This is a genomic window from Sphingomonas sp. LHG3443-2 (assembly GCF_049896405.1).
In the GTDB taxonomy this organism is placed as follows: Bacteria; Pseudomonadota; Alphaproteobacteria; order Sphingomonadales; family Sphingomonadaceae; genus Sphingomicrobium.
In genome coordinates this window covers 338,672-392,794 of the sequence record NZ_JAFCUG010000001.1, presented here as the reverse complement: position 1 = coordinate 392,794, position 54,123 = coordinate 338,672, and the positions used below count along the sequence as shown (strand labels likewise).

General features: G+C 67.2%; 57 protein-coding genes, 1 tRNA gene and 1 pseudogene (2 of these 59 only partly in view). 26 read left to right on the top strand and 33 right to left on the bottom strand.

From position 1 onward, the window contains the following. Window positions 1-419 carry the 3' portion of a DUF6491 family protein gene (locus ACP69Z_RS01845; RefSeq protein WP_426265847.1) on the top strand. The gene continues 10 nt to the left of window position 1, outside the view, so only the last 419 of its 429 coding nucleotides appear in the window; its start codon lies beyond the left edge, outside the window; its stop codon occupies window positions 417-419. A 9-nt stretch (window positions 420-428) separates the two neighbouring features. Here ACP69Z_RS01845 and ACP69Z_RS01840 read toward each other — a convergent pair whose 3' ends face one another. The 3 genes from ACP69Z_RS01840 to ACP69Z_RS01830 all read right to left on the bottom strand — a co-directional run bounded on the left by ACP69Z_RS01840 (window position 429) and on the right by ACP69Z_RS01830 (window position 4,956). Then, window positions 429-2,141, bottom strand: coding sequence for an AMP-dependent synthetase/ligase (locus tag ACP69Z_RS01840; RefSeq protein ID WP_426268027.1), 1,713 nt, complete (start codon window positions 2,139-2,141; stop codon window positions 429-431). 134 nt (window positions 2,142-2,275) lie between these two features. Next, entirely contained in the window at window positions 2,276-3,568 is a 1,293-nt protein-coding gene (locus ACP69Z_RS01835; protein ID WP_426265846.1) for a hypothetical protein, read from the bottom strand. Continuing rightward, window positions 3,565-4,956 (bottom strand): glycosyl transferase family protein, encoded by a 1,392-nt coding sequence (locus ACP69Z_RS01830; protein WP_426265845.1) that lies wholly within the window; start codon window positions 4,954-4,956, stop codon window positions 3,565-3,567. The genes ACP69Z_RS01835 and ACP69Z_RS01830 overlap by 4 nt, the downstream gene beginning before the upstream one ends. Window positions 4,957-5,150: 194 nt before the next feature. Here ACP69Z_RS01830 and ACP69Z_RS01825 point away from each other — a divergent pair, with 194 nt between their 5' ends. From ACP69Z_RS01825 to ACP69Z_RS01800, 6 genes are all read left to right on the top strand, one after another. Beyond that, window positions 5,151-5,651: an A24 family peptidase gene (locus ACP69Z_RS01825; RefSeq protein WP_426265844.1), complete on the top strand. Its 501-nt coding sequence runs from the start codon at window positions 5,151-5,153 to the stop codon at window positions 5,649-5,651. Further along, entirely contained in the window at window positions 5,648-6,127 is a 480-nt protein-coding gene (locus ACP69Z_RS01820; protein WP_426265843.1) for a hypothetical protein, read from the top strand. Before ACP69Z_RS01825 ends, ACP69Z_RS01820 begins: the two co-directional genes overlap by 4 nt. A 75-nt stretch (window positions 6,128-6,202) precedes the next feature. Further along, window positions 6,203-7,390, top strand: a complete 1,188-nt coding sequence (gene rlmN / locus ACP69Z_RS01815) for a 23S rRNA (adenine(2503)-C(2))-methyltransferase RlmN (protein WP_426265842.1) — start codon at window positions 6,203-6,205, stop codon at window positions 7,388-7,390. A gap of 296 nt (window positions 7,391-7,686) precedes the next feature. Next, window positions 7,687-8,163 carry a hypothetical protein gene (locus tag ACP69Z_RS01810; RefSeq protein ID WP_426265841.1) on the top strand — a complete coding sequence of 159 codons (477 nt, stop codon included), beginning with the start codon at window positions 7,687-7,689 and terminating at the stop codon, window positions 8,161-8,163. A gap of 34 nt (window positions 8,164-8,197) precedes the next feature. Continuing rightward, entirely contained in the window at window positions 8,198-9,064 is an 867-nt protein-coding gene (locus ACP69Z_RS01805) for an oxygenase MpaB family protein (RefSeq protein WP_426265840.1), read from the top strand. Next, window positions 9,061-10,278, top strand: coding sequence for a class I SAM-dependent methyltransferase (locus ACP69Z_RS01800; RefSeq protein WP_426265839.1), 1,218 nt, complete (start codon window positions 9,061-9,063; stop codon window positions 10,276-10,278). The genes ACP69Z_RS01805 and ACP69Z_RS01800 overlap by 4 nt, the downstream gene beginning before the upstream one ends. Window positions 10,279-10,299: 21 nt before the next feature. Here ACP69Z_RS01800 and ACP69Z_RS01795 read toward each other — a convergent pair whose 3' ends face one another. Next, window positions 10,300-10,884, bottom strand: a complete 585-nt coding sequence (locus ACP69Z_RS01795; RefSeq protein WP_426265838.1) for a calcium-binding protein — start codon at window positions 10,882-10,884, stop codon at window positions 10,300-10,302. 105 nt (window positions 10,885-10,989) lie between these two features. Between ACP69Z_RS01795 and ACP69Z_RS01790 the strand changes: the two genes are divergently transcribed. Both ACP69Z_RS01790 and ACP69Z_RS01785 read left to right on the top strand, forming a co-directional pair. Then, window positions 10,990-12,564, top strand: coding sequence for a hypothetical protein (locus tag ACP69Z_RS01790; RefSeq protein ID WP_426265837.1), 1,575 nt, complete (start codon window positions 10,990-10,992; stop codon window positions 12,562-12,564). Further along, complete coding sequence (locus ACP69Z_RS01785; RefSeq protein ID WP_426265836.1) at window positions 12,561-13,592, top strand: glycosyltransferase family 2 protein; 1,032 nt, start codon at window positions 12,561-12,563, stop codon at window positions 13,590-13,592. Before ACP69Z_RS01790 ends, ACP69Z_RS01785 begins: the two co-directional genes overlap by 4 nt. Here ACP69Z_RS01785 and ACP69Z_RS01780 read toward each other — a convergent pair. Both ACP69Z_RS01780 and ACP69Z_RS01775 read right to left on the bottom strand, forming a co-directional pair. After that, window positions 13,514-14,245, bottom strand: a complete 732-nt coding sequence (locus ACP69Z_RS01780) for a class I SAM-dependent methyltransferase (protein ID WP_426265835.1) — start codon at window positions 14,243-14,245, stop codon at window positions 13,514-13,516. The two genes, ACP69Z_RS01785 and ACP69Z_RS01780, sit on opposite strands and share 79 nt — an antisense overlap. Continuing rightward, window positions 14,245-14,658 carry a GtrA family protein gene (locus ACP69Z_RS01775; RefSeq protein ID WP_426265834.1) on the bottom strand — a complete coding sequence of 138 codons (414 nt, stop codon included), beginning with the start codon at window positions 14,656-14,658 and terminating at the stop codon, window positions 14,245-14,247. Before ACP69Z_RS01775 ends, ACP69Z_RS01780 begins: the two co-directional genes overlap by 1 nt. On the opposite strand from ACP69Z_RS01775, the gene ACP69Z_RS01770 reads away from it, so the two are divergent. Continuing rightward, entirely contained in the window at window positions 14,657-16,510 is a 1,854-nt protein-coding gene (locus ACP69Z_RS01770; protein WP_426265833.1) for an AcrB/AcrD/AcrF family protein, read from the top strand. The genes ACP69Z_RS01775 and ACP69Z_RS01770 overlap by 2 nt on opposite strands. Before the next feature lie 3 nt (window positions 16,511-16,513). Here ACP69Z_RS01770 and ACP69Z_RS01765 read toward each other — a convergent pair whose 3' ends face one another. The 10 genes from ACP69Z_RS01765 to gluQRS form a co-directional block, all read right to left on the bottom strand. Next, window positions 16,514-17,146, bottom strand: coding sequence for a MarC family protein (locus ACP69Z_RS01765; protein ID WP_426265832.1), 633 nt, complete (start codon window positions 17,144-17,146; stop codon window positions 16,514-16,516). Continuing rightward, on the bottom strand, window positions 17,143-17,775 hold the full coding sequence (locus tag ACP69Z_RS01760; protein WP_426265831.1) for a hypothetical protein: 633 nt from the start codon (window positions 17,773-17,775) through the stop codon (window positions 17,143-17,145). Before ACP69Z_RS01760 ends, ACP69Z_RS01765 begins: the two co-directional genes overlap by 4 nt. Beyond that, window positions 17,772-18,665 (bottom strand): bifunctional methylenetetrahydrofolate dehydrogenase/methenyltetrahydrofolate cyclohydrolase FolD, encoded by an 894-nt coding sequence (gene folD / locus ACP69Z_RS01755; RefSeq protein ID WP_426265830.1) that lies wholly within the window; start codon window positions 18,663-18,665, stop codon window positions 17,772-17,774. Before folD ends, ACP69Z_RS01760 begins: the two co-directional genes overlap by 4 nt. Before the next feature lie 5 nt (window positions 18,666-18,670). Further along, the gene (locus tag ACP69Z_RS01750) at window positions 18,671-18,982 is read right to left on the bottom strand and encodes a YggT family protein (RefSeq protein ID WP_426265829.1); all 312 of its coding nucleotides are present in this window, start codon (window positions 18,980-18,982) and stop codon (window positions 18,671-18,673) included. A gap of 41 nt (window positions 18,983-19,023) precedes the next feature. Next, the gene (gene egtD, locus ACP69Z_RS01745; RefSeq protein ID WP_426265828.1) at window positions 19,024-20,016 is read right to left on the bottom strand and encodes an L-histidine N(alpha)-methyltransferase; all 993 of its coding nucleotides are present in this window, start codon (window positions 20,014-20,016) and stop codon (window positions 19,024-19,026) included. Further along, a complete protein-coding gene (gene egtB, locus ACP69Z_RS01740) occupies window positions 19,970-21,205 on the bottom strand; it encodes an ergothioneine biosynthesis protein EgtB (RefSeq protein WP_426265827.1) in 1,236 nt (411 codons plus the stop codon). The genes egtD and egtB overlap by 47 nt, the downstream gene beginning before the upstream one ends. Continuing rightward, window positions 21,202-21,825 (bottom strand): flavodoxin family protein, encoded by a 624-nt coding sequence (locus ACP69Z_RS01735; protein ID WP_426265826.1) that lies wholly within the window; start codon window positions 21,823-21,825, stop codon window positions 21,202-21,204. The genes egtB and ACP69Z_RS01735 overlap by 4 nt, the downstream gene beginning before the upstream one ends. A 72-nt stretch (window positions 21,826-21,897) precedes the next feature. Next, entirely contained in the window at window positions 21,898-22,455 is a 558-nt protein-coding gene (locus ACP69Z_RS01730; RefSeq protein WP_426265825.1) for a cob(I)yrinic acid a,c-diamide adenosyltransferase, read from the bottom strand. Between the two features lie 2 nt (window positions 22,456-22,457). Continuing rightward, complete coding sequence (locus ACP69Z_RS01725; protein ID WP_426265824.1) at window positions 22,458-22,661, bottom strand: HIG1 domain-containing protein; 204 nt, start codon at window positions 22,659-22,661, stop codon at window positions 22,458-22,460. An 11-nt stretch (window positions 22,662-22,672) separates the two neighbouring features. Continuing rightward, entirely contained in the window at window positions 22,673-23,509 is an 837-nt protein-coding gene (gene gluQRS, locus ACP69Z_RS01720) for a tRNA glutamyl-Q(34) synthetase GluQRS (RefSeq protein WP_426265823.1), read from the bottom strand. 173 nt (window positions 23,510-23,682) lie between these two features. Between gluQRS and ACP69Z_RS01715 the strand changes: the two genes are divergently transcribed. After that, the gene (locus ACP69Z_RS01715) at window positions 23,683-24,249 is read left to right on the top strand and encodes an HNH endonuclease (protein ID WP_426268026.1); all 567 of its coding nucleotides are present in this window, start codon (window positions 23,683-23,685) and stop codon (window positions 24,247-24,249) included. A gap of 77 nt (window positions 24,250-24,326) precedes the next feature. Then, window positions 24,327-24,851, top strand: coding sequence for a response regulator (locus ACP69Z_RS01710; protein ID WP_426265822.1), 525 nt, complete (start codon window positions 24,327-24,329; stop codon window positions 24,849-24,851). Here ACP69Z_RS01710 and ACP69Z_RS01705 read toward each other — a convergent pair. Beyond that, entirely contained in the window at window positions 24,848-25,729 is an 882-nt protein-coding gene (locus tag ACP69Z_RS01705) for a UTP--glucose-1-phosphate uridylyltransferase (protein WP_426265821.1), read from the bottom strand. The genes ACP69Z_RS01710 and ACP69Z_RS01705 overlap by 4 nt on opposite strands. Beyond that, window positions 25,726-26,094 (bottom strand): hypothetical protein, encoded by a 369-nt coding sequence (locus tag ACP69Z_RS01700; RefSeq protein ID WP_426265820.1) that lies wholly within the window; start codon window positions 26,092-26,094, stop codon window positions 25,726-25,728. Before ACP69Z_RS01700 ends, ACP69Z_RS01705 begins: the two co-directional genes overlap by 4 nt. Between ACP69Z_RS01700 and ACP69Z_RS01695 the strand changes: the two genes are divergently transcribed. Then, window positions 26,093-26,641 (top strand): TlpA family protein disulfide reductase, encoded by a 549-nt coding sequence (locus ACP69Z_RS01695; protein WP_426265819.1) that lies wholly within the window; start codon window positions 26,093-26,095, stop codon window positions 26,639-26,641. The genes ACP69Z_RS01700 and ACP69Z_RS01695 overlap by 2 nt on opposite strands. On the opposite strand, the gene ACP69Z_RS01690 is transcribed toward ACP69Z_RS01695, so the two are convergent. The 3 genes from ACP69Z_RS01690 to ACP69Z_RS01680 are packed head-to-tail and all read right to left on the bottom strand — an operon-like array spanning window position 26,638 to window position 28,645. Then, complete coding sequence (locus ACP69Z_RS01690; protein WP_426265818.1) at window positions 26,638-27,120, bottom strand: SixA phosphatase family protein; 483 nt, start codon at window positions 27,118-27,120, stop codon at window positions 26,638-26,640. The two genes, ACP69Z_RS01695 and ACP69Z_RS01690, sit on opposite strands and share 4 nt — an antisense overlap. A gap of 2 nt (window positions 27,121-27,122) precedes the next feature. Beyond that, window positions 27,123-27,926 carry a 2,3,4,5-tetrahydropyridine-2,6-dicarboxylate N-succinyltransferase gene (gene dapD, locus ACP69Z_RS01685; RefSeq protein ID WP_426268025.1) on the bottom strand — a complete coding sequence of 268 codons (804 nt, stop codon included), beginning with the start codon at window positions 27,924-27,926 and terminating at the stop codon, window positions 27,123-27,125. Window positions 27,927-27,949: 23 nt separating this feature from the next. After that, entirely contained in the window at window positions 27,950-28,645 is a 696-nt protein-coding gene (locus tag ACP69Z_RS01680) for a pyrimidine 5'-nucleotidase (RefSeq protein WP_426265817.1), read from the bottom strand. Between the two features lie 108 nt (window positions 28,646-28,753). Here ACP69Z_RS01680 and ACP69Z_RS01675 point away from each other — a divergent pair, with 108 nt between their 5' ends. Next, on the top strand, window positions 28,754-31,060 hold the full coding sequence (locus tag ACP69Z_RS01675) for a S8 family peptidase (protein ID WP_426265816.1): 2,307 nt from the start codon (window positions 28,754-28,756) through the stop codon (window positions 31,058-31,060). 45 nt (window positions 31,061-31,105) lie between these two features. Then, window positions 31,106-31,336: a hypothetical protein gene (locus tag ACP69Z_RS01670; protein WP_426265815.1), complete on the top strand. Its 231-nt coding sequence runs from the start codon at window positions 31,106-31,108 to the stop codon at window positions 31,334-31,336. Here the strand turns inward: ACP69Z_RS01670 and ACP69Z_RS01665 are convergent, their stop codons facing one another. Then, window positions 31,337-31,681, bottom strand: a complete 345-nt coding sequence (locus ACP69Z_RS01665) for a hypothetical protein (protein WP_426265814.1) — start codon at window positions 31,679-31,681, stop codon at window positions 31,337-31,339. Between the two features lie 112 nt (window positions 31,682-31,793). Here ACP69Z_RS01665 and ACP69Z_RS01660 point away from each other — a divergent pair, with 112 nt between their 5' ends. From ACP69Z_RS01660 to ACP69Z_RS01650, 3 genes are read left to right on the top strand one after another with little or no spacing between them, the layout of a single operon-like run. After that, the gene (locus tag ACP69Z_RS01660; RefSeq protein ID WP_426265813.1) at window positions 31,794-33,194 is read left to right on the top strand and encodes an SLC13 family permease; all 1,401 of its coding nucleotides are present in this window, start codon (window positions 31,794-31,796) and stop codon (window positions 33,192-33,194) included. A 20-nt stretch (window positions 33,195-33,214) separates the two neighbouring features. Beyond that, a complete protein-coding gene (locus ACP69Z_RS01655; RefSeq protein WP_426265812.1) occupies window positions 33,215-34,522 on the top strand; it encodes a cystathionine gamma-synthase family protein in 1,308 nt (435 codons plus the stop codon). A 48-nt stretch (window positions 34,523-34,570) separates the two neighbouring features. Further along, a complete protein-coding gene (locus ACP69Z_RS01650) occupies window positions 34,571-35,188 on the top strand; it encodes a hypothetical protein (RefSeq protein ID WP_426265811.1) in 618 nt (205 codons plus the stop codon). A 13-nt stretch (window positions 35,189-35,201) separates the two neighbouring features. Here the strand turns inward: ACP69Z_RS01650 and ACP69Z_RS01645 are convergent, their stop codons facing one another. The 6 genes from ACP69Z_RS01645 to ACP69Z_RS01620 all read right to left on the bottom strand — a co-directional run bounded on the left by ACP69Z_RS01645 (window position 35,202) and on the right by ACP69Z_RS01620 (window position 40,211). Next, window positions 35,202-35,876, bottom strand: a complete 675-nt coding sequence (locus tag ACP69Z_RS01645; protein ID WP_426265810.1) for a hypothetical protein — start codon at window positions 35,874-35,876, stop codon at window positions 35,202-35,204. Window positions 35,877-35,934: 58 nt separating this feature from the next. Further along, window positions 35,935-37,032, bottom strand: a complete 1,098-nt coding sequence (locus tag ACP69Z_RS01640; protein ID WP_426265809.1) for a serine hydrolase domain-containing protein — start codon at window positions 37,030-37,032, stop codon at window positions 35,935-35,937. 65 nt (window positions 37,033-37,097) lie between these two features. Then, window positions 37,098-37,604, bottom strand: a complete 507-nt coding sequence (locus tag ACP69Z_RS01635; RefSeq protein ID WP_426265808.1) for a hypothetical protein — start codon at window positions 37,602-37,604, stop codon at window positions 37,098-37,100. A gap of 56 nt (window positions 37,605-37,660) precedes the next feature. Further along, entirely contained in the window at window positions 37,661-38,329 is a 669-nt protein-coding gene (locus ACP69Z_RS01630; protein ID WP_426265807.1) for an HAD family hydrolase, read from the bottom strand. Further along, on the bottom strand, window positions 38,329-39,105 hold the full coding sequence (locus ACP69Z_RS01625) for an NTP transferase domain-containing protein (RefSeq protein ID WP_426265806.1): 777 nt from the start codon (window positions 39,103-39,105) through the stop codon (window positions 38,329-38,331). Before ACP69Z_RS01625 ends, ACP69Z_RS01630 begins: the two co-directional genes overlap by 1 nt. Further along, window positions 39,102-40,211, bottom strand: coding sequence for a CDP-alcohol phosphatidyltransferase family protein (locus tag ACP69Z_RS01620; RefSeq protein WP_426265805.1), 1,110 nt, complete (start codon window positions 40,209-40,211; stop codon window positions 39,102-39,104). The genes ACP69Z_RS01625 and ACP69Z_RS01620 overlap by 4 nt, the downstream gene beginning before the upstream one ends. A 175-nt stretch (window positions 40,212-40,386) precedes the next feature. On the opposite strand from ACP69Z_RS01620, the gene ACP69Z_RS01615 reads away from it, so the two are divergent. From ACP69Z_RS01615 to ACP69Z_RS01600, 4 genes are read left to right on the top strand one after another with little or no spacing between them, the layout of a single operon-like run. Then, window positions 40,387-41,472, top strand: coding sequence for an ABC transporter permease (locus ACP69Z_RS01615; RefSeq protein WP_426265804.1), 1,086 nt, complete (start codon window positions 40,387-40,389; stop codon window positions 41,470-41,472). Beyond that, window positions 41,472-42,263, top strand: a complete 792-nt coding sequence (locus ACP69Z_RS01610) for an ABC transporter ATP-binding protein (protein ID WP_426265803.1) — start codon at window positions 41,472-41,474, stop codon at window positions 42,261-42,263. The genes ACP69Z_RS01615 and ACP69Z_RS01610 overlap by 1 nt, the downstream gene beginning before the upstream one ends. 9 nt (window positions 42,264-42,272) lie before the next feature. Next, entirely contained in the window at window positions 42,273-43,226 is a 954-nt protein-coding gene (locus tag ACP69Z_RS01605; protein WP_426265802.1) for an MlaD family protein, read from the top strand. Further along, window positions 43,226-43,789, top strand: coding sequence for an ABC-type transport auxiliary lipoprotein family protein (locus ACP69Z_RS01600; protein ID WP_426265801.1), 564 nt, complete (start codon window positions 43,226-43,228; stop codon window positions 43,787-43,789). Before ACP69Z_RS01605 ends, ACP69Z_RS01600 begins: the two co-directional genes overlap by 1 nt. Window positions 43,790-43,792: 3 nt before the next feature. Here the strand turns inward: ACP69Z_RS01600 and pepN are convergent, their stop codons facing one another. From pepN to ACP69Z_RS01580, 4 genes are all read right to left on the bottom strand, one after another. Further along, window positions 43,793-46,396: an aminopeptidase N gene (gene pepN, locus ACP69Z_RS01595; protein WP_426265800.1), complete on the bottom strand. Its 2,604-nt coding sequence runs from the start codon at window positions 46,394-46,396 to the stop codon at window positions 43,793-43,795. 10 nt (window positions 46,397-46,406) lie between these two features. Further along, window positions 46,407-47,330 (bottom strand): DMT family transporter, encoded by a 924-nt coding sequence (locus ACP69Z_RS01590; RefSeq protein WP_426265799.1) that lies wholly within the window; start codon window positions 47,328-47,330, stop codon window positions 46,407-46,409. Beyond that, entirely contained in the window at window positions 47,327-48,328 is a 1,002-nt protein-coding gene (locus ACP69Z_RS01585) for a threonine aldolase family protein (protein ID WP_426265798.1), read from the bottom strand. The genes ACP69Z_RS01590 and ACP69Z_RS01585 overlap by 4 nt, the downstream gene beginning before the upstream one ends. 55 nt (window positions 48,329-48,383) lie before the next feature. Further along, a tRNA-Thr gene (locus tag ACP69Z_RS01580) sits at window positions 48,384-48,458 on the bottom strand. Between the two features lie 293 nt (window positions 48,459-48,751). On the opposite strand from ACP69Z_RS01580, the pseudogene ACP69Z_RS01575 reads away from it, so the two are divergent. Together ACP69Z_RS01575 and ACP69Z_RS01570 are read left to right on the top strand one after the other, a co-directional pair. Next, window positions 48,752-48,922: pseudogene (locus tag ACP69Z_RS01575) on the top strand (helix-turn-helix domain-containing protein); the annotation flags it as partial. Between the two features lie 150 nt (window positions 48,923-49,072). Then, window positions 49,073-49,831 carry a head GIN domain-containing protein gene (locus ACP69Z_RS01570; RefSeq protein ID WP_426268024.1) on the top strand — a complete coding sequence of 253 codons (759 nt, stop codon included), beginning with the start codon at window positions 49,073-49,075 and terminating at the stop codon, window positions 49,829-49,831. A 108-nt stretch (window positions 49,832-49,939) separates the two neighbouring features. On the opposite strand, the gene ACP69Z_RS01565 is transcribed toward ACP69Z_RS01570, so the two are convergent. Next, window positions 49,940-51,727 (bottom strand): aminopeptidase P family protein, encoded by a 1,788-nt coding sequence (locus tag ACP69Z_RS01565; protein ID WP_426265797.1) that lies wholly within the window; start codon window positions 51,725-51,727, stop codon window positions 49,940-49,942. Between the two features lie 109 nt (window positions 51,728-51,836). Between ACP69Z_RS01565 and ACP69Z_RS01560 the strand changes: the two genes are divergently transcribed. Together ACP69Z_RS01560 and ACP69Z_RS01555 are read left to right on the top strand one after the other, a co-directional pair. After that, window positions 51,837-53,897 carry a S9 family peptidase gene (locus ACP69Z_RS01560; RefSeq protein WP_426265796.1) on the top strand — a complete coding sequence of 687 codons (2,061 nt, stop codon included), beginning with the start codon at window positions 51,837-51,839 and terminating at the stop codon, window positions 53,895-53,897. After that, a protein-coding gene (locus ACP69Z_RS01555) for a hypothetical protein (protein ID WP_426265795.1) crosses the window boundary here: on the top strand, window positions 53,894-54,123 show its start. It continues 1,171 nt past the right edge of the window; the window shows 230 of its 1,401 coding nt (coding positions 1-230); it begins with the start codon at window positions 53,894-53,896; the stop codon falls past the right edge of the window. Before ACP69Z_RS01560 ends, ACP69Z_RS01555 begins: the two co-directional genes overlap by 4 nt.

Genomic DNA, 54,123 nt, shown 5'->3' with positions numbered 1-54,123 from the left:
TGACCCTTGCTTCCCTCACCATCCTGGCTTCGGCCGGTGTGCTCGCGTCCTGCGCCACTACCGGACAGCCCCAGCAGCGCTCGCCCAAGGCGCTGGCCGAACTGGCGAGCTATCTCGACGGGCGCACACCGGGCAAGCCGGTGTCCTGCCTGCCGACCTATCGCCGCAACGACCTGGTGGTGATTGACGAGAACACCATCCTGTTCCGAGACGGCGCCAACCGCGTGTGGCGCAACGATCTCAAGGGCCCGTGCAACAGCCTGGGCCGCCCCAGCACCGCGCTTCTGACGCGGCAATTCAGCAGCAGCCTGTGCAGCGGCGAGATCGCCCAGGTGATCGACACCACCGGCGGCTTTACCGTTGGTAGCTGCGCGCTCGGCGACTTCGTGCCGTACACCGGGCCCGGAAGGCGCCGCTAAGCGCCGGCTTCACTTGCCGTAAAGGCCGTCCAGCCGTTCGCCGTACACGCCCTTCAGGACGTGGCGGCGGATCTTCATGCTCGGCGTCATCTGCTCGTTGTCGACGCTGAACGGCTCGTCGGCCAGCGTGAAGCGGCGGACCTTTTCGATGACGCTGAGTTCCGCATTGACCCGGTCGACCGCCTTCTGAAGCTTGGCCCGGATCGCGGCATCGTCGCCCTTCACGTCGGGTTCGGGCACCAGCAGCGCGACGAGGTGCGGGCGGCGGTCGCCATAGACCATCGCCTGCGCGATCTCGGGTTGCAACGTCAGCATCCCCTCGACCCGCTGGGGCGAGACGTTGTCGCCCTTGTCGTTGACGATAAGGTCCTTCTTGCGATCGGTGATGACGATCCGTCCGGCATCGTCGAAATGGCCGACGTCGCCGGTGTGGAGCCATCCGTCCTTCAGAACCCGCGCGGTCTCCTCCTCGTTGTTCCAGTAGCCGTGCATCACGAGCTCGCCGCGCACCAGCAATTCGCCATCCTCGGCGAAGCGGACTTCGGTGTTGAGGAGCGGCGGGCCGACCGTCTCCATCCGGATACCGTTCTTGGGCCGGTTGCAGCTGATCACCGGCCCGGCCTCGGTCTGGCCATAGCCTTGCAGCATGGTGAGGCCGAGCGAGTGGAAGAACAGGCCGACGTCGGGATTGAGCGGTGCGCCGCCCGACACCATCGCCTTGATCCGGCCCCCGAATTTCTGGCCGACCTTGCGCTTCAACAGCAATTTGACGGCCAAGTCGGCGGGCCAGTCCTTGATGGGGATCGAGCCCTTGTCATAGCGCTCCTTGCCGATCTGCAAGGCGCGGCCGAGCAGTTTCTCGCCGAGCCCGCCCTGCTTCTCGATGGTCTTCAGCATCCGCTGGCGCAGCATCTCGAACAGCCGAGGCACGACCACCATCAGCGTCGGGCGCACTTCCTCGATGTTGGCGGCGAGCTTTTCGAGGCTCTCGGCGAAGTAGATTTGCGCCCCGAGCGCGATCGGGAACATCTGCCCGCCGCTATGCTCGTAGGCGTGGCTCGCGGGGAGGAAGGACAGGAATACTTCGTCGTCCCAGCCGAAGTCATTGGCGATGACGTCGATGCAGGCGGCGGTGTTGTGGAGGATGGCGCCGTGATGCTGACGCACTCCGCGCGGGGCGCCGCCGGTGCCGCTGGTGTAGATGAGGCAGGCGAGGTCCTCGCGCTTCATGCCCGCGATGCGCGCGCGCACCGCGTCGAGGCTGCCGCCTTCAGCTACCATCTCAGACCAGACGTGGAAACGCGCCTCGCTGACCGACTGGCCGGTGCGAATGTCCTCGATCCCGATCACGTCGTGGCAATCGGACGAGAACAGCACCGCGGGGATCAGCGCCTTGGCCAGTTTCTGGCTCGACACGATCACCGCGCGGGCGCCCGAGTTGGTCAGGATATGGGTGTGATCGCGGGTGGTGTTGGTGGTGTAGGTCGGCACCGTGACGCAGCCCGCGGCCATGATGGCGAGGTCGGCGATCAGCCATTCGGGCCGGTTCTCGCTGACCAGCATGACGCGGTCGCCGGGTTTGAGGCCGAGGCGCAGCAGGCTTTCCGAAAGCGCTGCTACCTGCCGCGCGGCTTCGGTGTAGCTGATCGATTGCCAGGCCCCGTCGCGCTTGGCCCACAGGAACGGACTGTTGCCTCGCTGCTGAACCCGGTCGAGGAACATGGCGACCAGATTGGGGAAATGTTCCAGGCTGTTGCCCTTGCGCACGTGCCTTTTGCCTCCTGCCGCCCGCGAAGGGCCTCGGCCGCGGCTCTAGAACAGTCGCGGGCGCGGCGCAAAAGGGCGAAGGGCGAGGCCTAGAACCCGGCGGCTAGGGTCAATGCCGGGCCGCTTCTCGGCTCGGCATTGCCGGTCACGCGAAAGCGATAATCGAGGTGAGCGCGCAGTCCCGGCCGCAACTGGTAGCTGAGGCGCGGGCCGGCATCGAAGCGGCTCAGGCCCGGCTGGATCCCGCCCCACATGCCCCCGCCGATCGCGAAGCGCGGCATGAAGGGGTAGGTGGCGGTTAGCGCCCCATCGGCAAACAGGTCGCGGCGATTGGCCCCGACCACGCCCGCCTGGCCATAACCATCGAGCGTGATGCCGTAAGGCAATGGCTGGGCGTAAAGCCCACCTTCGGCCAGCAGCGCGAAGGCGTCGCGCCCGCCGCCGATCGCTGCACCAAGGCGCTGGCGCCGCTCGGCGAGCAGGCGGAGGGGCACGCCCTTGACCGGCTTCCAGCTGATCCCGAACGCGCCTTCGCCGCCCATCGCCTGCTGGTTCTTGGCGCTGGTCCCCCGCTGCATCAGCGCCGTGGACGCGCGCAGGTGCAGGCCAAGCGACGACAGGGGTGTCCAGCTGATCCGCATTCCGGCCTGGCTGCCGCCGAGCGAACCGGCGGGCGCAAGCCCGGGGTTGAGCGCGCCGCTTGTATCGTCGAGCCGGTAGACACCCTCACGCGGGCGGAGCAGGGCCCACGCGTCTACCGACCAGCGCTCCGCCGCCTTTGACGGGTTGAGTTCCCGGCTCTTCCTGCCGCGCTTGCCCCAGCCCGGCGTCACCTGTGTTTCGGTGCTGGCGAGCGAGATCGGGCCGGCGGCGCCGATGGTCGGCCATTGATCGAGCGGCGCGACCGGGCTGGCATAGCCTTCGGCTGCTGCGAGCGGAGCAAAGCTTGTTGCCGGAGCGGGGAGCGGGGCGGCCGCAGCGCGTGCCGGAACTGGATACGGCACCGGATAATAGACGGGGCGCATCGGCCGCTGTGCAGGCGCGGCGGCTGCCATCAACATCGGGTATGGATAAGGGTAGCCCGCTCCCGCCGGCATGTAGGGGTAGGGCGCCGGGCCATAAGCCGCCGGGTAGGCGGCGGGATAGCCGGGCGGCGCACCATAAGGCGCCCCGGCGGCCTGAGCGTAGGGGCCGGACGGCTCCGGACCCATGTCGGCGGGGACGCCGGGCGGTAGGGTCGGCTCGGCCGCGGCGAGCGCGGCATCGGAGCCTTGCGACAATTCGGGCGCTTCGGCCGGCTCAAGCGCCAGCGCGCTGCTGGCGGTGCGCAGCCCGACATAGGCGACGATGGCGAGGCCAAGAAAACGGATCGGCGCGCTCATGCCCGGTTCGTCCCGGCGGTGAGGAGCGGGTCCTCGGGGAAGACGTGGTCGGTCTTGTCCCACTGCTTGGGGCCGCCATTGGCATGAAGGAACAAGGCGCGACCGGTCGCGAGGATGGCGATGAGGTTGGCGGTGACGATCCGCGGCACCGCCGCAAGCCCCTCTCCAAGGCCGTAGACGTGGGTGGTGAACCCGACACGCATGATAACTCTCCACAGGAGCAGGGCGAAATTGATCTGGAGCAGGCTGGCGAGCAGCGGCGAGGGCTGCGGCGGCAGGGGCGCGCCAAGCTGGGCGGCGAACCATAGTTGCGCCCACAGCAGGCCTGAGGCGTAGCCCGCCAGCAGCAGCAGCGCGGCAAATGGCCCGCGCCGATCGCGCAGGCGGAACCAGCGCTCTCCAAGTCCGCCGCGCCAGCCGAGCCGGTCCCATCCGGCAAAGGCAATCCCGCCCAGCCAGCGCGCCTTCTGCCGGACTGCGGCACCAAGGTTGCTCGGGAAATGCCCGCGGCTGGCAACCACGCCGCGCTGGCCGGGGCTTTCGGGCAGGCGCACGAAGATCGTCCGCTCGCCCAGCGCGCCGAGGCGCAGGCCCATCTCGTAATCCTCGGTCATCGAGCCGCCGGCGAACGGCTTGCCGCCATGCGCATCGGCCAGCCTGTTCATTGCCTGGCGAGAGATGGCGCAGCCGACCCCGGCGAGCGGGATCGAAGCCCCGACTGCTTCGCGCACCACCAGTTCCTTGCCATGCGATTCGGCGAACTCATCGCAATAATGGCCGGCGACCCAGTGGCTGCGATGATCGGGAAGCGGCACCACCGGCAGCTGCACCATGCCCGCTTTGGCGGTCAGCCGGTCGAACAGCTTGAGTTCCAGCGGGTGAACGAGGTCCTCGGCGTCGTGAAGCACGACTGCGCGGGCTTGCCGCCCGCTTGCCGCCTCGTGCCGCAGCAGGAAGGCGTAGAGGTGGTTGAGGCAATCGGCCTTGGTCGTCGGCCCATCGCACGGCACCTCGACCGCGATCACCCGCGGGTCGGGCACATTCTCGATCGCCAGCCGGGTCGCGGAATCGTTGCGGTAATAGCCGACGAGCAGGGTGTAGTCGGGATGGTCGAAGCTCTTGAGGGTCGAGCGCAGCATGGCGCCGATCACCGCGCTTTCGTCCCAGGCCGGGATCATCACCACCATCCAGCCGGTGGCGGCACCCTCCGTCAGCGAGCGTGCGTCGCCGCGTGCGTGGCGGCGATAGACCGTTGCTGCGCGCCACAACCGGCGTGCGAAATAGATAACGTCGACGGCCAGGTCGTCGAGCGAGAAAAGGAAAAAGCCGAGCGCCGCGAACAATGCCAGTTCGGCGGCCGTTTCGGCCATGACGAGCTGCAACGTCATCGCGCGCAGCCCTGCCGCGCACGCATCGCCTTGCCGCCGTGAATGGAATCCGCCCGGTCCACACGCCCCCTGAAGCGCTGGTGTTTTCCGAGCACGGGTCTTGTCTCATGACCCGGCGCAGGACGCAAGCGGCTTGCGCAAGCCCGCGTGGCGGGCCATCGCTGGCGCCAGAAAAGCTTTGGGGGGACAAAGACGTGAACCTGCCGACCCTGGTGCCGGAGTGGCTGTTCTGGGCGCTCATCGCATGCCTTGTGCTGGCCGCGTTCCAGGACGCGATGATGCTGAAGATCAGCAATTATATCTGCGGCGCGGTGCTGCTGCTGGGGGTCGCCGGAGCGGTGATCGCGGGCCCGCAGGTGAGCCTGTGGGAAAACGGTCTGGTGTTCGTGGCGGCGCTGGCCATCGGCACGTTTCTGTTCGGACGCGGGATCCTTGGTGGCGGCGACGTCAAGCTGTTTGCGGCGACCGTGCTGTGGTTCGACCTCGGCGCCTCGGGCCGCTTTCTCCTATGGACCGCGATTGCGGGCGGCGTGCTGGCGGTGCTGATCATCGTGATGCGCACCTTCCCCTGGCCCGATGCGATCCGCTCGCGGATGCGGGTGCTGCAGCCCAAGGCCGGCATTCCCTACGGCATCGCGATTGCCGCCGGTGCGATCATCACCAGCCTGCAATTGATGGGAGCGCGCGCGGCGTGAACCGGGCGGCGGCCGTGCTGGCCGTTGTGTTCGGTCTGCTGGGCGCTGAGGCAGCCCCGGCGCAGCGACTGCTTCATGCCGGGGCGTTCTGGGCCGCCGTCGAGCGGCCGGGCGGCATCTGCGAAGCGGTGTCGCGGAGCGAGGTGGTCGCTCCGCCCGGCCGACCGCAGGCCCGCGCGACCTTTGCCTTCACCCGCGACGGCAAACGGCGGGGCGAACTCCATTTCCTGTTCGCACGGCCGGTGCGGCCCGGTGCAGCCGCGGTGCTGACCGTGGGCGCCGAAAGCTTCCTCCTCGTCACTCGGGGCACCAGCGCGTGGAGCCGCGGCCCAGCCCAGGAAGCCGCGATCATCGCCGCCATTCGCCGCAGCGCGGAGATGCGGGTCCGCGCGCAAGGACAGGGCGGGCGGATCAGCGACCGCTATCTCCTCGGCGGCGCGCCCACCGCCATCGACGCAGCGGCGCTCGCCTGCTGAGTCCTTGGCGCGCGGGGCCCGGCCAGCGCGCGCTACTGGAAAATCCCGCAAAACTTGCTACATGGCCGCTCTCTCATGAGCGCTGATACAAATCTGATGGCCATTCCCGGGCCGGTCGACCCCGTGCCCGTTCCGCGGCCCGCGGCGGTCTCTGCTGATCCACGTGTCGAGCTGATCGGCCTCAAGCGCGAAGACATCCGCGCCGCGCTGGAAAGCGCCGGCATGGACGCGCGCCAGGCCAAGCTTCGGTCGAAGCAGCTGTGGCACTGGATGTACAATCGTGGTGTCACCGACTTCAGCCTGATGACCGACATCGCTAAGGCGCAGCAGCCGTGGCTGGCCCAGCGCTTCCGCATTTCGCGCCCCGGCGTAATGGAAGCGCAGGTGTCGTCCGACGGCACCCGCAAGTGGCTGCTCCAGACGCACGACGGTCACGATTTCGAAATGGTGTTCATCCCCGACGCCGACCGCGGGACCTTGTGCGTGTCGAGCCAGGTCGGCTGCACGCTCAATTGCCGCTTTTGCCACACCGGCACCATGCGCCTCGTCCGCAATCTCGATATCCACGAGATCGTCGGCCAGGTGATGCTCGCCCGCGATTCGCTCGGCGAATGGCCGAGCCAGCCGGAAGGGCGGATGCTCACCAACATCGTGATGATGGGGATGGGCGAACCGCTCTACAATTTCGACAATGTCCGCGACGCGCTGAAGATCGTCATGGACGGCGACGGCCTCGGCCTCTCCAAGCGGCGCATTACGCTCTCCACCTCGGGCGTGGTGCCGATGATGGAAAAGTGCGGTGAGGAGATTGGGGTCAACCTTGCCGTCTCGCTCCACGCGGTGACCAAGGAGATCCGCGACGAGATCGTGCCCTTGAACCGCAAGTACGGCATCGAAGGGCTGCTGCAGGCCTGCGCCGATTACCCCGGCGCCAACAACGCCCGCCGCATCACTTTCGAGTACGTCATGCTCAAGGACAAGAACGACAGCGACGAGCATGCGCGCGAGTTGGTCCGGCTGATCCGCCATTACCGCCTGGCGGCCAAGGTGAACCTCATCCCGTTCAATCCGTGGCCGGGCGCCGAGTACGAATGCTCCACGCCCGAGCGCATCCGCTCCTTCTCGAACATCGTGTTCGAAGGCGGGATCAGCGCGCCCGTGCGCACCCCGCGCGGGCGCGACATCGACGCCGCGTGCGGTCAGCTCAAGACGGCAGCGGAAAAGAAGCGGCGGGCCGACCTCGACCGCGAGGCGGCGGCCTGATTGTCAGGCGGCGGCGGGCTTCGGGCCGCTCGTTTGTCCCAGGATCTGCATGCTCCGAAGCTTGTCGGAGGCGTGCGCGCCGCAATACAGGGCACCATTGATAATCGCCCCGGCCGCATGGTCGCATCCAGCGATCGAACAGGGCGGAAGGATCTTACGGGTCAACCGGGCCTCACAGGCTATTCATCGTTAATATGCCTTGTAGTTGAAAACAGATTCAGTTCCCGGATGTTCGTGCACGATCTGTGCACTAGTTCCGCGCCATGCTATGAGGGCATTCACGAGGCGCAGGTTTGATGATCCGAATTCAGGCTCAGCCCCAGGCGGGGGGCGAAAGTCGTCTGGCCGGCATTCAGATGGCGATGCTGACGCTCCGCTGCATGGAGCATTATCGCAAGGTCGCGGGCGACCACGACAGTGCGCTGATCCTGCTTGCGGTGGTCGCCATTTCATCCGAGCGGCTGACCCGCGGCGGCCTCGAGGAAGGTCTGCGCAGCCTCGACGCGCCTTTGCCGCCCGACCAGATGGGCACCTGCAACGTCAGCTCGATCGCGGTCGCCACCGGCTTCAACCGGGAAACCGCCCGCCGCCACGTCAATCGCCTGATCGAACGCGATGTGCTGCAAAAAGGCCCGGATGGCACCATCCAGTTTACCGCCGGATACATGCAGAGCGGGCAGATCGCTGAGTTGCTCCAGTTGCAGCTCGACACGCTTGGCCGGTCGGTCACCGAATTCCTCCGCATGGGCGCGATGGTGATAACCGAAGAGTGACGGAGCAGCCGCACCGGTCGCTCGTTTCCTTGTCATGGCCAGTCTCGCGTCCCCGTCCGTCGAAGGTCTTCGCCGCGCAATTGCGGGCGGGGTTGTTGGATTCTTCAACGATGCGGCCAATGGCCAGCAGCCGATCCAGCCATCCGACGACGCGCTGTGCCCACCCGGCGGCGTTGCGTGGAAGGTTCATGCCGATCTTGCGGGCATGATGGTCGGCGGGGTGGCGGCATTGCTGTGGCAGATGCTCCATCCCAAGGCGCTGGCGGGCGTGTGGGATCATTCTGACTTCCGCCGCAACATGCATGGCCGGCTGCGCAACACGGCCCGGTTCATCGCGGTGACCACCTACGGCGCTCGGGAAGATGCCGAAGCGGCCATAGCCCGCGTGCGGCGCATCCACGATCATGTGAACGGGACGCTGCCCGACGGCACGCCCTATGACGCGAACGACCCTCGCCTGCTCGCCTTTGTCCACCTTGCAGGGTCCGCCATGTTCCTCGCCGGTTACCGCCGCTTCGCCAACCCCGCCATGCCGCCGGCCGAGCGCGACGCCTACTGGGGGGAGGTGGCGATCATCGCCGAGAAGCTTGGTGCCGACCCGGTGCCGCGGACCGAGGCCGAAGCGGAGGCATTGGCCCGCGACTTTCTGCCCGAGCTTCGCCCCGACGAGCGAAGTGCCGCGGTGCGTGACATCATCTTGAACGCGCCGCCCGACCGCCTGCGACTGTTCCCGGTGCAGCGGCTGCTGATGCGCTCGGCGACTGACCTGCTGCCGCGCGAGGTGCGCCGCCTGCATGGCTTGCGTAGTTCGGGCCTCGCCACCCCGGCAGTGGGCGCCGCAACCTTCAGCCTCGCCTCGACCTTGCGTTGGGCCCTCGCTTCGCGCGAAAAGAGAGCATGAACATTCTCGAACGCCTGCTCGGCGACCGCATTCGCAACGGCACGCTCACGGTCTTCCTGCCTGGCGGCGAACGCTCGTCCGTCGGCTCGGGCGAGCCGCACGTCACCGCCCGCATCCACGACAGGAAAGCCTTGCTCGAGCTGGTGCGCGGCCCCCGCTTGGCGTTCGGTGAGCTCTACATGGACGGCCGCATCACCATCGAGCAGGGCGAGCTCATCGACCTCCTCTCGATGGTCGTCGGCGCCAACAGGTTCGAGGATGGCGGGCACAAGGGCCGGCTCAAGAAGCAGTTCGGCTTTGTGAAGTCGCTGCTCCCCCGCCGCAACGACGCCGCCGCCTCGCGCCGCAACGTTGCGCATCATTACGACCTCGACGAACGGCTCTACCGCCTCTTCCTCGATCCAGACATGCAGTACAGCTGCGCCTATTTCCGCGATCCGGCGAACAGCCTGACCCAGGCGCAGGAGGACAAGAAGGCGCACATCGCCGCCAAGCTCTATCTCCAGCCCGGGCAGCGCGTGCTCGACATCGGCTGCGGCTGGGGCGGGATGGCGCTCTACCTTCATCGCGTCGCTGGCGTCGAAGTGCTCGGCATCACGCTCAGCGAAGAGCAGCTCCGCGTCGCCCGCCAACGCGCGGAGGAAGCAGGCGTCGCCGACAAGGTGCGGTTCGAGCTGATCGACTATCGCGCCGTCACCGGGCGCTTCGACCGCATCGTTTCGGTCGGCATGTTCGAGCATGTCGGCGCCGCGCATTTCGGCGAGTTCTTCGCCACCTGCAAACGGCTGCTGACCGACGATGGCGTGATGCTGCTCCACACCATCGGCAAATATGGCAAGGCGGGCAAACCCGATCCCTTTACCGACAAGTGGATCTTCCCGGGCTACCACTTGCCGAGCCTCAGCCAGATGATGGCGGCGAGCGAGGAAGTCCGGCTGATCGCGACCGACGTCGAAACGCTGCGGATGCATTACGGCTTTACGCTCAGGCACTGGCTGGCCAACTGCCACGCACACCGGGCGGAGATCGTCGCGCTGTATGACGAGCGGTTCTTCCGCATGTGGGAGGTCTACCTCGCCTCGGCGGCCGTCGCGTTCGAGCATGGTGCGATGAACAATTTCCAGGTGCAATATGTGCGCGATCGCCGCGCGCTGCCGCTGACCCGCGACTATATGCAGGAGGCGGAGCAGCGTTACCGCCACCCCGCCTCCTGAGATCGTAGAAGAATTGGGCGCTTAGCGAACGGCGGCTGCCGGTCGCTGAGCCTGACGCTGCTGGCGGGCCTGCTGGCGCTCCTCACGCGTCACCCGGCCGTCGCGGTTCAAGTCGACTCGGTCGAACCGCTGCACGGCTGCAGCCTGCGCTTCGGCGAGCGAAATGCGCTGATCGCGGTTGGTGTCCGCCATCCGCAGCATCGCGCCGCCCATCGCCATCCGCTGACCCATCATGCCGCCACGGCGACCCTCGGCCCGGCGCTCGCCGCGCATCGCTTCGGCCCGCGCCCATTCGTCGCGGCTGATGACGTTGTCGCGGTTCTGGTCGAGGCGCTCGAACATCTGCGCGCGTCCGGCACCGCGGCCGTCCGCCATGCGCTGCGCCCGGCGCTCGCCCATCTGGCCGCGAACGGCCTGTCGCTCTTGCTGCGTGATGTACCCGTCGCGATTGGCGTCCACCCGCGCGAACATGGCGCGGGTCCGTTCGACCACTTCGGTACGGGTCTGCACCCCGTCACGCGGCGCGACCGGCGCCGTCGGCGCAAGCTGCGCACCCGCGGCGGTTGCGGCCAGAAGCAGGCCAGCGCCCAACAACATCTTCGTCATAATGCCTCCATTCGCCCTGTTTCGATAAGCGCAGGGATAATGCGGGATTGCTGAACCGGGGGTGACAGGTGCCGCGCAAGCTGCAAGGGGCAGGGCCCTGAAGCCATGATCCCGCCCGCCGCACCGCCCAGCCCGCCCGGAGCGCCGCGTCCCTGGTGGGAAACGCGTGCCTTCGTGGTGGCGATGGTGCTGCTGTCGGCCGTGCCCTTGCTCTACCCGCCGGTGCCGCCGCTGGTCGACCTCCTCGGCCACATGGGCCGCTACCGGGTGATGCTCGACGGCAATGTTCCGAGCCTTGCCGCCAACTACAGCTTCAAATGGGCGCTGATGGGCAATCTCGGCGTCGACCTGGCAGTCTACCCGCTGGCCAAGCTGATCGGGCTCGAACCGGCGGTGAAGCTGGTGATCATCGCCATTCCGATGATGACCACGGCGGGCATGCTGTGGGTCGCGCGCGAAGTGCATCACCGCCTGCCGCCGACGGTGATGTTTGCGCTGCCTTTGGTCTACGGCCACCACTTCCTGTTCGGCTTCGTCAATTATGCGCTGAGCGTGGCGCTGGCGATGCTGGCGTTCGGCCTGTGGCTGCGGCTTGGGCGCAAGCGGCGCTACGGCCTGCGCGCCGCCTTGTTCGTGCCGATCAGCATCCTTGTCTGGCTGTGCCACGCCTTCGGCTGGGGCTTCCTCGGCCTGCTCGCTTTCTCCTCCGAAGTGGTCCGCGCCCACGACGATGGCAGGAGCTGGTGGCGAGCGATCCTGCGCGGGGTGGGACAGAGCCTCAGCCTCGCCCTGCCGCTGCTGCTGATGGTGCTGTGGCGCGAAGGGGGCGGCGGGGTGACCGCCGATTGGTTCAACTGGAAGAACAAGATGTTCTCCGTGAACACCGTGCTTCGCGATCGCTGGCGGGTGTGGGACCGGATCAGCTTCTTCCTGTGCATCGTCATCTTCCTGTTCGCGATCGTCCACCCGCGGCTGACCCTGTCGCGCATGCTGACCTTTACCGCGCTGGTGCTTGGCGCGGCCTTTGTATGTCTGCCGCGGATCATCTTCGGATCGGCTTATGCCGACATGCGACTGATGCCGTTCGTCTTCGCCTTCGCGCTGCTGGCGATCCGCTTCCGCCGCGACACCCCGCCCGTGATGGGCTGGGTGCTCGCGGTTCTGGCGCTCGGCTTCCTGCTCGCCCGCACCGCCAGCGTCACCTGGAGCCTGAAGCTCGCCAGCGACGAATATGAGCGGCAACTGACCGCGCTCGACAAGGTCCCAATGGGCGCCCGCGTGGTCAGCATGGTCGGGCTCGGCTGCACCCGCGACAGCGGCTGGCCGATGTGGCGCAACGCGCATCTTGGCGGACTGGTGGTGGTGCGCCGCTACGGTTTTTCCAACGACCATTGGGATGTGCCGGGGGCCAAGCTCCTGACCGTGACCAACAAGGCGGCGGGCTATTGGCAGCACGATCCTTCCAACCTGGTCGTCCACGATCGCTGTGCGGCACGGTTCGGGCGGCCGGTCAGCTTCATGCTGCGCTGGTTCCCCCGCGACGCGTTCGACTATCTGTGGCTGATCGACCCACCGCCTTATGACCCAGCGCTGGTGGCCGATCTTCAGAAGGTGTGGGGGCTGCCCGATGGATCGGCCCTCTACCGGATACGCCCCGGACCCGCTAATCCAGCGCCATGACCGCCCTTTCGATCGTCGTTCCCTGCTTCAACGAAGAGGAATGCGTCCGCCTGCTGCATGCGCGGCTGAGCGGCGCGGCGCGGACGTCTTTCGGCGAGGATTACGAGATCATTCTCGTCAACGACGGGTCCAAGGACCGCACCTGGCCGATCATGCAGGAGATGAGCGCGGCCGACCCGCACCTCACCTGCGTCAACCTGTCGCGCAATCACGGCCACCAACTGGCGCTGACCGCCGGGCTCGACCTCGCGCGGGGCCAGCGCATCCTGATCGTCGACGCCGACCTTCAGGACCCGCCCGAACTGCTCGCGCCGATGCTGGAGGTGATGGAGCGCGAAGGCGCCGACGTCGTCTATGGCGTGCGTCGCAGCCGCGCGGGCGAAACCCGCTTCAAGCGCGCCACCGCCCACGCCTTCTACCGCCTGCTGTCCTCTGCGACCGAGATCGACATTCCCCTGGACGCCGGCGACTTCCGCCTGATGAGCCGGCGGGCGCTCGACGTGCTGCTGGCCATGCCCGAACAGGCCCGCTTCGTGCGGGGCATGGTGGCGTGGATCGGCTTCAAGCAGCTGCCGTTCCCTTACGACCGGGCGGAACGCGCAGCGGGGGAAAGCAAATATCCGCTGGGCAAGATGATCCGCTTTGCGCTGGATGCGCTGACCGGGTTCAGCTCCGCCCCGCTGAAGCTCGCCAGTCATGCCGGGCTGCTGCTCAGCCTCAGCTCGGTCTTAATCATCCTCTACATCTTCTTCGCCTTTGCCACGGGCCGCAACATCCAGGGCTGGACCAGCCTCATGCTGGTAGTGGTGGTGCTGGGCGCGGTGCAGATGTTCGTGCTGGCGATGATGGGCGAATACATCGGCCGGCTCTACAGCCAGTCGAAACAGCGTCCGCTCTACATCGTACAGGACATTGCCGGCGACGCGCGTGAGCCGCGCAAGGGCTTGGGTCAGGTGCCCGAGGAAGCGACTGCCCAGAGCGACAGTCCGGGCGGCAGCGGCACGCGGCCGATCAGCCGCGCTTCCTGAGCGAACACCTTTTCCAGCGCGGCATTGAGCGGCGCCGGCGGTAGCGTGTCGTCACCATCGTCCTTGCCGGTCACCTTGCCCGCCGCGCGCGCGGCAATCGCCACCGGCAGTAGCAGGCTGTTGAGATAGCCCATCTTCTCGAGTTTCAGGGGCGAGGCGCGGAACAGCGCCTCGAGGCCGCTCTTCGAATAACGACGCTGATGATGGTTCACCACATCGTGCGCCGACCACATCCATTGATGCGCGGGCACCGTCATCACGAACTTGCCGCCGGGCTTCAGGCAGCGCGCGATACCGGCCAGCGCCGCGGCATCGTCGGCGATATGCTCGATCACGTCGAACGAGCCGATCATGTCGAACGAACCGTCCGCCACGCCGTCGAGCGCGGGGAGCGGCGCCGAGCCGATCGCGCGGCCGAGGCGCCGCTCGGCCATCTCGCGGGCAGCGGGATCGACTTCGATCGCGTCCACCGTGCCGAACTGCTCGAGCATCGGAAAGTTGTGCCCGGTGCCGCAGCCGACTTCGAGGATCCGGGCGCCCGGCGCAGGGCGCGCCACCCGCTCGATCAAGGCGGCCAGCACCTTACGCCGCGCACGATACCACCAGTGGCGCTGATCAAGCTCAGCCATGCGGTCGTAGACTTGCCGTTCCATCAGCCGAACACCCACCAGCGATTCAGCGCAAAGGTGACGAAGGGCGTGACCAGCACGGCCGGAACCAGCGGCCACCAGGTCGGACCGTGCAGCCAGTCCACCGCAATCCAGGTGAAAGCGGCATTCATCAGCATGCCGGCCGTTTGCACGGCAAGGAACTGCGCCTTGGTCTTCTTGTCCTCGGTCCGCTCATGCCCCTTGAAGCTCCACCGGCTGTGCAGGAAGAAGCCGGCAGTCACCGCCACGGCAAAGGCGATCACCACCGCCAAAACCGGCCACATGACATAGGTCGCAAGCGGCCAGTAGACGGCGGCATAGAGAACGGTCGAGCCGAGGCCGACCAGCCCGAAGCGGATCAACTGCCCGATCAACTCGCGCCGGGGGGAGGCTTGGGGCAGGCTTGCCTGGATCATGGCCTTGCCCTCTAGGGTCAAGTGCCTAGAGCGGCAACAGATTGCCTTTGGGGGCGGGGAGACGGGTGTGCCGGAACGGTTGCTGGGGTGGATGGAGCGGCATTGGCGGCTGGTGGTTCTGCTGGTCTGGCTGCTCGCCTGCGCGCTGTTCGCCTGGCAGAAATGGGGCGGGATCGTCGGCTTCGCGTTGGGCGATACCGACGACAACCTCCGCATGGCGCAGGTCCGCGCCTGGATGAACGGGCAGGGCTGGTACGACCTGCGGCAATATCGCTTCGATCCCGCATTCGGCGGCGCCAACATCCACTGGAGCCGGATCATCGACCTGCCGATCGCCGGTCTGATCCTGCTCGGCAAATTGTTCACCACCGGCGCCAATGCCGAGCGGATGGCGGTCGCGGTGGCGCCCTTGCTGCCCTATGCCGTGCTGCTGACCGGGATCACGCTCACCGCTCGGCGGCTGATCAATCCCGGCGCCTTTGTCGCGGCGTTTATCGCGCTCTACTTCGCGGGCGCGACCAACGGCATGTTCATGCCGACTCGCATCGACCACCACGGCTGGCAGTTGGCGATGCTGAGCCTGGTCATCGCCGGCCTTGCCGATCCCGACCGCCGCCGCGGCGGGCTGACGGCCGGTGTCGCCAGCGCGGTCAGCCTGTCCATCGGGCTCGAAATGCTGATCTACCTCGCGCTTGCTGCCGCAGCGCAGGTGCTGATGTGGGTCTCGGACGAGCGCGAACGCGATCGACTGCTTGCCTACGCCATCAGCATCGCCGGAGGCACCGCGATCGGCTTTCTGCTGTTCGCCAGCTATGCCAACCGCGCGGCAGTGTGCGACGCCTTGTCGCCCGTGTGGCTGTCCGACGCGCTGCTCGGCGGCGCGCTGCTGACGTTGATCGTGTGGAAGAGCCCGACGCGCTGGACCACCCGCCTGGCGCTTGCTGCGGCGGCAGGAGTGGCGGTGGCCGCCTTTCACGCGCTGGCGTGGCCCAACTGCCTCGAGCGGCTCGAAGGCGTCTCGCCCGAGGTCGATCGGCTGTGGCTGAGCAACGTGCGCGAAGCCAAGCCGATCACGCAGCATAGCGAGCGCGTGATCGCCACCGTGATCTCGCTTCCGGTGGCGGGCCTCCTCGGATGGCTGTGGTTGTCGTTCCTCCACCGTCGTGAGCCCGAGCATCTGCGCCGCATCCTGGGGCCCGCCGCGATCGCCGCCGTCTCCTTCGCGCTGCTGTTCTGGCAGACCCGCGCCGGCCCAGCGAGCCAGCTCCTCGGCGTGGTCGGCTGCGCGGCGCTCACCGCGACGCTGTTGCCGCGGCTGTGGAATGCCAAGAACAGCCTGGTGGTGGTGCTCGGCTCCAGCGCGCTGGTGCTGGTTGCAAGCGGCGGAGCGACGCCGATCGTCCTCAAATATCTGCCCGAAAAGCAGGAAAAGGTCACCGAATCGCAGCGGCTCAACAATCGCGCCAACCGGCTGTGTCCGACTTTGTGGGCGATGCGGTCCGTGGCGAAGCAGCCCAAAGGCATGGTGTTCACCTTCATCGATCTCGGACCCCGGCTGATCACTGTGACCAAGCACGATGCGCTGGGCGGGCCCTATCACCGCAACGGCATGGCCATTGCCGACAGCATGAACGCGATGCGCGGCACGCCGGAACAAGCGCGCGCGCTGATCCTGAAGCACCGTTCGGACTATCTGCTGACCTGCCCGCACATGAACCAGGCGACCATCTTCCGCGCGCAGGCACCGCGCGGCTTCTATGCGCAGCTGGAGCGCGGGGCGACTTTCCCATGGCTGCAGCCGATCGACCTCGGCAAGGACAGTCCGCTCAAGATGTGGCGGGTGCTGAAGTAAGGCTCAGCCGGCGAGGCCGGGGAGGCTGCGTTCCAGCCCGTCGAGCACGAACTGCACCGCCAAGGCGGCGAGGATGACGCCGAGGATCCGGGTGATCATCGCCTCGATCTTGGCCCCGATCAGCCGCATCAGCGGCCCGGCGGTGAGCAGCGCCAGCAGGGTCAGGACGATGACCGCGGTCATCGCGCCCAGCACCACCAGCTGCTCCATCGTCCCGTCCGCGCGGCCCGACAGCAGCATGATGGACGCGATCGAGCCCGGCCCTGCGATCATCGGGATCGCCATCGGGAACACCGAAATATCGTCGGCTTCGGGCGTGCCCTCGATCTCCCGCGCGCGCTCTTCGCGGCGCTCGGTGCGTTTCTCGAACACCATGTCCAATGCGATCATGAACAGCATGATGCCGCCTGCCAGCCGGAAGGCCGACAGGCTGATGCCGAGCGTGCGCAGCAAAGGCTCGCCGAGCAGGGCGAAGAACAAGAGGATGCACCAGGCAACGACTGCCGAGCGGATCGCCATCGCCCGGCGATGCGCATCAGCGGCGCCTTTGGTGAGGCCGGCGAAGATCGGCGCGCAGCCCGGCGGATCGATGATGACCGCCAGCGTGATGAAAGCGGAGGTGAAGAGTTCGATCAAGGCCGCGTGACCTCGTCGTGCACCAGGCTGAAGCGCCGACCCGTCCACAGCTGAACCCGGGTCCGGCGAATGCCATCCGCGGCGACGGTCCAATTGAAGAGCAGGGTGCCATCGGCCGACCGGCCGTACCCACTGTCACCTGGCGGAGCGGTTCGGTTGAGCGGCTGGGCATATTCGGCGGCCACGCGCGCCGTTCTCAAGCGCGGATTGGCGCACGAAGCGATCCGTATCGCAACACGGCGCGGGAGAACGGTGCCCGTACCAGGCTCGAGCTGCCCATCGAAAGTCCAGCGCCACGTGCCTGAAGGTTGACGCATCCATAAGGTGATCCAGCGACCGGTTCCATCGGCAAGATACCAGCGGCCGACATTAACCGCGGTCCGCCCATCGCAAGATTGCCAGCTGTGCGTCGGTGACCATTCGACCGACTGCGCGGGATCCTTGCGGCCCTTTAGGAAATCGTGAGCCCACACGGCCTGGGGGGTCCACATCACCGCATCAGGGGCCGCCCATTTGCGAAAGGCGGTCCACTGACCTTGGCGCTGCGCATCGGCGGCAAAGGCGCGTTCGGCATCGACCGCGGTAGCCGGAGCGGCAGCGGCGGCGAGCAGGAGCGAAGCGAGGATCATAGTCCCTCCGGTGCGGGGAGGCCGCTGCGGCGGTGCGCCGCGACAACGGTGTTGCGAAGCAGCATGGCGATGGTCATCGGCCCGACACCGCCCGGCACCGGCGTGATTGCGCCCGCGACCTCGGCCGCTCCGGAATAAGCAACGTCGCCGACCAGCCGCGTCTTCCGCGGCTCGGCGCCGGCCACGCGATTGATGCCGACGTCGATGACGGTTGCGCCGGGCTTCACCCACTCACCGCGCACCATCTCGGGCCGGCCGACCGCGGCGACCAGGATGTCGGCCTCGCGGGCCAAAGCCGGAAGATCGCGGGTGCGGCTGTGAGCGATGGTCACCGTGCAGCTCTCCGCGAGCAGCAGCATCGCCATCGGCTTGCCGACGATATTGGAACGGCCGATCACCACCGCATGCTTGCCGCTGAGATCGCCAAGCTCCGCCTTGAGCAGATGCAGGCAGCCAAGCGGGGTGCAGGGAACCAGCGCGGCAGGATCGCCGACCGCCAGCCGCCCGGCGTTCACCACATGGAAGCCGTCGACATCCTTGTCGGGGTTGATGGCATCGATCACCCGCGCGGCGTCCATGTGCGAAGGGAGCGGCAGCTGGACCAGGATACCGTCCACCGCTGGATCGGCGTTCAGCCGCGCGACAAGGCCAAGCAGGTCGGCTTCGCTGGTGTCGGCCGGTAGCGCGTAATGAAAGCTCTCCATCGCGGCTTCGCCGCACGCCACGCGCTTGGAGCGGATGTAGACCTCGCTCGCCGGGTCCTCGCCGACCAGCACGGTCGCGAGCCCCACGGGCCGCCCGGTGCTGGCGCGAAAGAAAGCGGCGGCGCGACCTGCGCTTGCCCGCACGTCCGCTGCCGCAGCCTTGCCGTCGATCCGCTTCGCCGTCATGCGCCTCACACTCCCGGCGGCGGGAGGGAAGCCAGCGTGTTCGAGATGACCGGATTGATCAGGATGCCGATCAGCAGCAGTACCACCACCGGCGACAGGTCGAGCCCGCCGAAATCGGGCAGGATCTTGCGGAACGGCCGGTAGAGCGGCTCGAGAAAGCGGTCGAGGCCGACCAGGAACCGCCGCATCCCCTCGCTTTGCGTATTGAGGACGTTGAACGCGACCAGCCAGCTCAGGATCACCTGGATGATGATCAGCCACCACAGGACGTTGAGCAGAATGGCGGCGATCTCGAGAAGGGTGCGTAGGATGACCATCCGTTCCCTCTAGCCGCCCCGTATTGCAGGGGCAACACGGCTCACGGCGCCATCCGCTCCGGTTCGGCCCGCGCCAGCAGCAGCGAGAAATCGCCGGCCGGATCGGTCCACTCGCGTTTCGCCGTCCAGCCGCCGGCCGACAGCAGCACGCGGCTGCTTTCCGGCGTGTATTTGTGGCTGTTTTCGGTGTGGATGCTGGCCCCTTCGGCCATCTGGAAGGCATGGCCTTCGATCTCGAAGCGAATGTCGCGGTGGGCAACGAGGTGCATCTCGATCCGCGACAGCTCGGCATTCCACCGCGCTTCGTGGGCGAACGCCTCGATCGGAATGGTGCCGCCCAGTTCGCGATTGATCCGCTCGAGGAGGTTGCGATTGAAGCGCGCGGTGACGCCCGCGGCATCGTCATAGGCCGCAATTAGCCGAGCGGGATCCTTGACCCGGTCCATGCCGATCAGCAGCAGCGCGCCGGTGCCGAGCGTGCGGCGGAACGAGCGCAGCAGGTCGACCGCGCTTGGCGGCACGAGATTGCCGATGGTCGATCCCGGAAAGAAACCGAGCCGGGGATGATCGCCGACCTCCGCCGGAAGATCGAAGGGCCGGGTGAAATCCGCTTCGACCGGCAGGATCGGCAGGCCGGGAAAGCGCTTTTCCAGCGCCTCGGCGCTGGCACGCAGGTGCACCCCGCTGATGTCGACCGGCACATAGAGCGCAGGCTCGATCCCGTCGAGCAACAGCGGCGTCTTGGCGAGCGAGCCGGCGCCATAATCGACCACCGCCCGGCCGGGGCCGACCGCTTCCGCGATCTCGCCGATAGCCGCGGATAGCATGCCGATCTCGGTCCGGGTCGGATAATATTCCGGCAGGTCGGTGATGGCGTCGAACAGCTGCGAGCCGGCTTCGTCATAGAACCAGCGCGCAGGGATAGCGGGCGGGTCCTGCGCCAGGCCTTCGAGCACGCCGCGAACGAAGGCAGGATCGACCTCGGTCTTACCGGTCGCGAGCAAGGCGAACTCCGGTGAATTGCCAGCGGGCATTCGGGGGAAAGAAGCTGCGGACCGATGCGCGTGACGATCCGCGCGGGGTGGCGCAGCTGGCGCCCTTCACCACCATCTGCCCGCTCATGAACTTGCCATTATATTCGCCGACGGTGCCGTCCGGCTGACGAAAGCCGGGATGCGGCAGGAAAGCCGAACCGGTCCAGCACCAGACGTCGCCAAAGAACCAGCCGCCCGGCCGTGGCATGACTGCACCAGCCTGGTCGAGCTGGTTGCCCCCGCGCGGGTCGTGGGCTCCCGCCATGTCCTCCCACTCGGCCTCGGTCGGCAGCCGCGTGCCGGCCCAGCGGGCGAAGGCGTCGGCTTCGTACTGGCTGACGTGGGTGACGGGGGCGTCCGGGTCGAGGGCCGTGCGCCCGGCCAGCGTGAAGCTGGTCCCGTCCTCATCCCAGTAGAGCGGCGCGGTGACGCCTTCGCGCTGGACCCAAGCCCAGCCGTCGCTCAGCCAGTGGCGAGGCTCGCGATAGCCACCCTCGGCGATGAACTGCTGCCATTCGCCGTTGGTAACAAAGCGGTCGGCGATCGCGTGGGGTGCAAGCAGCACCTGATGGCGCGGCCGTTCGCAGTCGAAGGCGAAACCGTCGTCGCTGGTGCCGATCTCGACGATGCCGCTGCGGCCTTCGATCCAGCGAGGATCGCCAACAGGCTCGCTCGTGGCCGGCACTTCGGCGGCGGCGTAAGCTGGTTCCAGCGGGTTGGCGGCGAAGGTGGCGAGGATGTCGGTGAGGAACAGCTCCTGATGCTGCTGCTCATGATTGATGCCAAGCTCCACGAGATCGCGCGCGGCCTCATCGAGATCTGGCAAGGCCCTTGCCAGCGCCTCGTCGACATGGGCGCGGTAAGCTTGGGCTTCGTCCAGCGACGGCCGCGACAGCATGCCGCGCCGGTCCCGGCCCAGCCGCTCGCCTTCGCCTTCGTAATAGCTGTTGAACAGGAACGGCCAGCGCTCGTCGAACAGGTGATAGTCCGGCACGGCTTCGCGCAGCACGAAGGTCTCGAAGAACCAGCTGGTGTGGGCGAGATGCCACTTCGATGGCGAGGCGTCGGGCATCGGCTGCACCGTGGCGTCGGCGTCGCTCAGCGGCTCGGCCAGCGCCATCGTCAGCGCGCGGGTGGCGCGAAGCCGCTCGCCCAGCGATTCCGGAGCAAGGATCGCCTGTCTGTTCACCCTTCCTGCTTTACCCCCGGAAAGGGCTTGTCCGCCAGCAGGGTCGCTAAGTGGTGGCTGTTGGACGCCAGCATCTCCACCGTCTGCGTCACCTTGTCGGGGACCTCCGGCAGATCCTTGAAGTCGACCTTGCCCATCGCTTCGCCGACCCAATAGGCAGGTCCGCCCGGCGGCACCGTCCAGCCGGTGTCGCTCAGCCCCTGGAACAGCTCGGCCGAGACATGGTGGGCGCCGTCCTCGTTCCCAACGACGGCAACGGCGACGACCTTGCCGGTGCTCGGCATCCGGCCCTGGTCGTCGGTCTCGGACAGAAAGGCATCCATCCGCTCCAGCGCGCGCTTGGCAGTGCTCGGCAATTGCCCGAGCCAGATGGGCGTGCCGAACACCAGGATATCGGCCTCGAGGATCTGCTTGCGCAGCTCGGGCCAGGCATCGCCCTTGCCTTCGTCCGAGGTCACGCCCGGCTTGATGTCGTGGTCGGCGAGGCGGATCGTGCCCTTCCATTCGGCCCCGCGCGCGGTCAGCGCTTGCTTGACCAGGTCGATCATCTTGTCCGTGGAAGACGGCTCGCCCGAGGAGGGCTTGAGCGTTGCATTGAGGGCGATGGCTGTAAGGGTCACGAGGTCTCCGCTGGCTAGCTTATGTTAGCATAACGACCAGCGCGCAAATCCGGCTCCGTCATCGCCCAAGGGCTAGGTGCGGGTCGCTCCCGGCTGCCACAGCACATCGCCGCCCATTGTTGCCGCAACATGACGAGCGGTGACGAAGAGATGGTCGGACAGGCGGTTGAGGTAGGCGAGGGCGTACGGGTTCACCTGCTCTTCCTCGGCCAGAGCCACGGTCCAGCGCTCCGCCCGGCGCGCGGTGGCGCGGGCGAGGTGGAGGGCGGAGACGGCGCGGCTGCCGGCGGGCAGGATGAAGCTGGTCAGCGGAGACAGGTCGGCGTTCATCGCGTCGATCTCGGCTTCCAGGCGCTCGACCTGGGGCGCTACGATGCGCAGCGCGCCTTCCATCTCGCCCGGCGTGGCGATGTCGGCGCCAAGGTCGAACAGTTCGTTCTGGATCCGGCCCAGCGCGGCCTTCGCCTCGCCGTCCAGCTCGGCAATGGCGAGGCCGATGGCGCTGTTCGCTTCGTCCACTTCGCCGATCGCGTGCATCCGCGCCGAAGCCTTGCTGACGCGGCTGCCGTCGACCAGCCCGGACTGCCCGGCGTCGCCGGTGCGGGTGTAGATCTTGTTGAGCTTGACCAAGCTCAGCGGCTCGCGCTGGCGACCAGCAGGATGGCGGCGGCGATGAACACCGCGATGCCCTGATACAGCACGCGCTTGCGCATCCATTGCTGCTGTTCCTGCTGGTTGCCGACCTTGCCCGACGCCATGGCAATGACGCCGCGAACGAGGACGTAAGCGGTGGCCGCCATGGCGAGCACCAGCGCGATGATGAGAAGCGTGTTCATGATGCTCCTACTTAGGGCAGGGCGAGGCGATAACCAGTAGGCAGAATGCCCACCCCGAGGTCAGCGGCAAGCGCCCGTCCGTCCACTCCCGCCGCGCGCATGGCGGCAAGCGTCGGAGCCTGGTCGCGCTTGGCCAGGCGGCGGCCGTCTTCGTGGGTGACGAGGGGGTGGTGGAGATAAGTCGGCTCGGGCAATCCCAGCAGCTGCTGCAACAGCCGCTGCACCGGGGTGGAAGGCCTGAGGTCAGCGCCGCGCACGACAAGGCTGACACCGCTGTCGGCATCATCGACCACGCAGGCGAGGTGGTAGGACGAGGGCGCATCCTTGCGGGCGAGGATGGCGTCACCGATCATCGCCGCCGTGCCCTCGTGCCGACTGCCGTCATCCTCTTGCCAGCCGGTCACCCCGCCGGCCGCCGCGATCGCCTTGGCCGAATCCAGTCGCCAGCTATGAGGCGTCGTTTCCCGCCGCTCGGGATCGTCGGCCACCCCGCGGCAGGTGCCGGTGTAAGCGCTTCCCGCATCGCCATGCGGCGCGGTCAGCGAGGCGGCGATGTCGGCGCGGGTGCAGAAGCAGGGATAAACGAGACCCATTTGCCTGAGCCGCTCCAGGGCGGCGGCATAGAGGTGGGTCCGCTCGGACTGGACAATCGGCGCGCCGTCGGGCGCCAGACCAAGCCACGCCAGATCCTCCCTGATCCCACCGACAAATTCCGGCCGGGCGCGGCCGGGGTCGAGGTCCTCGATCCGCAGCAGCCAGCGCCCGCCCTTCTGACGCCCGAGCACAGCACTATAGGCATGGCCCAAATGCAGCCGCCCGGTCGGCGAAGGCGCGAACCTCGTGATCACGCAAGCGCGTTGAGCCCTTGACCGCGAAACTGCAACTTGCGATTCATGAGGGCGTCACATCGGACTGGCAACCGGTGCGTCACAAGGGAAGCGGCCGAAAACGGTCTCTCCTCCTTGCGTGCGACAAGGCCTGGGAGATGCGTTCGGCAGGACCGGACGGAGACCTGTCGCTCGTGTATCATCCAGATCTCATTCGCCATCCGGAAAGCTGTCCGGCGCTGGTGCTGAATGCCGACTACACCCCCTTGTCCTATTATCCGCTCAGCCTGTGGCCGTGGCAGACCGCGGTAAAGGCGATGTTCCTCGAGCGGGTGGACGTCATCGCCCATTACGAGCGCGAGGTGCACAGCCCCAATCACACGCTGAAGCTGCCAAGCGTGATCGCGCTCAGGCAATTCGTGCGGCCGAACGAACATCCGGCGTTCACCCGCTTCAACCTGTTCCTCCGCGACCGCTTCCGCTGCGTGTATTGCGGCTCCGGGCGGGAATTGACCTTCGACCACGTCATTCCCCGCGCGCAGGGCGGCCGCACGACGTGGGAGAATGTCGCGACCGCCTGCGCGCCCTGCAACCTGCGCAAGGGCGGCCGCACCCCGCGGCAGGCGGGCATGAGCATTGCCCATTGGCCCGAGCGTCCGACCAGCTGGGAATTGCAGGACCACGGCCGGGCCTTTCCGCCGGGCTACCTGCACGAAAGCTGGCGGGATTATCTCTACTGGGACGTCGAACTCGACGCGTGAGCCTGCGGAAGCTCCCGCCTGCTGCCGGGACAAGAATCTTAGGACTTCGTTAACCAATAACCTTCACCTTCGCGGACATGTCCCCGCTGTCCGCCCCCGCGCGTCGTCCCCGCCTGTTGGTGGTGTCTCCTAACCGCTCCCATCTGGCGGTGCTGGCCAAGCGGCTCGGGGCCGAAGGCTATGCCATCGTCACCGCAAGCGACGGGGGAGCGGCGCTCGGCGAACTGCACCGCCAGCCGATCGATGTGGTGATTGCTGAGCTGGTCATGGAGCCGATCAGCGGCCCCGAACTCACCCGCTCCATCCGGGAGCAGACTGCCTTTGCCGAAGTGCCGGTGATCCTGATCGCCAGCCGGGCCGAAGCCGATCCCGCCGTCCGCGCCTTCGAAGCCGGAGCCGAGGACGTGATCCTGAAGCCCTTCCATTTCGAAGTGCTGGTCGCGCGCATCGAACGCCGCCGCGCCGCGGCTGCCCGCGTTGCCGCACTGCGGGCCGACATGGAAGCGATGGACGCCCGCGCCGCGATGAAGGCGATCGAACTCGGCGAGCTCAAGGACCGAATGTACGCGCTCGAGGCCGAGCGCCGCCGCGTCTCCGCCTAAAACTCAGCGAGCGCCTCGCGCACCAGCGGGGCAAGGTCGTCGCGCTGCATGGCGAGCTTCAGCGTCGCCAGCACATAGCCTGCCCGGTCGCCGCAATCGTGGCGCACCGCATCGACCTTTACCGCGTGGAATGGCTGCTCGCCGATCAGCTTGGCCATCGCGTCCGTCAGCTGGATCTCCCCGCCTGCACCCGGCTCCTGCGCGTCGAGCACGGCCATCACCTCGGGCTGCAGGATATAGCGGCCGATGACGCCGAGCCGTGACGGCGCGACCTCGGGCTTGGGCTTTTCGACCAGCCCGCGCACTTCGGTGAGGTTGCCGTCGGTCGAACCGGGCGTGACGATGCCGTAGCTGGCGGTCTTCTCCGCCGCGACTTCTTCGGCGCAGACGATGTTGCCGCCGACCTTGTTGTAGGCGTCGACCATCTGGCGGAGCGCGCCCGGCGTGCCCGCCATCAGATCGTCGGGCAGCAGCACCGCGAACGGCTCGTCACCGACCACGTGGCGGGCGCACCAGACGGCATGGCCAAGGCCGAGCGGCTGCTGCTGGCGGACGCTGATGAGTTCGCCATAATCGGCGCGGGAAAGCTCCAGCACCTCCAGGCTCTTGCCCTTGGCCTGCATGGTCGCTTCGAGTTCGAACGAGACGTCGAAATAGTCCACCAGGCTCGACTTGCCGCGGCCGGTGACGAAGATCAGCTGCTCGATCCCGGCTTCGCGCGCTTCGTCCACCGCATATTGGATCAACGGACGGTCGATCACCGTCAGCATCTCCTTGGGCATGGTCTTGGTCGCGGGCAGCAGGCGGGTGCCGAGGCCGGCGACGGGGAAAACGGCCTTGCGGACGGGCTTGAAGGATTGGCTCGGCGAATGGCTCACTGGGGCTCCTGAACTCGGGTCTGATTGTCCTTCGGGGTAGCGTTGCTGTCGCCTTCGGGTTCCGCGGGCGCGTCGGCGCCGCTTGGCGGGGGGAGGTCGAATCGGTCCGGCTGGCGCGGCTCGGAGCGGCGCAGCACTTCTTCGACGCGGACCGGCCGGGCGATGGCCGGCGGGGTCAGCAATTGTTCGGGGGTCGGCGTGGTCACCGCCATCTTGGGCTTGACCGGAAGCGAGGAGCCGGGCGGCGGACGAAGCTCCCCGGCGCGGCCACAAGCGACGAGCGCCAGCGCCAGCGCGATCGGCACGAGGGCGGACCTAAGCCCAAGCTTGTGCCGGCTGCCGTTCGGGGCCAAGCGCGTCCTCATGCGTGTTCTCTTCCTCGCCGCGGCGCTTGCCGCCCTGCTGACTTCCGGCTGCGATAGGCAAGCCGCGCCCCAAAGTGAAGCCGGGGAGCAGGCGGCGCAGCCCGGCGGTCCTGGGCTCGACCGAAGCCAGGCCGGCAAGGCGATGCCCGCCGACACCTTCAAGGACGGCGAGGGCGAGGACACCAGCCTCCCCGCCATCGCCGCGGGCAAGCCGCTGCTGGTCAATCTCTGGGCCACCTGGTGCGCGCCCTGCGTCAAGGAACTGCCGACCCTCGATGCGCTTGCCGACCGCGCCGGTGCGGCGCAGGTCGCGGCGATCAGCCAGGACACCGCCACCCCGGACAAGGTGCGTGCCTTCCTTTCCGACAAGAAGGTCGGGCTGGAGGCCTATCAGGATGGCGAGATGGGCCTGTCGGCAGCGCTTGGGTCGCAGATCCTGCCGACGACCATTCTCTATGGCTCGGACGGCAAGGAAATCTGGCGCTTCACCGGCGATCTCGACTGGACCGGCGCCAAGGCGGCCGAGCTGCTCAAGGAAGCGCGCTAGGGCAGCTTGCTCCGCACGGTGGTCCGCTCGGGGCCGCTGATGTGCCAGACGTCGCCGAAATCCTCGTGCACCAGCGGCGCGGGGCGGGTGCCCCCGAGGCCGGCGACGATGTCGGGCACGGTGTTGCTGTGGCCGACCACCAGAACGGTGCCTTTGGACGCCAGCGCCTGCGCGACCAGCGCCGGGGTATCCTTCGCATCGTAGGTCAGCACCGCCGCCTTGTAGCGCGCGGCAGTGGGCGCGGCCGTGTCGCGCGCGCGGTCGGTGTCGCTGACGAGGATCGTCTGGGGCGGATCACGGCGCAGGAAGTCCGCCAGCTTCACCGCATTGGCGCGACCTTCCTCGGTCAGCTGGGCGTTGTCCACGCCCGCGGGCGTGTTGAGGTGGCGCACGACGTAAATGTTGGGCACCGGCTTGGCCGCCGGCACCGTGGCGCATCCCGCCAGTGCCATCATTGCGAGACCAAGCAGCGCGCGCATGGTCAATCCCTTAGCAATTCGTTGATGCCGGTCTTGGAGCGGGTCTTCTCGTCCACCGTCTTGACGATCACCGCGCAGGCGAGGCTCGGGCCACCGTCCTTGCCCGGCAGCGTCCCTGGCACCACCACCGAATAAGCCGGCACCCGGCCATAGCTGATGGCGCCGCTCGCGCGGTCGACGATCTTGGTCGAGGCGCCGAGGAACACGCCCATGCTGATCACGCTGCCGCGCTCGACCACGACGCCTTCGGCCACTTCGCTGCGGGCGCCGATGAAGCAATCGTCCTCGATGATCACCGGCCCGGCCTGAAGCGGCTCGAGCACCCCGCCGATCCCCGTCCCGCCCGAGATATGGACGTTCTTGCCGATCTGCGCGCAGCTTCCGACGGTCGCCCAGGTGTCGACCATCGTGCCTTCGCCGACATAAGCGCCGAGGTTGACGAAGCTCGGCATCAGCACCGCGCCGGGCGCGATATACGCGCCGCGGCGGACGATCGCGCCCGGCACCGCGCGAAAGCCGCGGGTGGCGAATTCCTGCGCGTCCCAGCCGTCGAACTTGCTCGGCACCTTGTCCCACCACGGCGCGCCGCCGGGCCCGCCGGGGATCGCTTCCATGGCATTGAGGCGGAAGCTCAGCAGTACCGCTTTCTTGAGCCATTGGTTGACCTTCCAGCCGTCCGGCCCCGGTTCCGCCACCCGCGCGGTGCCGGAATCAAGCAATTCCAGCGCCCATTCGACCGGCTGACGCGCTTCCTTGGACGCATCGGGCCCGAGGCTGTCGCGCTTTTCCCACAGCATGTCGATGATGGGTTCGAGTTCGTTGTTGGGGATCACACGTCTTCTCCGAGCAGGTCGTCCAGCCAGTCCGCCACGTCCGTGATACGAAGGTCGATATGGCCGGGATCGGCGTCGTGATTGCCGCGCTCGGAGCCATTGTCCACCCACACGGTGGTCATCCCCAGCGCTTTGGCCGGCCGCAGGTTCTGCGCCATGTCCTCGACCATGCAGGCGGTCGCGGGATCGATCGCGAACTGCCGGCAGAGGAGCTCGTAGCCGTGGGCCTGCGGCTTGGGCCGCAGCTCGCAGGCGTGAATGTCGTGAAGATGCTCGAAGCGGTCGCCGATCCCGATCCGCTCCAGCACGCGCCGGGCATAAGGCGCGTCGCCGTTGGTGAACACGAACTTGCGTCCCGGCAGCCGCCCCAGCCCTTCCGCCAGCCGCTCGTTCGGCCCGACCCGGTCGAGCGCGATGTCATGGACGTCTTCGAGGAACTCGTGGGGATCGACCCCATGCTCCTGCATCAGCCCGGCAAGCGTGGTGCCGTGGGTGTGAAAATGATGCTTCTGAATCCGCTTCGCCTCGGCCGCTTCGACGCCGAGCAGGCGCTGGATATAGGCGCCCATCCGCTCGTCGATCAGCGCGAACAGGCCGGTGGAAGCGGGATACAGGCAATTGTCGAGATCGAAGATCCAGGTCTCGACCCGGTCGAATGGCGGCCTGATGCGGGCGGAAGCAAAACCTGCCATAAGGAGCGCCGCTAACGCGCTTTGCCCCCGTCAGCAAAGCGAAAGGAATCATCAACTAAACGTCGTTAAGAAATATCGTGCAAATCTAAAGGTTTGTGAAGGGGTGGGATGACGAAGGCGCTTCTTGGATCGGCTGCAACCCTGGCGCTCCTGAGCCTCACCGCATGCGGCGGTGGGGGCTCGAGCGGGGGTGAAGTCGGCTCGACCCCGGCGCCGCCGACCACCACCGTGCCGGTCACCCCGCCGCCGACCACGCCGACGCCTACGCCGCCCCCGCCGACGGTCGCGGCGGTGAACTACAACACGTCCGAATATCAGCGCAGCAATGCGGCGGTCACCTCGGGAGCGATCAGCGCCTACAACAGCGGCGCGACCGGCAACGGGATCAAGGTTGCGGTGATCGACAGCGGCATCAACCCCACGCTCTCCGAATTTGCCGGCCGTATCGATCCCGCCAGCCGCGATGTCGCCGCCACCCGCGGGCTTGGCGACGACGAAGGGCACGGAACCGCCGCTGCCGCCGTGATCGCCGCCAATCGCGATGGCTCGGGGATGCAGGGCGTCGCGTTCAACTCCAGCCTGCTGGTCTATCGCGCCGACACGCCGGGCAGCTGCAACGACAGCGAGGGCGAGGGCTGCTCCTTTTCCGAATTCCACATCGCACGCGGCATCGACGCGGCAGTGGCGGCCGGCGCGCGCGTGATCAATCTTAGCCTTGGCGGCTCGACCCCCGGCACCAACCTCCTCGCCGCCATGCGCGGGGCGGTGAATGCCGGCGTCGTGATCGTGATCTCGGCCGGCAACGATGGCGACAAGCCCGAGGGCGTCGATGCCGACCCGTTCGCTGCCGTTCCCGCTAACAGTTATCCGGGGCAGGTGATCGTCGCCGGCTCGGTCGGCACCATGACCGGCACCGGCACCATCGGCCTCGACCAGATATCGGACTTCAGCAATCGCGCGGGCATTGCGGCCAACAATTACCTCGCGGCGATCGGCGCGGGCGTTCGCACGGTCGACAAGGATGGCCACGACTCGCGGTGGAGCGGCACCAGCTTCGCCGCCCCCACCATCAGCGGCGCCGCAGCCCTGCTCGCCTCGGCCTTTCCCAATCTGTCGGGCGCGCAGATCGTCGACATCCTGTTCAAGAGCGCCGACGACCTTGGCGCCACCGGTACCGACGCCATCTACGGGCGCGGCCGCCTCAACATCGGCCGGGCGATGCAGCCGATGGGCAGCGTGTCGCTCGCCGGCAGCCCCGACCCGATCTCGGGCGTCGGCTCCGATGCGCCGCCTGCCGCGGGCGATGCGCCGCTCTCGGGCGCAAGCATCGGCGCAGTGGTGCTCGACGGCTATTCGCGCGCCTTCGCGGTCGACCTCGCCCGGACCATCCGCTCGGCCCCGCGCTCCGAGCCGCTCCACCGGGCGCTTGGCGGAACGCTCCGTGCCGGAGCCGCCGGAGCGGGGCCGCTCAGTGTCATGATGACCGTCGCCGAACGCAGCGACGGCAAGGGTTATCTCCTCAATCAGGCGGGCATCGGCCCCGAGGATCTGCGCAAAGCCCGGCTGGTCGCCGGCTCGGCGGTGGCGCGCATCGACAAGAAGACCGCCGTTGCCTTTGGCTTTGCCGAGGGCGCCAAGGCGATGGAGCGGCGCTTGTCGGGCGTCAGCAGCGGCGCGTTTCTGATTGCCCGCGACATTGCTGGCAGCCCCGGCTTCGATGCCGACCGCGGCACCTCGATGGCGCTCCGCCGCGACCTCGGCAAAATGGCGCTCACCCTGTCGGGCGAAACCGGTGAAGTGACCGGCGAACAGCGCACCCTGGCGTTCGGATCGCCCTATCGCTGGACCGCCTTCAGCCTCGACCGCCGCTTCGGCAAGCAATGGCTGTCGGTCGGCATGGGCCGGCTGGAAGAAAGCCGCAGCCTGCTCGGCGGACGGATGGACGGGCTGCTTGGCGGCGGCGGGGCGGGAAGCACCTTCCTCGACCTGGAAGCTCGCCGCGATCTTGGCGCCGGGTGGAGCGCGGGGGTCAGCGCCCGGCGCGGCTGGACGAGCTTTGCCGGTGGCAGCTTCACCAGCGGTGCTTATGCCGCCGACGTCGCCGCCAGCGACCTGTTCGCCGCTGGCGACCGCTTCGGCCTGCGCTTGTCGCAACCGCTGCGGATCGATGGCGGCGGCTTTGCGATGAACCTGCCGACCTCGTTCGACTACGCCGCGATGGCGCCCAGCTACAGCATCGTCCGGTCGAGCATGGTCCCGCGTGGGCGCGAGCTTGATGCGGAGCTGAGCTACGGCCGGCGCTGGCTGGGCAACGGGTGGGTCAGCGGCAACCTGTTCACGCGGGTGCAGCCGGGCCACGTCCAGGCGGCCGCGCCCGACACCGGCGCGGCGGTGCGATTTTCGCTCGGTTTCTGAGCGGCTTTAACGCAGCCGCAAGACGCCGCGGTTAGTTCTGGCGTCATGGACACGGAGCCAAGCGACAGCGCCGCCGCCAAGCGCGAACGGATCAAGGCCATCAGCCGGACGGTGCACAGCATCCCGGTCGAGGAAGGCGGACAATATCGTCCGCCGAAGCCTGCTCCGGTCCCGGAGCCTCCGGCCAAGTCATGGGCCGCGATCGCCGCCGGCGGAGTAGGGGTGCTGTCGCTCGGCTTCCTCGCCGGCCTGCTCGCCAGCCGCCGCGGCGCCTGATTATCTGGCGGCGCGCACCGCGTTCCAATTGAACAGGAAGTTGCGGTGTTCGGCCCAGGTCTGACCCACCGCTTCATTGCCGGCGAGGCAGACCGAGGTGTGGTACGGCCCTTTGCCGTCCGTCGTGCGGAAGCTTGCGCAGAGCCGCCCGCGCGCCTGTTTCCACCGCCCGGCCTGGATCTCGCTATTGTAGAAGCTGCCTCTCACCGTGCCGTCGGCGGCCAGCGTCAGCTCCATCGGTTGGGTGTAGGGCTTGCCCGGTTCGCTCGACAGATCGACCGTCCACTTGCCGTCGAGGGCGGCGGGAGCCTGCGCGGCGGCAATCGCGAGTAGGAGGTCTAGCATAAGGGGAGGCTCTCATTCCCGAGCCTGTCGCGCAAGTCCGAACCGCTCGCGTAACAAGCCGGTTGCGCCTCCGCGTCGTGCCCCGCACAAGACGGGCCGGGGGGGAGAATAGATGGCGCAGCGGTGGGGCTTGTGGGGCGGATTGCTGCTGTTCGCGGCATTGCTGTTGCTGCCCGCGCCCGAGAGCATGCCGCTTACCGCCTGGCGCGTAGTCGCGATCGCCGCGCTGATGGCGGCGTGGTGGATGACGCAGGCGCTTCCGCTCACCGCCACCGCGCTCCTGCCGTTCCTGCTGCTGCCCGCCTTCGGGGTGATGACGGCGACCGAAGCGGCGGCGACCTATTATAGCCCGATCCTGTTCCTGGTGCTGGGCGGCGCGATCATCGCGCTGGGAATCGAGCGCACCGGCCTTCACCGCCGCTTGGCACTCGCCATCGTCAAGCGCGGCGGGGCGACCCCGGCAGCGATGCTGTTCGCCTTCATGACCGCTACCGCGATCATCTCCATGATCGTCAGCAACACCGCGACCACGCTGATCATGATGCCCATCGCGCTGGCGGTGTTGCACGCTGCGCGGATCGCGCCGGGCGAGACCGGCGGCTTTGCCGGCGCGCTGGCGATGGGAATCGCCTTTGCCGCCTCGATCGGCGGGCTGGCGACGTTGGTCGGCTCACCCACCAACGCCATCGCCGCCGGCATCATCGAACGCACCACCGGGCTGCGCATCGACTTCCTCACTTGGGCGAGCTTCGGCGTGCCGCTGGTGCTGGTGTCGATCCCCTTGTGCTGGCTGATCCTGATGCGGGTCCAGAAGGTGGCGCCATCGGACTTCGATGCAGGCGAAGCGCTGGCCGCGATCGGTGAGGCGGGACCGTGGACCAGCGCGGAGAAGCGCTTGGTGCCCGTGATCCTCCTCACCGTGGTGGCCTGGGTCGTGCTTCCGCTTGCCGACGGCCTGCTCCCCAAGGACGTACTGGTCGACGGCACCGTGGCGGTCGGTGCAGCCTTGCTGCTGTTCCTTATCCCGGACGGCACCGGGCGTCCGCTGCTCACCTGGGCCGAAGCCAACCGGGCCCCGTGGGATGTGATCATGTTGTTCGGCGGCGGGCTGGCGCTGGCGGCGGGGATCGGGGCGAGCGGGCTCGACGAATGGCTGAGCACCGCGCTGTCGCCGCTCAAGGCCGTGCACCCTTTGGTGGTCGCGTTCGTGCTGGTCGCGCTGGTGGTGGTGATCACCGAATTCGCCAGCAATGTCGCCGCCGCCAGCGGGATCATGCCGGTGGTCGCCGGGATCATCGCCGCCACCGGAGTCGATCCCATCCTCCTCGCCCTGCCGGCAGCATGGGCGGCAAGCTGGGGCTTCATGCTGCCAAGCGGAACCGGGCCCAACGCCATCGCCTGGGCGACCGGGCACATTGCACTGCCGCGGATGCTGAAAGCGGGCGCCTTGCTCGACATCGCCGGCGTGCCGCTGATGGTCGGCGCGGTGTGGCTGCTGGCGCCCTTGGTCTAGCTCGGCTAGGGGCTCACCTCATGGAAAACGAAGCTGACATGTCCGGCGTCCCCGCCAGCCGCCGCCCCAAGAAGAGCCCGATGTCGATCGGCAATCACCCGCTCTCCCCTGAGTCGATGATGATGGGCTACGGGTTCGATCCCGCGCTGTCCGAGGGCAGCCTCAAGCCGCCGATCTTCCTCACCAGCACCTTCGTGTTCGAGACTGCGGCCCACGGCAAGCGCTTCTTCGAAGGCATCACCGGCAAGCGTCCTGGCGGCGCCGAGGGCCTGGTCTATTCGCGCTTCAACGGCCCCAATCAGGAAATCCTCGAAGCCCGCCTGAAGCTGTGGGAAGAAGCCGAGGAGGCGCTGACCTTTTCGAGCGGCATGTCGGCCATCGCCACCCTGCTCCTGACCTATGCGCGACCTGGCGACGTCATCGTGCACTCGGGCCCGCTTTACGCCGCCACCGAAACGCTGATTGCCAAGATCCTCGGCCAGTTCGGGATCACCTGGCTCGACTTCCCGGCCGGCGCCACCCAGGACGAAATTGCCGAGGTGATCGAGGCAGCCAAGGCCAAGGGGCGCCTCAGCCTCATCTATCTCGAAAGCCCGGCCAACCCGACCAACGCGCTGGTCGATGTGGAAGCGGTCAAGGCCGCGCGCGACGCTGCCTTTGGTGACGACGCCCGTCCGCCGATCGCGATCGACAACACTTTCCTCGGGCCATTGTGGGCCAAGCCGCTGGCGCAGGGCGCGGACATCACCGTCTACTCCCTTACCAAATATGCGGGCGGCCACAGCGATCTCGTCGCGGGCGGCCTGGTCGGCGCGAAGAAGTTCCTCGATCCCATTCGCATGATGCGCAACACCATCGGCACCATCTGCGACCCCAACACCGCCTGGATGCTGCTCCGCAGCCTCGAGACGCTGGAGCTTCGCATGAGCCGCGCGGGCGAGAATGCGGCCAAGGTCTGCGCGTTCCTGAAAGACCATCCCAAGGTCGAAAGCGTCGGCTACTTGGGCTTCCTCGAAGAAGGCACCCGCCAGGCCGACATCTACAAGCGCCACTGCACCGGCGCCGGATCGACCTTTTCGCTCTACCTCAAGGGCGGCGAGAAGGAGGCCTTCGCCTTTCTCGACAACCTCACCATCGCCCACCTCGCGGTCAGCCTTGGCGGGACCGAAACGCTGGCCAGCGCGCCGGCGGCGATGACGCACCTCAGCGTGCCGGACGAGCGTAAGCAGGCGCTCGGCATCACCGACAATCTGGTGCGGATCAGCATCGGCGTCGAGAATGCCGACGACCTGATCGCCGACTTCGAGCACGCGCTCCAGGCGGTCTGACCGACCGGGGGATCGGAACGGCAGCGCGCTTGGCCGGTTCGATCCCCCATGATCAACAACAAAGCTTTGTCCGCGCTCGGCCTCGTCCTGGTGCTCGCCGCCTGCCAGCAGCAGCCCGCCGCCGTCCGTGCCGAAAATGCGGCAACCGCTTCAAACGACGCGCTTGCTTCCGCGCCGCGTGCTTCACCCACGCCAGGCGCCGCTGATGAAGCGCCATCGCCCACGCCTGCGCCGAGGGCGACCGGCAACGAAGCCGCCGCTCCGGCGCCGACTACCCCGCCCCTCACGGACGCTGCCGAACGAAGCAGAACCGGCGCCCGCGCCGTCCTCCTCGACTTCGCCCGCGCCATTGAACTGAAGCGCTTCGGCCAGGCCTACGACCTGCTGTCGCCCGCCGACAAGAAGCGCTGGAGCCGCGCCGATTTCGCCGCCATCTTCAAGGACCTCCGCAAGATCACCGTGGCGGTGCCGACCGGTACGATGGAAGGCGCCGCCGGCTCGTCCTACTATACCGCGCCGGTCACGGTCACGAGCAGCGACAAGGACGGGCGCCCGGTCCGCATCGAGGGCGAAGCCGTCCTCCGCCGCGTCAACGACGTCCCCGGCGCGACACCCGCGCAGCTACGCTGGCACATGGACAAGGTGACGCTCGACTGGACGCACTAGGCCGGGCGCGGGTCTAGCGGGGCTCCGCAACAAGCCGTGCAGCGATCCGGTAGGCCAGCCGCAGCCGTGCATTGTGGGCCGCAGCCTCGCCACCTTCATCCGCCAGCTCGTAGGTTCCCGCATTGCGGACCAATCGCTCGGCAAGGCTCGCGCGATCCGTGGGCGAGGCGCCTTCGAATTCGCTTGCCAGGCACTCGACGACCCAGTCGATTTGGTCCCACTCGGCACTCCGTGCCACCGGAACGGCGGCAACGGCGACCGTGCTTCCGGCCACCGCCGTGCGCGCACGGAAGGTCGCGGCGCCCATCAGCCACAGCCCGAAATAGGCGGCCCAGGCGAGCGACCACCGCAGGCTGTAGCTGACGGTCAGCAGGGCTTCGGGCTTCCACCAGTTCACCGCCAGTCGCGCTACCATCACGATGATGGTGCCGAGCACGATCCAGCTTGCGGTCCGGACCAGGGGCAGTCTTCCGGGCTTCTCAAGCTGGCCCAGCGCTTTCCAGAAGACGCCGGCGCCAACCAGCAGGGCAAGGGCGCGGCGGTCGCTGAACAAGGGTGCCGCTTCGTTGAGGAGCAGCGCCCGCCAGGTCAGCAGGCAGTAGCAAAAGGCGAAAAAGGCGGCGGTGAGGAACAGGCGGCCACTGTCGATGGCGGGACGCGGCGGCTTGGAGGCAAGAACTTGGGACATGCACAGGGCCTACGCCCACGGGCGCCCCTGCCGTGCCCCTTTCGGCAGGCGGGCACGCTTAGTCGATGGATGGAGAGCTTGGCGCCACGCCCGCGCCCGCGCCCTTCACGGCCGCAGGGATGATCCCCGTCGCCAGCATGCGGGCGAGATCCTCGACGTGGCTCTCTTCACGCGGGCGCGGCGAGGGGTCGGAGATCATCACCACCGTAAGGTCGAGGCTCGGCACGATGAACAGCATCTGCCCGCCATAACCCCACGCAAAGTGCACCGGACGCCCGGCGCTGGTCTGCGTGAACCAGCCATAGCCATAAGGATTGCCGCTCCACGGCGAGGTGGTGCGCGGGCGCCAGCTTTGTGCGACCCAGCCTTCGGGCAGGATGCGGCGGCCCTGCCACATGCCGTCTTGCCGGTAGAGTTCGCCGAAGCGGAGCAGGGCGCGGGGCGACATCAACATGTCGTTGCCACCGAAATAGATGCCTTGTGGATCGCGCGGCCAAGGGGGCAGGTCGATGCCCAGCGGCTCGGCCAGCCACTCCTGCGCCAGCGCATGGGTGCTGCGCCCCGACGCCCGGGTCAGCACCGCCGACATGAGGTGCGACGAACCGGTCGAATAAAGCATCTCCCCGCCCGGATCGGCGGCGAACGGCCGCGACAAGGCGTAACGCACCCAATTGGGGCTCGCGACCCACGCGCCATAATTCGGCCCCGACGTGCGCCCGAGCCCGGCTTGCATCGACAGCAGGTGCCCGACCTCGATCTGTTCGATCCGCGGGTCAGCGCCTGCCGGCACGTCCGCCCGCAACAGCGGCGCGATCTTCTGTTCCGGTCCTTGCAGCACCCCGCGCCCGATCGCGATTCCGGTCAGGGCAGAGAGCACCGATTTGGACGCCGACTTGATGTTCACCGGCGTGTCGAGTGAAGGCCCGCGCAGCCGATATTCGGCGAGCGTCTCGCCGCCCCGCGCGACCAGCAGCGAATGGACGCGTGGCAATGCCTCCGCCTCCCGCCGCACCTTGGCCATCAACGCTGGATCAAGGCCGCGTATCTGGACCTGACGCTCGGTGAACGCCGGCCCTTTCGCGACACCCGGCTGCGCATCGGAGCACCCAGCGGCGAGCAGGGAACAGGCGGCGAGCAGCGGCAGCGAGACTTTCATTGGCCCGATGTAGGTGCGGATCGCGGTTTGTTCAGTGACCGAAGGCCGGGACCACCGACGATGCGCTACGGGCGGGGCCATCGTTGCGATTGGCGGAGCAGGTCGATGGCCTGCGCCAGGACCTTTTCCGGCTCGCGCATCCACCGGGTCCCGAAGCGAACGGTCCACCGAGTTTCACGCTCAAAGAAGGCGATCCCGCACGAATAGCGCAAACCCAACTCGATCTTGGTCTTCTCGCAAACGATTTGGTGGTCGCCGAACCGTCGCATCAGCACATCTTGCGGCTTGGTATCGCGAAAGGTCACCCAGGCGATACGAGGCACGCCTGACGGCCAGCGCTCGTCCTGCTCGCGCAGTTCGTAATTGAGCACAAAGGTTGCCGGGTCCTTCACCGACCCCGGATGGAGAAGGACATAAGGCGACAAGGCGCCCGGATAGGATACCGTCAGATCTCTGGTCGCGAAGTCATAGGTCGTGTTGCCGACCTCCACCGTGGTATATCCCTGCCGTTGCCCACAGCCCGCCAGGCAAAAGGTGGACAGGAACAGTAGCGCAAGCGGTAAGCGACCCATCCAGTCTGAATGCGCCGCTTACGCTAAGATGTCTTTAAAGCGATCGGTGAGGCGCCTCAGCCCCAGTCCTCGACCGACCAGCCGCGCTTCGCGGCGAGCTCGCGGAGCTTGCCATGGGGATTCACCGCCACCGCTTCATCGGCCCATTCGAACACCGGCGCGTCGGTGACATGGTCGGAATAGAAGCGGACATGGCCATGCCTGCCGGTCAGGCCCGACCGCTCGACCCAGTGGGCGACCATCCGCATCTTGGCTTCGCCATAGCAATTCTCGCCGTCGATCCGGCAGATCACGCTGTCGTCGAGCCCGAGCAGGGTGTTGGTCCCGATCACGTCGTCGAACCCGACCCGCTCGGCAATCGCGGCGGCGTAGAAGCGGTAGCTGGCGGTGGCCATCACCACCCGCCGTCCTTCCGCCTTGTCACGGGCGATCGCCAGCCGTGCACCCGGCCGGATGTTGTGCGCGACCTGCGCGTCGGCGAAGCTGTCGACCAGGGGCTTGAGGTCGGCCGGCCGGATGCTCTCGCCCAGCAGCAGCTTGTGATTGATTTCCTTCAACCGTGCCCGGCTGATCAGCTTAGCGACATAGGCCAGCATCGATCCCACCACGAGCGGCAGGAACAGCAGCCGCCACGGCGCCCGCCGCACCGCGCAATGCAGCAGGAAGCTGGTGTAGGTCGGCCGGCGGGTCACCGTTCGGTCCATGTCGTAGATGGCCAGATCCATCAGGCGCGCCCTGCGATGATCGCGTTGACCAGCGTATAGTCCGCCGCCTTGTCGACATCGATCGCGGCGGTGGGATCGCTCAGCACCACGCCCTTGATGGTGATGCCAAGGCTCCGGCTCAGCCCGCGCGCCGACTGGTGAAGATCGCGGACCCGCAGCACCGCGCCGAGAAACAGGGGCAGGCCCATTTGCAACAGAACCCGCCAGCCCTTCTTGCGGTCCTGCTCGACGCTGCGCCAGCGCTCAATCCCGATCCGCGCCTCGGGCGTCCGCAACGCAAACAGGTTGGCCCCGCTATAGCGCTCGGCGCCAAACCGCAGCCAGGTCCGCTGCGCATCGGGAAAGCGGGTGAGCATATTGGAGCGGCTGACGAAGCCGATCGCCACGTCGCTGCCCGCCGAGCCGGCGATGAATTCTTCGATCATCTGCGGCGTCAGCAGGGCATGGTCGGCCGTGGTGACCAACAGCGGATAAGGCGTCGCCGGATCGGCGCAGAGGCGCTGCAAGGTCGCGGCGATGGTATCGTCCGACCGTTCCACCACTAGCCGCGGATCGTCCGGCAGCACCTCGCGCAGCCGCTCGACCTGTTGGGTCAGGACGCGGATCAGACTCACCTTTTGGGTCGCGAGCAGCGCACGAACCGGGCGCAGCACCATCGGCTCGCCCGCGATCGGGAGCAAAGGCTTGCAATCGACATGCAGGCTGCGGGTCAGCGGATCGCCGCCCGGGCGTGAGCCGGCCAGCAGCAGAACCGTCCAGCGCTCTTGCGAGGTCACGGCCGGTCGAGCCAGCTGATGATCTTGCGCCCACGGGCAGCGCGGCCTTCGGCTTGGGCGAGGCGCATCGAATGGAAGATCAGGCTCAGCACCGACCACAAGGCGACCAGCTGGATACCAACGTCGGGCCGGGCAACGCACAATGCGGCGACCAGGATCACCATGTTGGGATTGCGCCGGGCGGTGACGAGGCGAAAGCGGCTGTCCACCTTTTGCCACACGTGGATGTGCATCCCGAACCGCCACATGAAGATGCCTTCGATGATGCGGCCGATGACATAGGTGCCGACGATCACCGCCAGGATGCCGCCCTTGTAGACTTCTTCCAGCTGGTGCCCGGCCGCGCCCAATCCGTGCAGCCAGGCCCACCACCAGAAAGGCGGGTGGACGAGATCGACGCCGTGATCGAGGAAATCGCCCCACTTGGACGAGGTGCCGGTGCAGCGGGCGAGTTTGCCGTCCACCGTGTCGAGTACCATGAACACGAAGCCGGTCGCGGTGCCGAGCCAATATTGCCCGTTCCAGAACGCCCAAAAGGCGGCGACGCAGAAGACCAGGCCGATTACCGACACCTGGTTCGGGGTCATGCCGACCTGCGCTGCCCAGCGGGTCAGCCAGAAGGCCGGCCTGCGCCACAGATACAGCGTCAGGAGGTCGGTCACGCCCTTGTAGGACGCGTCGTACAGCGCGCGCTCGACCGGCAGCGGGTCGGCGGGGTCGAGCGGCATCACAAACGGGCGCTCGCGCTTGCGCAGCAGCGAATAGTTGAGCGTGGCCGTGCGCGCATCGATCGGCATCAGTCCGGCGGCATCGAAGCCGTCGCGCTCCGTGCCCGCTTCCAGATGCATCATCACCGCCCTGCCATCCAGCATCAGCGCCGAGCCGGGGCGGTTCTTCAGTTCTGTCAGCCACGCGGGGTCCCATGCGAACCCCATGTCGGCGACGATCCGCGCCTTGGCGGAGTCATCGTCAGCTACCGGCGCCAGCCCGGCCTTGGCCGCAACCTGCTCGGCACGGGCGCGTGCGGTGCGGCCGAACAGGCGCACGTCAGGATCGCCGATGGCAACGAATTGCACGGTTTGGGGGGAGGCGGGGGCGTCGGCCATATGTACCTCGTGGGCAAAGCCGCAAAAGCTGGCAATAACAAGGCAGGATTTCGGCGCCCCGCCGGACCGGACCCGCGAACGCCTGCGCATAATCGTATTGCACCCGAAACGCTTGTGCGCGCGTTGAATGCGTGATGCTTGCCGATCTCCCGCTTTCCGGGCATGTCCCCGCCTGATGGCTTCGGCGGCGCTGCCCAGGACGAAACCCAATGTCTTCGCGCCCAACGGTGCGTTGACCATTGCCCGTGCCGGATCGACCCAGCGCGAACTGGATGCCATTCCCGATCCCGTTGAAGTGGACCTTTCGGGGGTCGAGCGGATCGACACCGTCGGCGCCTGGCTGATCCACCGCACCGTTCGCGACCGCCAGGGCACTGTCGTAGGTGCCAGCCCCGAGGTCGCAAAACTGCTCGAGCAGGTCGCCGACGCAGACCGCCCGAGCGAGGTCAAGCGGCCGAAGAAGATCAGTGTGGTGGGCGAACTCGGCGCATGGACCTTCCAGTTCGGGCGGACCATCGCGGGCCTGCTCGGATTTTTCGGCGCGACCTTGATGGGGCTGGCCGCAGTTCTCACCCACCCCAAGCGCTTCCGCTACAACGCTCTGGTGCAGCAGTTCGACGTGGTCGGCGTCCGCGCGCTGGGGATCATCGGGCTGATGAGCTTCCTCATCGGCGTCGTGATCGGACAGCAGGGCGCGGTGCAGCTCCAGCAGTTCGGCGCCGAGGTCTACACCGTCAACCTCATTGGCCGGATCACCGTGCGCGAGCTTGGGCCCCTCATGACCGCGATCATGGTCGCAGGCCGCTCGGGCTCGGCTTTCGCGGCGCAGATCGGGACCATGAAGATCACCGAGGAAGTGGACGCCATGCGCACCATCGGCGTGTCGCCGGTGGAGGCTCTGGTCGTGCCGCGCATCCTCGCGACCATTGTGGTCATGCCGCTGCTTGCCTTCTGGGCGATGATGACGGCGATCGTCGGGGGCGGCGTCTTCTGCTGGGCGGGGCTGGAGATTCCACCGATCACCTACATCCAGCTGATCGGCGACGTGGTGCCCGCGACCGACCTGTGGGTCGGCCTGATCAAGGCGCCCGTGTTCGGCTTCATCATCGCGCTCGCCGGCTGCTTCCAGGGCATGCTGGTCGCCAATGACAGCGAGCAGGTCGGCCTCAAGACCACCGCCGCGGTGGTGCAGTCGATCTTTCTCGTGATCGTCCTTGACGCCATCTTCGCGGTGTTCTTCAGCTCGGTCGGGTGGATCTGATGAGGTCCTCGCCCATTCTGCCAGACGACGAACGGCCGATCATCCGCGTTCGCGGGCTGGAAAACCGGTTCGGCGACCAGATCGTCCATCAGAACCTCGACCTCGACGTCCGCCGCGGTGAGATCATCGGCGTGGTCGGCGGGTCGGGCACCGGCAAATCGGTGCTGATGCGCTCCGTTATCGGTCTCCAGCGTCCCACCGCGGGCGAGATCGACGTGCTGGGCGAGAACATGGTCGACCGGCCCGAAGACGAGGCCAAGAACATCCGTCGCCGCTGGGGCATCCTGTTCCAGAACGGCGCGCTCTTCTCCACGCTGACCGTCGCCGAGAACGTGCAGGTCCCGATCCGCGAATACTTCCCCTTCATTAAGCAGCCGCTGCTGGACGAGATCGCAGGCTACAAGATCGTCATGTCGGGCCTGCCCGAAAATGCCGGCTCCAAGTTCCCGAGCGAGCTGTCTGGCGGCATGAGAAAGCGCGCCGGCCTGGCCCGCGCCCTTGCCCTCGATCCCGAGCTCCTGTTCCTCGACGAGCCTACCGCCGGCCTCGACCCGATCGGCGCGCAGGCGTTCGACCAGCTGATCAAGGGACTTCAGGAACGACTCGATCTTACCGTGTTCCTCATCACCCACGATCTCGACAGCCTGTATGCCATATGTGACCGCGTGGCAGTGCTGGCCGACCAGCGGGTGATCGCGGTCGATACCATCGATGAGCTGCTCAAGCTCGATCACCCCTGGATCCAGGAATATTTCAACGGACCGCGCGGCCGCGCCGCGGCGGCGGCTTAGGCAGGCGCAATGGAAACCCGATCAAACCAGGTGCTGGTAGGCAGCGTTGTCCTCGCCCTTCTCATTGGCTTGTTGTTCTTCGCCGTATGGATCGCCGGCCTGAACACGCAGAAGCGCAAGTGCTACGACATCTACTTCAGCCAGGGCGTCGGCGGCCTCAATCGCGGCTCCAATGTCAGCTTCTCGGGCGTCCCGGTAGGCCAGATCACCCGCGTGTCGCTGCTCCCCGACCGGCCTGAATTCGTATGGGTGCGGATCGAGGTCGAGGAATCGACCCCCGTGCTTCAGGGCACCACCGCCCAGATCAAGGGCGTCGGCTTCACCGGCGTGTCCGAAATCCAGCTCGATGGCGCGGTGAAGGGCGCCCGCCCGCTGACCCAGCTCGGGCCGCAGGGCTGCCCGGTGGTGCCGAGCTCGGCCGGCGGCCTCGGCGCGCTGCTGAACTCCGCGCCGGAGCTGCTGGAACGCATCCAGCGCTTGACCGAGCGGCTGACCGAACTGCTCAGCGACCGCAACCAGAATGCGATTTCCGACATTCTCGAGAATGTCGACCGCACCACCAAGGTGCTGGCTGACCGCGCGCCGGAGATTGCCGACACCATGGCCGAAGCCCGCATCGCCGCGCGCAATGCCGGCATCGCCGCCGACCGTGTCGCGCGCCTGGCCGAAAGCACCGACGCCCTCGTGCAGCAGGACGTCCGCCCGGCCGCGGCGGATCTCCGCAAGTCGCTGGAATCGGTGCAGCGCACCACCGCCAATATCGACACCTTGGTCAATGACGCGCGGCCGGGGGTGCAGAACCTCACCAAGTCGACCCTGCCCGAGGTCAACCGCCTGATCCGCGACCTGCGCGATCTCACCTCCAGCCTCGAGGGCGTGTCGAGCCGGCTCGACCAGGGCGGCGTCACCGGCATCCTTGGCGCGCCCAAGCTCCCCGATCACAAGCCCGGAAAGTCCCGCTGATGCGCCTCCTTCTCCCCCTCGCCGCCGCCCTGTCGTTGTCGGCCTGTTTCGGCGGCAAGACCCCGGCGGTTCTGCTGACCCTGACCCCGGCAGCGCCGAGCACCAACTTCGACCGCACCGCCGCCGCGGGCGAGGCGATCACCATCGAATTGCCGATCGCCGGGCGTGAGATTCGCCAGGTGCGCGTGCCCGTGCTCGAAGGCTCGGGCCAGGTCACCTACGTCAAGGACCTGCAATATCTCGACACGCCCGACCGCTTGTTCCAGCAATTGCTGAGCGAAACGGTGAAGCGGGTCACCGGCCGGGTGGTGATCGACCCGCGCCAGACCGGCATCGATCCCGGCACCCGCGTGTCGGGTGTGCTGCAGCGCTTTGGCTACGACACGGCAACGGGCCAGGTGGTCGTCACCTACGACGCCACCGCCACCCGCGGCGCCACGGTCCAGACCCGCCGCTTCACCGCGTCGGCGCCCGCCGACGGCACCAACGCCACTGTCGGCCCGGCCATCAACACCGCCGCCAACGATGTCGCGACCCAGGTTGCCCGCTGGATCGGCGGCTAAGCCTCAGCCGAGGCTTTTGCTCGCTAGCTCGAACACATCCTTGCTGAGCTCCGGTTCGGCAAGGATGCGCTGCAGTGCGGCGCGCATCTTGGCGGCGCGGCCGGGTTCGATCTTGCGCCACCGGCCGAGCGGCGCGACGAACCGCGCGGCGGTCTGCGGATTGAGCTTGTCGGCGGCAACGATCACCTCCGCCAGCCAGTCGTAGCCACGCCCGTCGGCGCGGTGGAACGCACTCGGCGTGGCCGCGAAATTTCCGGCCAGCGCGCGCAGACGATTGGGATTGGCGAGGGTGAAGGCAGGGTGCTTTTGCAGCCGCTCCACGCTCTCCAGCGTCGCCTCGCCCGGCACTTGCGCCTGCACCGCAAACCACTTGTCGATCACCAGCGGATCGTCCTCGAAGCGGGCGTAGAAGTCTTCCAGCGCCGCCTTCGCCGCGTCGGGCCCGAGCATCGCCAGCACGTTCAGCGCCGACTGCCGCTCGGTCATGGTGCGCGCCGCGTCATACTGCTGCTGCGCCAGTTGTGCGCCCAGCTCGGCATCGCCCGCCGCCAGCAGCGCCAGCGTCGCGGCGCGAAGGCGGCGAAGGCCCTTGTCCTCGCCGGACAGGCTGGTCGGATCGGCCGCGCTCGCCGCGGCGTAGCTGCGCTGGAGCTCGTCACTGAGGCGCGTGCCAATGGCGCGCCGCACTTCCTCGCGCACCTCGTGCACCCGCGCCGGATCGGCGGCGGCGAGCTTTTCGATCAGCAGGCTCTCACCCGGCAGCGCAATGGCGTCGGCCTTGAAGGCAGGGTCGAGCGACTGGCTGCGAAGCGTCGCACCAACCGCGGCGATGATCGCCTCGACCTCGACCGCGCCGCCGCCTGTGATCGCTGCCAATAGGTCGCGGGTCATCAGTTCTTGGCCCGCTTCGAACCGTGCGAAGCTGTCGCTGTCACCAGCCGCCAGCGCCTCGATCTCGCCAGCGCGTCGCTCGGCATTGACGATGACTGGCGCCGAAAAGCCGCGGTTGATGGACAGGAACGCGGTCTCGTCGACGGCGCCAAGGTCAACCGACTGCTCGGCCTCGGTCAGCAGCACCAGCCGCTCGGCCGCCACTTCGCGGCCGCTTTCCGCCCCGATCAGCGCCACCCGCAGCGGGATCACCATCGGCTGCTTGGTTTCCTGCCCCGGCGTCGCGGGCACCTGCTGAGAGAGGTGCAGCGTCGTGCGGCCGCCGTCCTGCTCCAGCCGCGCCGTCACGGTCGGCGTTCCCGCTTGCGAATACCATAAGCGGAACTGCTTGAGATCGACCCCGCTCGCATCTTCCATCGCCCGCACGAAGTCCTCGCAGGTGACCGCCTGCCCGTCGTGCCGCTCGAAATAGAGGTCGGTGCCCTTGCGATACGCCTCCGGCCCGAGGATCGTCCGCATCATGCGGATCACCTCGGCGCCCTTGTTGTAGACCGTCGCGGTGTAGAAGTTCGCGATTTCGAGATAGGAGTCCGGCCGGATCGGATGGGCTAGGGGGCCAGCGTCCTCGGGAAACTGCGCCGCGCGCAATGTCCGCACCTGGTCGATCCGCTGCACCGCGGCCGAACCCATGTCCTCGCTGAACCCCTGATCGCGGAACACGGTAAGGCCCTCCTTCAGCGAGAGCTGGAACCAGTCGCGGCAGGTGACCCGATTGCCCGACCAGTTGTGGAAATATTCGTGCGCGACCACCGCCGCGACGCCATCGATGTCGAAGTCGCTCGCCGTTTCAGGGTCTGCCAGCACGTAACGGGTGTTGAAGATGTTGAGGCCCTTGTTCTCCATCGCCCCGAAATTGAAGTCGCTGACCGCGACGATGTTGAACCGGTCGAGGTCATATTCGCGGCCATAGGTCCGCTCGTCCCAGGCGAAGCTGTCTTTCAGCGCCTGCATCGCCAGCTGGGTCTTGGGCAGGTCGGCCTCGCGGACCCAGATCCCGAGATCGACCTCCCTGCCGCTCATGGTGGTGAAGCGGTCGGCGTTGCACCGGAGGTCGCCGGCGACCACCGCGAACAGGTAGCAGGGCTTGGGGAAGGGATCTTCCCAGACGGCGAAATGCCGGCCGCCGCCGCTGTCGCCTTGCTCGACCGGATTGCCGTTCGCCAGCAGCACCGGATAGCGTTGCCGGTCCGCTTCCAGCCGCACGCGGTAGCGGCTCAGCACATCCGGCCGGTCGGGGAAGAAGGTGATCCGGCGAAAGCCCTCGGCCTCGCACTGGGTGCAGAGGATGCCGCCCGAGGCGTACAGCCCCATCAGTTGGCTGTTCTTCTCCGGCGCGATCGCGACCTCGGTCTCGACCACCGCCGTGTCGCCGGACAGCTCGACCACCAGCCGCCCGTTCTCGAACCGCGGCTCGCGCGGCTCGCCGTCCACCCGCAGCGCCAGCAGCTCCAGCTCCTCGCCGTCAAGCTTGAGCGGCCGGTCGTGCGTGCCATTGCGCTCCACCGTCAGCCGAGTGCTGACCACCGTCCGCGCCGGATCCAGCGCGAAGCTCAGCTCGATCGCGGGCACCAGCCAATCGGGCGCCTGATAATCTTCGCGGCGGATGACGGGCGGGGTAGCGGCTGGAGCGTCCATTGACGCGCGGATATCGAGCATGGTCCGAGACTTAGTCGGCGACCGGCGTCGGAACAACCTCGCGCCGGCTGGTCAGCGCCCATACCATTCCGGCCATCGCCAGCACCGCGCCCGCGACCGCCAGCGGCGTCCAGCGATAGCCTTCGAACAGGGTCGACAGCGCCATGGCGATGATCGGCACGATGACGCTCGAATAAGCCGCCCGGCCGGCGCCGATGGTGCGGATGATCGGCATGTAGAGGCTGAACGCCAGCGCCGAGGCGAACAGCGCCAGATAGGCGAGGCCCAGCCAGTACCCCGGCCGAGGATCGAACACCGGCGGCCCGCTGACGGCGAGCGCGAACAAGGCGTCGAAGGTCGCGCCGAAGATCATTCCCCAGGTCAGCATGGTCGGCAGCGGAATGGCGCGCGCCCGGTCGGTGGTCTGGAGCACGTTGGAAATGCTCGCGCCCATGACGCCAAGCAGGGTCAGCCCGATCCCCAGCGCCGCTTCGCCCAGCGGCGCCCGCGCGCTCTGCACCTCGTTCCAGAACAACAGGGCGATGCCGCCGATCGCGGGGATCGCAGAGAGGATGAAGCTGCGGCTCGGCTTATGCCCTGTCCACGCCCAGGCGAGCAGGCTGTTGGGGATCAGCAGCAGCGCGAACACGCACGCGACGAGGCCGCTCGTGATGTGATGCTCGGCCAGATAGACCGCGTTGAAGTTGACGCAGAACTGGCAAAAACCGAACAAAGCTGCGATCTTCCACGCGCCGGGCGGGAGCGTCAGCGGGCTGCCTTGCCAGCGCGTGTAGGCCGCCATGGCAGCCGCCGCGATCACGAAGCGATAGGCCACCGACCAATGCGCCGGCACAACGCCAAGCTGGTCGCGGATGACGATCCAGGTCGACCCCCAGATGAGGGTGATGATGCAGAAGAAGAGAAGGACCGTGCCGCGGCCGAGCGGCGCGCTCACAGCGCTTCGATCGCCCGGGCCAGCGTTTCGACCGCGTCCATGTCCTGGTTCCAGCTCGTCACCAGTCGCGCTTCGCCGATGCCCCAGTCGTAGAAATCGAAGCCCCGGCTCCGCAGCGCAGCGGCCTCGGCCGCGCTGACGCGCAGGAACACCTCGTTGGCCTCGACCGGATAAACCAGCCGCTCGCCCGCCGCCTCGGCCAGCCGCCGCGCCGCCGCATTGGCCGCGCGGGCATTGTCGAGCCACAGGCCGTTTTCGACTATCGCCAGCAGCTGCGCGGCGAGATAGCGGCCCTTACTGAGCAGGTGCCCAGACCGCTTGCGCCGCCGCTTGATCCCATCGGCCAATCCTGCATCGAACAGCACCAGCGCCTCGGCCGACAGCCCACCGTTCTTGACGAAGCCGAAACTCAGCGCATCGACGCCCGCGCGCCAAGTAAGATCCGCGACGCTGGCGCCGGTCGACGCCACTGCATTGCCGAACCGCGCTCCGTCGAGATGGAAGCCAAGCCCATGGCTCTTCGCCCACGTTCCCAACGCCGCCGTCTCCGTCGCCGAATAGGTCAGCCCATATTCGGTCGCGTTGGTGATCGACAGCGCGTTCGCCTGCACCTGATGAACGTCCGCCCGGATTCGGCTCCGGGCGTCGTCCACCGCCTCCACCGTGAGCTTGGCGCCCGGCCCATCCACCAGCAGCAGCTTCGCCCCGCCTGTAAAGAACTCGGGCGCGCCCGCTTCATCGACCTGGATATGCGCCTCGCGGTGGCAGAGGATGCCGCCGTAAGGCGGCACCAGACCTGCCAGCGCCAGGCAATTGGCGGCGGTGCCGGTGGTCACCCACAGCACAGTCACCTCGCGCTCGAACAGGGCCGAGAAAGCGCCGTCCAGCCGCTTGCTCCACGCATCGCCATCATAACCGGCGTCGAGGCGGTCCGCCTCGGCCATCGCCTTGAACACGGCCGGATGCACCGCCGCGGCATTGTCGGAGAAAAAGAGCATGGCGCTCCTCTAGCCGCCGGGCAGGCGGCGTCCAGCCATTAACAGGAGAGAAAAATGGTGCTGCCGGTGAGGATTGAACTCACGACCTCAGCCTTACCAAGGATGCGCTCTACCACTGAGCTACGGCAGCACTGTCCGGAGACGGGCGGGCCTATGGCCGTGAGGCCTAGGAGGTGTCAAGGAAAAGGAATGACAAAACAGGATAAAGACGCACGCCTGGCCGCAGCGTTGCGCGAGAACCTCAGAAAGCGAAAGGCGGGCGCGGCGCCGCCCAAGCCGCCGGCCGAGTCCTCGCAGCCAGCGGATGAGGGCCGAGACTAGTGGCGTCCTGAGTGTCTGCTATGGGTGCTCGGTAGGTCGCGTGACGATTGTCCGCTTACGACCCATTGCGGACATTGCCGCCTTTGGGGACTAATAGGGTTGATGAGTAACCCCGACGTTCAAAAACTTACGCCTCGGCAAAAGGAGATACTTCGGCTCCTTGTGAATGGTCACGATGCCAAATCGGTCAGCCGCGAACTCGGGATATCAGTCCACACGGTCACCGAGCACTTGCGCGAGGCGCGCCGACATCTAGGGGTTTCAAGTAGCCGGGAGGCTGCTCGCACACTCAGGCAGGCGGAATCAGCTCCCCCAGATAACATGGGACCCAGCACGATAGGGGTGGTCGATCCGACCACGACGCATAATTCTTCGGGGCAGCTTAGTCCAAATAAACGGCTAGCTTCTGCCGGAGTTTTGCTCATGATACTCGTCGCCGCTGCTGCAATCGCTTTATCCCTTTCGAGCGAGAGCTCGCATCCAGAGCGCTCCGCTTCTTCCCGCGACCAAGCTTCATCACCTCCCGCTGCCGAAGCTAATCCCAGCCCGTATCAATCTCGCGACGTTGCCGTCGGCAGGTTTGATCGCCTGAAGGTGTCAGGGCCCTTCAAGGTCGGCGTATTAGTCAGCAGGGAGCCAAGGCTTGTTCGCCTTCACGGCCCTCCCGCGTTGCTTGGTGATGTGGTCGTAGCCGTTGAAGGCGACACACTTGCGATCCGCTTCCGCGAAGGCGCAGCCTGGAGCTGGAATCCCGGGTCGGGGGTGAACATCGTCGTCTCTGCAACGAGCCTCGCCTCCGTTAATCTTGAAGGTGCGGCGGATGTCGAAATCTCCGGTGTTCGCGGGGAGACATTCGCGGCAGCCACAGCTGGCGCGGGAGTAGTGAGAGCTACTCTACTTGATGTCGGACAGGTTCACCTGACGACGGGTGGCTCAGGCGGCATCACTGTGGACGGAAGCGCTCGCGAGGCGACGTATGTAGTTGGAAGCTCGGGCTCAATTGACGCGATGCGGCTGCGGGTAAGAAACGCGAGCATTGCCGTAGCCGGCGCAGGCTCTAGCTATGCCAACGTATCGGGCACAGCGAACATCTCCTCAAGCGGGAGCGGCCGCATTGAAGTCGTTGGAGGTGCGACCTGCATCAAGCAACCAGCAGATTCCCGTCGTATCGAATGTCGATGAAGGATGTGAGCTGATGTCCGCTTTCCACCCATAGCGGACATCCGCGGCTCTTCGTTGCGTGACCCATCAAGGGGCGTAAGCAGACATTCGCACCCGCCGTTGCGCCACTCACAACGGCGCGCATTGCTCCTCGAGCCAGGCGCGCTCTTCCGCGCCCAGGCCCGGCCCGATCCGCCGCACCACCTCGGCGTGATACGCATCCACCCACTGGCGCTCGGCCTCGCTTAGCATCCCGGTCACGATCAGCCGCCGGTCGATTGGCGCAAAGGTCAGCGTCTCGAAGCCAAGCATCGGCTTTTCCGCGCCCGGCACCTCTTTCTCGACCACCAGCACCAGATTTTCGATCCGGATGCCGTATTCGCCTTCCTTGTAATAGCCGGGCTCGTTGGAAAGGATCATCCCCGCCTGCAGCGGCTCGTCGCCCCCTGCGTAAGCGCCGCCGACCGGCGCGATCCGCTGCGGGCCTTCGTGGACCGACAGGAAGCTTCCGACCCCGTGACCGGTGCCGTGCGCGTAATCGAGACCCGCTTCCCACAAAGGCCGCCGCGCGAAGCTGTCGAGCTGGCCGCCCCGCGTGCCCTTGGGAAACAGCGCGCGGTCGATCGCGATATGGCCTTGCAGCACGCGGGTGAATCGCTCGCGCATCTCCTGGCTCGGCTCGCCGACCGCTACCGTGCGGGTGATGTCGGTGGTGCCATCTTCATACTGCCCGCCCGAATCGATCAGGTAGAGCGAGCCGGGCCGGAACGGCACGTTGGACTTTTCGGTGGAATGGTAATGCGGGCTCGCGGCGTTGGCGCCAAACGCGGAGATGCTGTCGAACGACAGGTCGCGCAGCGTCGGGTCCTCGCGGCGGATCGCTTCCAACCGGTCCGAAGCCTTTAATTCGTCGAGCTCGCCCTCATGCTCGGCGACCCACTTCAGGAAGCGGGTCATCACCGCCCCGTCGCGGGTCTGCGCGGCGCGCTGACCGGCGATCTCCGCCTCGTTCTTGATCGCGCGGGGCAGCACCGTCGGATCGCGCAAGGCGATGATCTTGGCGCCCGCACCCTCCAGCGCTTCGCTGATCGCCGCCACCGACCGCTCCGGATCGACCGCCACCGTCTTGCCGCCAAGCTCGCCGAGCTTTGCCGTGAAGTCCGCCCGCTCGTGCAGCCGCACCCCGTTGCCGAGATGCTGGCGAAGCTCCGCCGTCACCTTTTCGCCCTCGACGAACAGGTCGGCAGTGCCGTCGCTGTGCACCAGCGCGAACGCCAGCCCGACCGGGGTCCGCGCCACGTCGCTCCCGCGCAGGTTGAAGGTCCACGCGATCGAATCGAGCGCCGCCAGCACCGCCGCGTCGGCACCCTGTTCGCCCAGCCAATCGGCCACCGCCTGGCGCTTGTCCGCGCTCGACCGGCCGGCCAGCCGCTCGGGATGCACGATCAGCGCCGCCTTGCTGGGCTGCGGCTTGTCCGTCCACACCGCGTCGATCGGATTGTCGGCCACCGCGACCAGCTCGGCGCCCTTGGCGGCCAGCATCTCGCGCGTTTTCTTGACCCAGTCGCCGCGGTGCAGCCACGGGTCGTATCCGATCCGCGCGCCTGCCTTGGCATGGGCCTTCAGCCAATCCGCCGGGCTCGATTCCGGCACCGGCTCATACGACCAATGTGCCCCGTCCACCTGTTGCCGCACCTGCAGCGTGTAGCGCCCGTCGGTGAAGATGGCCGCTTGTGTCTCCAGCACCGCCGCCGATCCGGCCGACCCTTCGAACCCGGTCAGCCAGCCGAGGCGCTGCGCATAGCTGCCGACATATTCGCTCATATGCTCGTCGGTCAGCGGAATGACGAAGCCGTCGAGGCCCTGGGCGGCAAGCTGCTGGCGAAAGGCGGCGAGGCGGTCGGTGTGCGTGCTCATGGCAGCCCTCTAGACCCATGCACGGGGTGGACGAAAGCTCCTCTCTTGCGCCACCGTCGATCGGCCCCAAATCCTTGCTCTTCCCGTTCCCGTCCGAAAGCTTCCCCTCTTGCCCGACAGCCTTCCTCCCCGCGCCGAGCCGCGCCCGACCTCCTTCGAGCGTCACGGCATCACCGTCACCGACGATTACGCCTGGCTGCGCGATGCGGGCTATCCGACGGTCGAGGACCGGCAAGTGCTCTCCTATCTCGAAGCGGAGAACGCCTATTTCGAAGCGTGGAAGGCCCCGCACGAAGCGCTGATCGAGACCCTGTTCCAAGAGATGAAAGGCCGCCAGAAGGAGGACGACCGCTCGGTCCCGGTCAAGAACGGCGATTATCTCTACTGGTGGGCGTTCCAGCCCGGCGCCCAATATCGCCAGTGGTTCCGCAAGCCTGTCGCGGGCGGTGAGGACCAGCTAATCTTCGACGAGCCCAAAGAAGCCGAGGGCAAAGATTATTTCCGCCTCGGAGCGCTCGAAGTCAGCCCCGACGGGCGCCTCGCCGCCGTGATGGCCGACGACAGCGGCTCCGAACGCTTCACCCTGCGCATCCGCGACCTCGCGACGGGCGAGGACCTCGAAACCGTCACGCAAGTCGGCATCGGCGGCCCGGTGTGGAGCGCCGACAGCAAGGCGGTTCTATTCACCGAGGTCAACGACCAATGGCGCAGCTACCGCGCCCGGCTCCACCGCCTCGGCAGCGACCCCGCCGCAGACGTCACGCTCTACGAGGAAACCGAAGACAAGGGCTTCTCGGTCGGCCTGTCCAAGAGCCAGGATGACAGCCTGATCTTCATCTCCACTGGCGACAACCGCACCAGCGAAATCCGCTTCGTTCCCGCCGCCGACCCGCTGACCGAGCAGGTCCTGATCAGCCCTCGCCGGGAGAACCGCCTCTACGAAGCCGACGCCGCGCACGGGAAGCTGTGGATCCTCACCAACGACAATCACATCAACTTCCGCATCGCCTCGGCCGACCCCGCCGCGCCCGGCGACTGGCAGGAGGTCGTTGCCGGTTCCGACGACACCTATCTGCGCGGCCTGACCGCCTTTCGCGATCACCTCGTCATCACCAGCCGCGTGCAGGGCCTCGATCAGCTCACCCTGCGCGATTACGCCACCGGTGAGGTCACCCGCATCCCGTTCGCGGAAGCCAGCTACACCGCCTCGCTTGGCAGCAATCCGGAGTTCGCGCCGGCCGCCTATCGTCTGTTCTACAGCTCGATGGTCACCCCCGCGACGGTCTACGACTACCACCCCGCTGGCGGCACGCTCGAAACCCTCAAGGTGACCGAGATCCCCTCGGGCTACGACCCCTCGCAATACACGACCGAGCGGCTCCTGCTCCCCGCGCGCGACGGCAAGCAGATCCCCGTCAGCATCGTCTACAAGAAGGGCTACCGTAAAGACGGCAGCCAGCCGCTCTTCCTCTATGCCTACGGCGCCTACGGCTACGCCATTCCGCCGAGCTTCTCCGCGACCAGGCTGAGCCTCCTCGACCGCGGCTTCGCCTACGCCATCGCCCACATCCGCGGCGGGGATGACCTTGGCTACGGCTGGTATCTTGACGGCACCGCGACCAACCGCTGGAACACCTTCCACGATTTCGTCGACGCCGCAAAAGGCCTCAACGCCGCGGGCTTCGCGCAACCGGGCAAGATCGCCATCCAGGGCGGCTCGGCCGGCGGCAAGCTGATGGGGGTGGTTGCCAACACCGATCCCGACCTGTGGGGCGCGGTGATCGCCGACGTGCCCTTCGTTGACGTCATCAACACCATGCTCGACGACACGCTTCCGCTGACGCCCGGCGAGTGGCCGGTGTGGGGCAATCCGATCACCGATCCCGACGCCTTCAAGCTGCTCCTGAGCTACAGCCCCTATGACAACGTCAAACGCCAAGCTTACCCGCCTATGCTGGTTACCGCCGGCCTGAATGATCCGCGCGTCACCTATTGGGAGCCTGCTAAGTGGGTCGCCCGACTGCGCGCCACCAAGACCGACAACAACCTTCTCATGCTCAAGACCAACATGGGCGCCGGCCACGGCGGCAAATCCGGGCGCTGGGACAACTTGCGCGAGACTGCGGAGGACCAGGCCTTTGTGCTGACGCAGCTCGGAGCCGCTGAATGATGCTTGCGCTGACCGCAGCGGCTGCCCTTGCGACCAGCGCACCTGCGGAGCCGCAAATGCCCGCCGCGTCCGACGTTACCGTGGAGCGCTCGGGCCAGCGCTGGACAGCCGACTTCCGCCTTACTGGCCGCGCCCCGGTGTGGATGTTCGTCAAATCCGTCCTCCCGCGAAAAAGCAAGACCTCGTGGCGGCTTGCAACGGTTCAGGTGTTGACGCCGGGCGTTCG

Coding starts and splice junctions, on each gene's coding strand:
- ACP69Z_RS01840 (WP_426268027.1), bottom strand. CDS start 2,141: ATGTTCCTCGACCGGGTTCAGCAGCGAGGCAACAGTCCGTTCCTGTGG.
- ACP69Z_RS01835 (WP_426265846.1), bottom strand. CDS start 3,568: ATGAGCGCGCCGATCCGTTTTCTTGGCCTCGCCATCGTCGCCTATGTC.
- ACP69Z_RS01830 (WP_426265845.1), bottom strand. CDS start 4,956: ATGACGTTGCAGCTCGTCATGGCCGAAACGGCCGCCGAACTGGCATTG.
- rlmN (WP_426265842.1), top strand. CDS start 6,203: ATGAGCGCTGATACAAATCTGATGGCCATTCCCGGGCCGGTCGACCCC.
- ACP69Z_RS01810 (WP_426265841.1), top strand. CDS start 7,687: ATGATCCGAATTCAGGCTCAGCCCCAGGCGGGGGGCGAAAGTCGTCTG.
- ACP69Z_RS01805 (WP_426265840.1), top strand. CDS start 8,198: ATGGCCAGTCTCGCGTCCCCGTCCGTCGAAGGTCTTCGCCGCGCAATT.
- ACP69Z_RS01800 (WP_426265839.1), top strand. CDS start 9,061: ATGAACATTCTCGAACGCCTGCTCGGCGACCGCATTCGCAACGGCACG.
- ACP69Z_RS01795 (WP_426265838.1), bottom strand. CDS start 10,884: ATGACGAAGATGTTGTTGGGCGCTGGCCTGCTTCTGGCCGCAACCGCC.
- ACP69Z_RS01790 (WP_426265837.1), top strand. CDS start 10,990: ATGATCCCGCCCGCCGCACCGCCCAGCCCGCCCGGAGCGCCGCGTCCC.
- ACP69Z_RS01785 (WP_426265836.1), top strand. CDS start 12,561: ATGACCGCCCTTTCGATCGTCGTTCCCTGCTTCAACGAAGAGGAATGC.
- ACP69Z_RS01780 (WP_426265835.1), bottom strand. CDS start 14,245: ATGGAACGGCAAGTCTACGACCGCATGGCTGAGCTTGATCAGCGCCAC.
- ACP69Z_RS01770 (WP_426265833.1), top strand. CDS start 14,657: ATGGCCTTGCCCTCTAGGGTCAAGTGCCTAGAGCGGCAACAGATTGCC.
- ACP69Z_RS01775 (WP_426265834.1), bottom strand. CDS start 14,658: ATGATCCAGGCAAGCCTGCCCCAAGCCTCCCCCCGGCGCGAGTTGATC.
- ACP69Z_RS01760 (WP_426265831.1), bottom strand. CDS start 17,775: ATGATCCTCGCTTCGCTCCTGCTCGCCGCCGCTGCCGCTCCGGCTACC.
- folD (WP_426265830.1), bottom strand. CDS start 18,665: ATGACGGCGAAGCGGATCGACGGCAAGGCTGCGGCAGCGGACGTGCGG.
- ACP69Z_RS01750 (WP_426265829.1), bottom strand. CDS start 18,982: ATGGTCATCCTACGCACCCTTCTCGAGATCGCCGCCATTCTGCTCAAC.
- egtD (WP_426265828.1), bottom strand. CDS start 20,016: ATGCCCGCTGGCAATTCACCGGAGTTCGCCTTGCTCGCGACCGGTAAG.
- ACP69Z_RS01725 (WP_426265824.1), bottom strand. CDS start 22,661: ATGAACACGCTTCTCATCATCGCGCTGGTGCTCGCCATGGCGGCCACC.
- ACP69Z_RS01710 (WP_426265822.1), top strand. CDS start 24,327: ATGTCCCCGCTGTCCGCCCCCGCGCGTCGTCCCCGCCTGTTGGTGGTG.
- ACP69Z_RS01695 (WP_426265819.1), top strand. CDS start 26,093: ATGCGTGTTCTCTTCCTCGCCGCGGCGCTTGCCGCCCTGCTGACTTCC.
- ACP69Z_RS01700 (WP_426265820.1), bottom strand. CDS start 26,094: ATGAGGACGCGCTTGGCCCCGAACGGCAGCCGGCACAAGCTTGGGCTT.
- ACP69Z_RS01690 (WP_426265818.1), bottom strand. CDS start 27,120: ATGCGCGCGCTGCTTGGTCTCGCAATGATGGCACTGGCGGGATGCGCC.
- ACP69Z_RS01680 (WP_426265817.1), bottom strand. CDS start 28,645: ATGGCAGGTTTTGCTTCCGCCCGCATCAGGCCGCCATTCGACCGGGTC.
- ACP69Z_RS01675 (WP_426265816.1), top strand. CDS start 28,754: ATGACGAAGGCGCTTCTTGGATCGGCTGCAACCCTGGCGCTCCTGAGC.
- ACP69Z_RS01670 (WP_426265815.1), top strand. CDS start 31,106: ATGGACACGGAGCCAAGCGACAGCGCCGCCGCCAAGCGCGAACGGATC.
- ACP69Z_RS01665 (WP_426265814.1), bottom strand. CDS start 31,681: ATGCTAGACCTCCTACTCGCGATTGCCGCCGCGCAGGCTCCCGCCGCC.
- ACP69Z_RS01660 (WP_426265813.1), top strand. CDS start 31,794: ATGGCGCAGCGGTGGGGCTTGTGGGGCGGATTGCTGCTGTTCGCGGCA.
- ACP69Z_RS01655 (WP_426265812.1), top strand. CDS start 33,215: ATGGAAAACGAAGCTGACATGTCCGGCGTCCCCGCCAGCCGCCGCCCC.
- ACP69Z_RS01650 (WP_426265811.1), top strand. CDS start 34,571: ATGATCAACAACAAAGCTTTGTCCGCGCTCGGCCTCGTCCTGGTGCTC.
- ACP69Z_RS01645 (WP_426265810.1), bottom strand. CDS start 35,876: ATGTCCCAAGTTCTTGCCTCCAAGCCGCCGCGTCCCGCCATCGACAGT.
- ACP69Z_RS01640 (WP_426265809.1), bottom strand. CDS start 37,032: ATGAAAGTCTCGCTGCCGCTGCTCGCCGCCTGTTCCCTGCTCGCCGCT.
- ACP69Z_RS01635 (WP_426265808.1), bottom strand. CDS start 37,604: ATGGGTCGCTTACCGCTTGCGCTACTGTTCCTGTCCACCTTTTGCCTG.
- ACP69Z_RS01630 (WP_426265807.1), bottom strand. CDS start 38,329: ATGGATCTGGCCATCTACGACATGGACCGAACGGTGACCCGCCGGCCG.
- ACP69Z_RS01620 (WP_426265805.1), bottom strand. CDS start 40,211: ATGGCCGACGCCCCCGCCTCCCCCCAAACCGTGCAATTCGTTGCCATC.
- ACP69Z_RS01615 (WP_426265804.1), top strand. CDS start 40,387: ATGGCTTCGGCGGCGCTGCCCAGGACGAAACCCAATGTCTTCGCGCCC.
- ACP69Z_RS01610 (WP_426265803.1), top strand. CDS start 41,472: ATGAGGTCCTCGCCCATTCTGCCAGACGACGAACGGCCGATCATCCGC.
- ACP69Z_RS01605 (WP_426265802.1), top strand. CDS start 42,273: ATGGAAACCCGATCAAACCAGGTGCTGGTAGGCAGCGTTGTCCTCGCC.
- ACP69Z_RS01600 (WP_426265801.1), top strand. CDS start 43,226: ATGCGCCTCCTTCTCCCCCTCGCCGCCGCCCTGTCGTTGTCGGCCTGT.
- pepN (WP_426265800.1), bottom strand. CDS start 46,396: ATGCTCGATATCCGCGCGTCAATGGACGCTCCAGCCGCTACCCCGCCC.
- ACP69Z_RS01585 (WP_426265798.1), bottom strand. CDS start 48,328: ATGCTCTTTTTCTCCGACAATGCCGCGGCGGTGCATCCGGCCGTGTTC.
- ACP69Z_RS01570 (WP_426268024.1), top strand. CDS start 49,073: ATGATACTCGTCGCCGCTGCTGCAATCGCTTTATCCCTTTCGAGCGAG.
- ACP69Z_RS01565 (WP_426265797.1), bottom strand. CDS start 51,727: ATGAGCACGCACACCGACCGCCTCGCCGCCTTTCGCCAGCAGCTTGCC.